Origin of the sequence: Streptomyces sp. NRRL S-1022 (assembly GCF_000720135.1) — a bacterium.
Classification (GTDB): Bacteria; Actinomycetota; Actinomycetes; order Streptomycetales; family Streptomycetaceae; genus Streptomyces.
Genome location: NZ_JOIU01000014.1, coordinates 112,842 through 170,512 on the forward strand (window position 1 = coordinate 112,842; position 57,671 = coordinate 170,512).

The following is a 57,671-nucleotide window of genomic DNA, read 5'->3' on the forward strand; positions in this document are numbered from 1 at the left end:
CGTCGCGCTCACCCGCGCCTACGTCCTCGACCACGCGCTGCGCCCCCAGCCGGTCGGCGTCACAGGTGAGTTGTACCTCGGCGGCGGCGGGCTGGCCCGCGGCTACCTGAACCGTGCGGGCCTGACCGCCGCACGGTTCGTCGCCGACCCGTTCGGCGCGCCGGGACAGCGCATGTACCGCACCGGCGACCTGGTGCGCCGCCGTGCCGACGGCGTGCTCGAATACGTGGGCCGCATCGACCAGCAGGTCAAGGTGCGCGGCTTCCGCATCGAACTCGGCGAGGTGGAGGAGGCGTTGCGGGGCTGCGCGGGCGTCGCCGAGGCCGCGGCCACCACCACCACCGACAGTGACGGCCACCGGCGCCTGGCCGGTTACGTCGTCCCGGCCGCCGGCGAGCGGGTGGAACCGGAGGCCGTACGCCGCGAACTCGGCCGGACGCTGCCCGCCTCCATGGTGCCCTCGGCCGTCGTGGTGCTGGACGCCCTGCCGCTGAACCCGAACGGCAAGCTCGACCGCGGCCGGCTCCCCGACCCGGGCCCCGCCGTCCGCGCGGTACGGCACGTCGCGCCCCGCACACCCACCGAGCGCACCCTCGCCGCGATCTGGGCCGAGGTGCTGCGCGCCGAGCGGATCGGCGTCGACGACAACTTCTTCGAGCTCGGCGGCGACTCGATCCTCAGCATCCAGGTCGTGGCCCGCGCCCGGCAGGACGGCCTGCCGCTGACCTCGCGGGACGTCTACCGGCACCAGACGGTCGCCGCGCTCGCCCGCTGCGCGGACGCCGCCCGGGGCCCGCGCGAGGCCGCCCCCGCACCGGAGACCGCCACCGGCCCGGCCCCCCTGACCCCCATCCAGCACTGGCTGTTCGGCACGGCCGCCGGGCGCGCCGGCCACTTCGCGCAGGCGCTGTCCGTCCAGGTGCCCGACGACGTGGACCCGGCGGCGCTGGAGGACGCGCTGAACGACCTGGTCGCCCACCACGACGCCCTGCGCTCCCGCTTCGCCGCCGCCGACGGCGCCGCCGGGATCCGCTGGCACGTCGAGGACCGGGCGCCCCGCGTCCGCCTGGCCCGGTACACCGGCCCGGACCAGGACACCCCGCACTTCGGCCCCTTCGACCTCGCCCGGGGACCGCTGCTGCGGGCCGTCCTGCACGAACCGGGAGCCGGCCGGCCCCGCGTCCTGCATCTGGCCGTCCACCACCTGGTGGTCGACGGGGTGTCCTGGCGGCTGCTGCTGGACGACCTGGACCGCGCCTACCGGGCCCGCCGCACCGGCGGCGACGGTCAGGCCGCGCTGCCCCCGAAGTCCTCGCCGCTGCGCGCGTGGGCCCGCCGGCTGAACGCCCACGCGGCCGACGGCGGCTTCGCCGGCGAGCGGGAGTACTGGGCCCGGGCGGTGCCCGGCACCGCACCCGCCGTCCCCGCCGACCTGCCGGGCGGCACCAACACCTACGCCTCGCAGCGCGCGGTCACCGTGCGGCTGAGCGCCGAGGACACCGCGGCCCTGCTGCGCACCCTGCCCGACACCTACCGCACCCAGGCCAACGACGTCCTGCTGAGCGCCCTCGGCCGGGCGCTGTGCGCCGCGACCGGCCGGGACCGGGTGGTGGTCGACGTCGAGGGGCACGGCCGCGAGGAACTCTTCCCCGAACTGGACATCAGCCGCACGGTCGGCTGGTTCACCACCCGGTACCCCGTCGCGCTCGCCGTTCCCGAGGACGCCGGCTGGGACGCCGTGCTGAAGCAGGTCAAGGAGCAGCTGCGCGCCGTACCCCGGCACGGCCTGGGCCATGACGCGCTGCGCTACCTCGCCGGGCCCGGGGCGCCGGCGCGCACCCCGGCCGCGCAGATCAGCTTCAACTACCTGGGCCGGATGGGCCTGCCGGATGACGGGGACGGCCTCTTCCGGGGCACCGTACGCCCGCTGGAACTGGACGCCGACCCGGCGGCCGAGCGCCCGCACGCCCTGGAGGTCGTCGGGCAACTCGACGGTGACGCACTGGAGTTCACCTGGTTCTACTCCGACCGGCTGCACCGCAGGGACACGGTCGCGGACCTGGCCCGGCGTTTCGCCGACGCGCTCGCCGGCCTGGCCCGGCACGCCACCCGGCCCGGGGCCGCCGGACGCACCCCGTCCGACTTCCCGCTGGCCCGGCTCGACCAGGCCGCCGTGGACCGGATCACCGGCGCGGACCCGGCGGCGGTGGCGGACATCCATCCGCTCACGCCCACCCAGGCGGGCATGCTCTTCCACGGCCTGTCGCAGGACGACCGCGGGGTCTACTTCCAGCAGCTGACGTTCGAGCTGGACGGCGTGCCCGACCCGCGGGCCCTCGCCGCCGCCTGGCAGCACGTCACCGACCGCACCGAGGTGCTGCGCGGCCGCGTCGTCTGGCAGGACGTGCCCGAGCCGCTGCTGGTGGTGCAGCGCCACGCGGCCGTGCCGGTCACCCACCTGGACTGGCGGGACCTGACGGAGCAGGAGCGCCGCGCCCGGCTGGACGACGTGCTGGCCCGGGACCGCGCCGAGGGCATCGACCTCGGCCGGGCCCCCCTCCAGCGGCTGCTCCTCGCCCGCACCTCCGGCACCTCGGTGCGCGTGGTGTGGTCCTTCCACCATCTCCTGCTGGACGGCTGGAGCCTGTTCCAGGTGCTCTCGGACGTCTTCGCCCGGCACGCGGGCAACGGCCCCGACGCCCTCCCGGACCGGCCCCCGTACGCCGACTACGTGGCCTGGCTCCGGCAGCGCGACCCGGCCGCCGCCGAACGGCACTGGCGGCACCGCCTGACCGGCCTGGCCGAGGCCACACCGCTGCCGTACGACCGTGAGCCGCGCGAGGCCCACCGCGCCGAGTCCACGCACGAGGTCCGGGCCGTGCTGCCCGCGCCCGCCACCCGGGCGCTGGAGGAGCTGGCGCGCGCCTCGGGCCTGACCCTGAACACCCTGGTGCAGGGCGCCTGGGCGCTGCTGCTGGCCCGGCAGGCCGGCCGGGACGAGGTGGTGTTCGGCACCACCGTGTCCGGCCGGCCGCCCGAGCTGCCCGGCGCCGACGCCATGACCGGCCTGTTCATCACCACCCTGCCCACCCGGGTCGCGGTCCCCGCCGAGGGCACCCTGACCGACTGGCTGCGCGCCCTCCAGCACGACCAGAGCGAGGACCGGCGCTTCGACCACCTGCCGCTCACCCGGATGCGGACGTTCACCGCACTGCCCGAGCAGGTCGGCCTGTTCGACAGCATCGTCGTCTTCGAGAACTACCCGGTGGACGACGACCTCGCCGCCGCCCACGGACTGCGTCTGAGCGGACTGAAGGGCGTCGAGACCACCAACTACCCGCTCAGCCTCACCGCCTACCCGGGCCCCGAGCTGACCCTGCGCCTGGGCTACGACCCCGGCCTGTTCGACGCGGGCACCGCCGAGCGGATGGCCGAGTACCTGACCGTCCTGCTCACCCGGCTGCCCGCCGGCGCCGGGCGCCCGCCCGCCCGGCTCCCGCTGCTCGCCCCGGACCGCCGCGAGCAGGTGCTGCGCGCCTGGAACGACACCGGTACGGACCTCCCGGAGGGCACCGTCGCGGAGCTGTTCGCCGCGCAGGTCCGCCGCACCCCCGACGCGGTGGCCCTGGAGGCCGGCGACCGGCACCTCACCTACCGCGAACTCGACTCCCGCGCCGAGGCGCTGGCGGCCCGCCTGGCCGGGCTCGGCGTACGGCCGGAACGGCCCGTCGGCGTGCTCATGGACCGTTCCGTGGAGCTGGTCGTCACCCAGCTGGCACTCGTCCGCACCGGCGGGGTGTACGTCCCGCTGGACGGCCGGGCACCCGTCGAGCGGCTGCGCCGGACGCTGGCCGAGGCCGGCGCCGGGCTGCTGCTCACCGACGCCGGCCGGGCGGACACGGCCCTGGAGCTGCTGCCCGGCGACCGTGTGCTGCGCGTCGACGGCACCTCCGGCGCGGACGGCCCCGCGCCCGCGCACACCGTGCACCCCGACAACGTCCAGTACCTGATGTTCACCTCGGGCTCCACCGGCACCCCCAAGGGCGTCGCGGTGCGCCAGCGGGACGTCGCCGCGCTCGCCCTGGACCGGGCCTTCACCGGGCACGACCGGGTCCTCGTGCACTCGCCGCACGCCTTCGACGCCGCCACCTACGAGGTGTGGGTGCCGCTGCTGCGCGGCGGCACCGCGGTGCTCGCCGCGCCGGCCGACCTGGACGCCGCCCAGGTCCGGCGCGCCGTCACGGAACAGGGCGTGACCTGCCTGTGGCTGACCGCCGGGCTGTTCCGCCTGCTGGCCCAGGAGGACCCCGGCTGCCTGCGCGGCGCCCGCGAGGTGTGGACCGGCGGCGAGGCCGTGCCGGGCGCGGCCGTGCGCCGGGTCCTGGACGCCTGCCCCGGCCTGACCGTCGTGGACGGCTACGGCCCCACCGAGACCACCACCTTCGCCACCCGGCGCGTCTTCCGCTCCGGCGACCCGCTGCCCGCCGTGCTGCCCATCGGCCGCCCGCTGGACAACACCCGCGTGCACGTCCTCGACGCCGCCCTCCAGCCGCAACCGCCGGGCATCCCCGGGGAGCTGTACATAGCCGGCGCGGGACTGGCCCGGGGCTACGCGGGCCGCCCCGGAGCGACCGCCGCCCGCTACGTCGCCGACCCCTTCGGCCCGCCCGGCACCCGGATGTACCGCACCGGCGACCTCGTGCGCTGGAGCGCCGACGGAGAACTGCACTTCGTCGGCCGCGCCGACGACCAGATCAAGATCCGCGGCTTCCGCGTCGAACCCGCCGAGATCGAGGCCCGGCTCACCGCCCACCCCGCCGTCGCCGAGGCCGTCGTCTCCCTCTACGAGGACGCCGGCCGCAAGCGGCTCGCCGCCCACCTGGTGCCGGCCGGCGACGCCGGCGTACCCGGCACCGCCGAGCTGCGCGCCCACCTGGCGGCCGCACTGCCCGACTACATGCTGCCCGCCGCGTTCGTCACCGTGCCCGAGCTGCCGCTGACCGCCAACGGCAAGGTCGACCGGCGGCGGCTGCCCGCCCCCGACTGGTCGGCGGGCGGCGACCGGGCCCACCGCGCCCCGCGCACCGAGACCGAGCGGGTCCTCGCCGGGATCTGGGCCGAGCTGCTCGGCGTCGAACGGGTCGGCGTGGACGACAACTTCTTCACGCTGGGCGGCGACTCCATCCTCAGCATCCAGGTGGTCTCCCGGGCCCGGGCCGCCGGGCTCACCCTCACCCCGCGCGACCTCTTCCGGCACCCCACCGTCGCCGAGCTGGCCGCCGCCGGCGGCGACGCCGCGCCCGCCGTCGCCGGCACCGGACCGGTCAGCGGACCGGCGGACCTCACCCCGATCCAGCACTGGTTCCTCGACCCGCGGCCGGCGCACGCCGCCTTCTTCAACCAGTCCGTCGTCATCGAGGCCGCCGGCCCGGTCGACGAGGACGCCCTGCGCCGCGCCCTCACCGCCCTGTGGACCCACCACGACGCCCTCCGCGCCCGGTTCGCGCTCGGCGGCGACGGCTCCTGGAGCCAGGACATCGCCGCCGACAGCCCGGTCCCGGAGCTGCTCCGGGTCCATGACCGGCAGGCCGAGGAACGCGTCACGGCGGAGGCCCACGCCGGACTCCGGCTGGAGACCGGCCCGTTGTTCACCGCGCGCCTGTTCACCGCCGACGGCACCCGGCCCGCCCGGCTGCTGCTCGTCGCCCACCACCTGGTCGTCGACGGCGTCTCCTGGCGGATCCTGCTGGAGGACCTGGAGACCGGCTACGCGCAGGCCGCCGCCGGACAGCCGGTACGGCTGCCCGCCCGCACCACCTCGGTACGGGAGTGGACCCGCCGGCTGCACGAGCGCACCGGCACCTTCGCCGGCCGGCTCGACTTCTGGGAGCGGGCCGCCCGGCACTGCGCCGACCCGCTCCCCGTGGACGGCGACGGCGGCACCACCATGGCCGACGTCCGCGAGGTCACCGTACGGCTGGACCGCGACCGCACCGACGGCCTGCTGCGCCGCGTCCCCGGCGTCTACCGCACCCGTGTCGACGACGTCCTGCTCACCGCGCTGGGCCGGGTCCTCGCCGACTGGACCGGACGCGACACCGTCGCCGTCGGCCTGGAGGGACACGGCCGCGAGGACCAGCTGTTCGAGGACGTCGACCTGTCCCGCACGGTCGGTTGGTTCACCTCCCTCCACCCGGTCGCCCTGACCGTCCCGGCCGGGGACTGGGGCACCGCCCTGAAGTCGGTGAAGGAGCAGCTGCGGGCCGTACCCGACCGGGGACTCGGCTACGGCGTCCTGCGCCACCTCGCCCGCGACCCCCGGCTCGCCGACGCGCCGGCGCCCGGCATCACCTTCAACTACCTGGGCCGCTTCGACTGGTCCGCCGACGGCGGCACCCTGATCGGGGCGGTGCCCGGCGGCCTGGGCGGCGCCGAGGCGCCCGGCACCGAGCGGCCGCACCTGCTGGACGTCGTGGCCCGGGTCGAGAACGACCAGCTGGAGATCACCTGGTACTACGGCGCCGGACGGCACCGCGAGGAGACCGTCACCGCGCTCGCCGAGGGCATGCTGCACGCCCTGACCGGCATCGTCGCGCACTGCGCGCGCCCCGACGCGGGCGGCCGTACCCCGTCCGACTTCCCGCTGGCCCGCCTGGACCAGGCCGCCGTGGACCGGATCGCCGGGGACGGCCGGGACGTCGCCGACGTCTACCCGCTCACCCCGATGCAGGCGGGCATGCTCTTCCACAGCCTGCTGGACGCCGACAGCCGCACCTACGTCAACCAGGTGCAGCTCGTGCTGACCGGCGTGACCGACCCGCACGCGCTCGCCGAGGCCTGGCAGCACACCGCCGACGCCAACCCGGTGCTGCGCACCGGCCTGGTGTGGCAGGAGACCCCGGAACCGCTCCAGGTCGTCCGGCACCGGGCCTCCGTGCCCGTCACCCACCACGACTGGTCCGGACGGCCCGCCGAGTGGGGCGCGCGCGAGCTGGACCGGCTGCTCGAAGCGGACCGGCAGGCCGGCCTCGACCTCGGCACGGCGCCCCTGATGCGGCTGACGCTGATCCGGCTGGCACCCGACCGGGTCCGCCTGGTGTGGACCTTCCACCACGTCCTGCTCGACGGCTGGAGCGCCGCCCAGGTCTTCGACGAGGTGTGCGCACGGTACGCGGCCCTCACCTCCGGGCACCGCCCGAGGCTGCCCGAGCGCAGGCCCTTCGCCGACTACCTGCGCTGGCTCGCCGGACGCGACACCGGCCGGGCCGAACGGTACTGGCGGGAGACCCTCGCCGGTTTCCAGGCGCCCACCGAACTGCCCCGGGACCGGCGGCCCGCCGAGGCCCACCGCGCCTCCTCCTCCGGGTCGGTGCGCATCACCCTCGGCCCGGACGTGTCGGCGCGGCTGCGGGAGACCGCCCAGTGGGCCGGGCTCACCCTCAACACGGTCCTCCAGGGCGCGTGGGCGCTGCTGCTGTCCCGCTACGGCGGCGGTGACGACGTGGTGTTCGGTACGACCGTCTCCGGCCGGCCCGCCGAACTTCCGGGCGTGACCTCGATGGTGGGCCTGTTCATCAACACCCTGCCCACCCGGGTCCGCATCGACGGGGCCCGCCCGCTGCCGGACTGGCTGCGCGACCTCCAGGCCGCCCAGTCCGAGGCCCGCCGCCACGACTTCGTCTCGCTGGCCCAGGTCCAGTCGTGGAGCGAGGTCCCCGGCGGCACCGGCCTGTTCGACTCCATCGTGGTCTTCGAGAACTACCCGTTCGACGAGGGCGCACTGGCCCGGCACGGCCTCGCCATGGAATCGGAACGGGACCTGGAGCCCACCAACTACCCGCTCAGCGTGGTCGTGGCGCCCGGCGACACCCTGGACGTGCACCTCGACTACGACCCCGCCGCCTTCGACGAGGCGACCGTGCAGGCGCTCGGGGAGAGCCTGCGCGTCCTGCTCACCGGCATGGCCGCCGACCCGGACCGCCGGCTGGCCGAGTTGCCGCTGCTGGACCCGGCCGAAGAGCGGGCCCTCGTGGACCGGTTCGGCGGACGGACGGCCGAGGCACCGTACGACACCCTGCCCGAGGCGTTCCGCCGGCAGGCCGAGCGGACCCCGGACGCCCCGGCCGTCCGGCACGGCGACACCCTCCTCACCTACCGCGAACTCGACGCGCGCTCCAACCGGCTGGCGCGGCGGCTCATCGCCGCGGGCGCGGGACCCGAGCGCTTCGTCGCCCTCTGTCTGCCGCGCACCGCCGACCTGCTCGTGGCCCTCCTCGCGGTGCTGAAGAGCGGCGCCGGCTATCTGCCCGTCGACCCCCAGTACCCGGCCGAGCGCGTCGCGTTCCTCTTCGAGGACGTACGGCCCGACGCCGTGATCACCGCCGCGGAGACCGCCGGGCGGCTGCCCGAGGGCCCCTTCACCCGGATCCTCCTGGACACGGAGGCGGACCCGGGCGCCGGCGTACCGGACACCCCGGTCGGCGACGGCGAACGGCGCACCCCCCTGCTGCCCGCCCACCCCGCCTACGTCATCCACACCTCCGGTTCGACCGGCCGGCCCAAGGGCGTGGTCGTCAGCCACGCCTCCGTGCTGGCGCTGACCGACTGGGCGGCGGCCGAGTTCGGCGGCCGGGGCCTGCACCACGTGGTGGCCTCCACCTCGCTCAACTTCGACGTGTCGGTCTTCGAGATCTTCTCGCCCCTGCTGTCCGGCGGCTGCGTGGAGGTCGTCCGCGACCTGCTGGCCCTCGCCGAGCGCCCGGGGCCCTGGCGCGCCGGACTGCTGAGCGCGGTGCCCTCGGCCCTGGACCGGCTGCTCGCCGAGGACGCCGTCCGCATCACCGCGGACACCGTCGTCCTCGCGGGGGAGGGGCTGCCCGCCCGGACCGTACGCCGGGTCCGCACGGCGATCCCCGGCAGCCGGGTGCACAACATTTACGGCCCCACCGAGGCCACCGTCTACGCCACCGCCTTCACCTGCGACCCGGCCGACCCCGACCGCGACCCGCCGATCGGCCGGCCCCTCGGCGGCGCCCGCGCCTACGTCCTGGACGAGCGGATGCGCCCGGTGCCCCCCGGCGCGCCCGGCGAGCTCTTCCTCGCCGGGACCGGCGTCGCCCGCGGCTACCTGCGCCGGCCCGGCCTGACCGCCGGCCGCTTCCTGCCGGACCCGTTCGGCCCGCCCGGCGGCCGCATGTACCGCACCGGCGACCTGGTCCGCTGGACCGCCGACGGCGACCTCGTCTACCTCGGCCGCGGCGACGACCAGGTGAAGGTGCGCGGCTTCCGCATCGAACTCGGCGAGGTCGAGGCCGCGCTGGCCCGCCACCCGGCGGTGGCGGGCGCCGCGGCCCGGGTGATCGAACACGCGGGCCACCGCCGCCTGGTCGGCTACGTGGTGCCCCGCACCCCGGCCCGGTCCGACACCGCCGGGGCCGCCCTGCCCGACACCGCCGAGCTGCGGGCCTTCCTCGCCCGCAGCCTCCCCGACCACCTGGTGCCGGCCCTCGTCGTCCCGCTGGAGCGGCTGCCGCTCGGGGCCACCGGCAAGCTCGACCGGCGGGCGCTGCCCGTACCCGAGTGGGCCGCGCCGGGCACCGGGGAGGCAGGCCGGCCGCCGCGTACCGAGGCCGAACAGACCCTCGCGGCCATCTGGTCGGAGGTGCTCGGCGTGCCCGAGGTCGGCGCCGACGACAACTACTTCACGCTCGGCGGCGACTCCATCCTCGGCATCCGGATCGTCTCGGCCGCCCGCCGGGCCGGGCTCGCGCTGACCCCCCGGCACCTGTTCACGCACCAGACCCTCGCCGAACTCGCCGCCGCCGCGGAGCGCGTCCCGGTCGCCACGGTCGCCGCCGAGCAGGGCCCGGTGACCGGCGACGCCCCGCTCACCCCCGTACAGCACTGGCTGCTGGACACCCTCACCGGCGACCCCGCGCACTTCAGCCAGACGGTCGCCCACGAGCTGGCCGCGGACCCCGACGAGAACCTGCTGCGAGCCGCCCTGGCAGCCGTAGTGGAGCACCACGACGCTCTGCGGCTGCGGTTCGAGCGGGACGAGGACGGGCGGTGGCGGCAGTACGGCACCGCGCCCGGCGCCGAGCCGCACCTGGAGGTGCACCGGCGGACGGACCCGGGCGCGGTGGCCGAGACCCTCGCCGCCGGCTTCGACCTGGCCGCGGGGCCCCTGCTGCGGGCCGCACTGTGCCGGCCCGGCGACGGCGGCCGGCCGGTGCTGCTGCTCGCCGCCCACCACCTGGTGGTGGACGCCGTGTCCTGGCGGCTGCTCCTGGAGGACCTCGACACCGCCTACCGCGCGCTGCGGGACGGCGAACGGCCCGCCCTCGGACCCAAGAGCACCTCGTTCCGGGACTGGGCCCGGCGGCTCGCCGCGCACACCGAGGCGGGCGGCTTCGACGCCGAACTCGCCCACTGGCAGGGCCTCGACGCCGGCACCGCGCTGCCCGTGGACCACCCGGGCGGCACGAACACCGTCGCCGACGAGGAGAGCGTGACCGCCGGCCTCGACGCCGAGGAGACCCGCCGGCTGCTCCAGGACGTGCCGGACACCTACCGCACCCGCGTCAACGACGTCCTGCTGAGCGCGCTCGGCCGGGTCCTGGCCCGCTGGACCGGCCGGGACCGGGTGGCGGTGACCCTGGAGGGCCACGGCCGCGAGGACCTGTTCCCGGACACCGACCTCGCCCGCACGGCCGGCTGGTTCACCGCCATGTACCCCGTCGCCCTGGACGTGCCCCGGGACGCCGGCACCGGCACCGTGCTCAAGGCGGTCAAGGAGAACCTGCGGGCCGTACCGCACGGCGGACTCGGCTACGGCGCGCTGCGCTACCTGCACCCCACCGCCGGCCGGGAACTGCCCGGTCTGCCGCCCGTCTGCTTCAACTACCTGGGCCGGCCGGACGGGACCCCGGCCCCTGGCGGCCTGCTGCACGCGCCGCACGGCGGCCTCGCCGGCGGCATGGACCGCTCGGCGGACCGGCCGCACCTCCTCGACGTCCTCGGGCAGGTGAGCGACGGGCGACTGGAGTTCACCTGGTCGTACAGCGGCGCGGTGCACCGGCGGGAGACCGTCGGCCGTCTCGCGGCCGAACTGACCGAGGAACTCCGGGCGATCGTCCGGCACTGCGCCGAACCCGGCGCGGGCGGCCGCACCCCCTCCGACTTCCCGCTCGCGCCGCTCGACCAGGCGGCCGTCGACCGGCTCGTCGGCAACGGCGCGGACGTCACCGACGTGTACCCGCTCACGCCCACCCAGACCGGCATGGTGATGCACGGCCTGGACGAGGCCGAACACGGCCTGTACGTCGAGCAGATCACCTTCGTGGCGGAGGGCGCCGGCGACCCCGGGACCCTGGCCGCCGCCTGGCAGCACGTCGTCGACCGCACCCCCGTGCTGCGCACCTCCGTCGCCCTGCACGGCGTACCCGTGCCGCTCCAGATCGTCCACCGGACCGCGATCCTGCCCGTCACCGAGCACGACTGGAGCGCCCTGCCGGCCGACCGGCGCGAGGCGGAGCTGGAGCGGCTGCTCGCCGACGAGCGGGCCCGCGGCCTCGCCCTGGACCGCGCCCCGCTGCTGCGGATCGCCCTGGTCCGGCTCGGCCCGGACGCGGTCCGCGTGGTGTGGACCTTCCACCACGTCCTCCTGGACGGCTGGAGCGTCTTCCACGTCCTGTCCGACGTCACGGCCGCGCACGCCGCCCTCGCCCGCGGCGAGCGGCCCCGGCTGCCCGAGCGCCGGCCGTTCGCGGACTACGCCGCCTGGCTGGCCGCCCGGGACACCGGCCCCGCCGAGGAGCACTGGCGCGGCGCGCTGGCCGGCCTCGCCGCGCCGACCCCGCTGCCGTACGACCGCCGGCCCGCCCCGGGCACCACGGCCCGCTCCGGCACCTGGCTGTCGCAACGGCTCGGCGCCGAACAGACGCGGCACCTTGAGGAGTTCGCCCGCCGGCACCGCCTCACCCTCAACACGCTGGTGCAGGGCGCCTGGGCGCTGCTGCTGGCGCGGTGGAGCGGGCAGCGCGAGGTGTGCTTCGGCACCACGGTCTCCGGCCGGCCCGCCGACCTGCCCGGCGCCGACACCGTCACCGGGCTGTTCATCACCACCCTGCCCGCCCGGACCGCGGTCGACGGCGACGCCCGATGCGCCGCCTGGCTGCGCACGGTGCAGGAGGCCCGCGCCGAGGACCGCCGGCACGACCACCTGCCCCTGAACACCCTGCACTCCCTCAGCCGACTGCCGTCCGACACGGCGCTGTTCGACAGCCTGGTGGTCTTCGAGAACTACCCGGTCGGCGACGCGACCGCGGGCGCGCACGGGCTCGCCCTGCGCGACCTGGACGCCCGGGAGGCCACCAACTACCCCCTCACCGTGGTCGTCTCGCCCGGCGACCGGCTCGCCGTCGAACTCGGCTACGACCCGCGGTACTTCGACGCGGCCACCGCCGCCTCCCTGGCCGGACAGCTGCTGCACGCGCTGCACACGCTGGCCGCCTCCGACGGCACCGCCCGCCTGGACGACCTCGACCTGCTGCCGCCCGGCGAACGCGACCGGCTGCTGCACGGCCCCGCCCGCCCGGCGCTCGGCCCGGTGCCCGCCGCCACCCTGCCCGCCCTGATCGAGGCCGCCGTCGACCGGTGGCCCACCGCCCCCGCGCTCGGCGCGCCCGGCACGCTGCTCACCTTCGCCGAGGCCGAGGCCCGGGCCAACCGGCTCGCGCACCGGCTCATCGCCCGCGGCGCCGGACCCGGCGACCTCGTCGCGCTGCTGCTGCCCCGCTCGCCGGACATGGTGCTGGCGCAGCTCGCGGTGGCGAAGGCGGGCGCCGCGTTCCTGCCCGTCGACCCGGCCTACCCCGAGGAGCGGATCGCCCTGATGCTGGGCGACGCGGCCCCCGCCCTCACCCTCGACGCCAAGGAGGTCGCCGGGCTGCTCGCCGCCCCGCCGGACGACGTACCCGGGCACCGGCCCGGCGACGGTGACCGGACCCGCCCGCTCGACCTGGACGACCCGGCCTACGTCATCTACACCTCCGGCTCCACCGGCACTCCCAAGGGCGTCGTCGTCACCCACCGCGGGCTCGCCGCCTTCTCCGCCGCCGAGGCCGCCCACTACCAGGTCGGCGAGGGCGACCGGGTGCTGGCGTTCGCCACGCCCAGCTTCGACGCCTCCGTGCTGGAGCTGTGCATGTCCCTGCCGCACGGCGCCCGGCTGGTCGTACCCCGGCCCGGCCCGCTGCTCGGCGCCGAACTGGCCGACACCCTGCGGGCCGAGCGGATCACGCACACCCTGCTGCCGCCGGCCGCGCTCGCCACCCTGCCCGCCGGCACCCCCGGCACGCTGCCCGACCTCAAGACGCTGATCGTCGGCGCCGACGCGTGCGGTGCCGAACTCGTCGCCCGCTGGGCCCCGCACCACCGCATGGTGAACTCCTACGGCCCCACCGAGGCCACCGTCGTCGCCACCTGGTCCGACCCCCTGGAGGCGGACGGCAGCGCACCGCCCGTCGGCCGCCCGCTGCCCGCCACCGGCGCCTACGTCCTGGACGCCCGGCTGCGGCCGGTCCCCGACGGCGTCGCCGGCGAACTGTGGCTCGCCGGACCGGCACTGGCCCGCGGCTACCTCGGCCGGCCCGGACTGACCGCATCCCGCTTCCGCGCCGACCCGTTCGGGCCGCCCGGCACCCGCATGTACCGCACCGGCGACCTGGTGCGCCGCGACAGCGGGGGCGAACTGCACTACCTGGGCCGCACCGACCACCAGCTGAAGCTGCGCGGCCACCGCATCGAGGCGGGCGAGGTCGAGGCGGCGCTGGCCGGCCATCCGGGCGTGCTGGACGCGGTGGTGACCGTACGCGAGGACGAACCCGGCCAGCCCCGGCTGGTCGCCCACCTGCTCACGGCCCCCGGCGCGCAGCCGCCCACCCCGGCCGAACTGCGGGCGCTGGCCGCCCGCACGCTGCCCGGCTACATGGTGCCCTCGGCGTTCGCGGTGCTGGACCGCTTCCCGGTCACCGAGAACGGCAAGACCGACCGGGCCGCCCTGCCCGCCCCGGCACCGGCACCGGCCGAGGAACGGCCGGGGTCCGGGTACGTGGCACCCCGCACCCCGGCCGAGGAGGCGCTGGCGGCCATCTGGGAGGAGACCCTCCAGACCGCCGTGGGCGCCGAGGACGACTACTTCCTGCTCGGCGGCGACTCCATGCGCGCCCTGCTCATCGCCTCCCGCGCGAACGACGCCTTCGGCGTCACGCTCACCCCCCGCGACGTCCTGCTCTCCCGCACGGTGGCCGCCCTGGCGGAACGCGTGGAGGAACTGGTGCTGAGCGAACTGGAGGACGCCGCGTACGGCGACCCCGACGCCGAGGGCGACGCGTACGGCGACCCCGACGCCGAGGGCGACGCGTACGGCGACCCCGACTCCGAAGACGCCGCGTACGGCGGCCACGACCACGAACGGTGAGGATCCGACGACCATGACGTCTTCGACCCCTTCCAACCCCTCCGGCTCCGCTCGGCCCTCCCGGCCGTCCCTGCGGGACCGTGCCGAGGCGCTGCCCGAGGACCTGCGGGAGGCGCTGAAGCGGCGGCTGGCCGGACGGGCCGGCGGCGCGGCACCGGCCGCCCGGCAGGGCATCCCGCGCGCCGACCGGGACCGCCCGCTGCCGCTGTCCTTCGCCCAGCAGCGGCTGTGGTTCCTGGACCGGCTGCGCCCCGGCGACCCCCGCTACAACAGCGCCGTCGCGGTCCGTCTCACCGGCGCGCTCGACCGCGAGGCGCTGGCCGAGGCCCTCACCACCGTCGTGGCCCGGCACGAGGCGCTGCGCACCACCTTCGAGGAGACCGACGGCCGTCCGGTGCAGCGTGTGCACCCCGCGGGACCGGTGCCCCTACCGGTCCGGGACGCCGGTGACCTGGACGCGGACCTGCTGGCCGAGTACTCCCGCCCCTTCGACCTGCGGCACGGCCCCCTGCTGCGGGCCCTGCTGCTGCGGGAGTCGGCCACCTCGCACGTCCTGCTGCTGACGGCACATCACATCGTCACCGACGGCTGGTCGATGGGCGTGGTCCTGGACGAGCTGTGCACCGTCCTCGACGCCCTCGCCCGTGGCGCCCGACCGGACCTGGCCCCGCCGGCCACGCAGTACCCGGACTTCGCGGTGTGGCAGCGCGCCCAGCTCTCCGGCCCCCGTCTGGAGCAGCAACTCGACTACTGGCGCGGACAGTTGTCGGGTTCCGTCGCCCCCGAGCTGCCCCTGGACCGGCCCCGGCGCGGCGAGGAGGCGGGAGAGGGAGCCGTCCATGCCTTCACCGTGCCCGCCCCCCTCACCGCCCGGCTGCGCGACCTCGCCAGAGAACAGCACAGCACCCTGCACACCGCCCTGGTCGCCGCCACCCAGGCGCTGCTGGCCCGCTGGTCCGGCCAGGACGACATCACCGTCGGCTCGCTGACACCGGGCCGGTCCCGCACCGACCTCGAACGGACCGTCGGGTTCTTCGTGAACACCGTCGCGCTGCGCACCCCCGTGGACGCCTCCGGATCCTTCCGCGACCTGCTGGCGAAGGCGGCCGGGACGGTGGGCGACGCCTTCGCCCACGGCGACACGCCGTTCGAACGGGTCGTGGAGGCGGTCGCCGCGCCCCGCGAGCCCGGCCGCAACCCGCTGTTCGACGTGATGGTCCTGCTGCACCCCGACCCGCCCGCCGCGACCGCCCCGCACTCCCTCGACACCAGCCCGGTCACCGTGCCCCGGCAGGCGGCCACCTTCGACCTGAGCATCGAGTTCGTACCGGACGGCACCGCCCTGACCGGACTGCTGGAGTACCGCACCGACCTGTTCGACGCGGCCACGGCCGAGCGGCTGGCCGGACAGCTGCTGCGGCTGCTCCAGGGCGCCGCCGACACCCCGGACCGCCCGCTGGGCACCTTGCCCCTGCTGTCCGGGGACGAGGTGCGGCGCATCGTCCACGACTGGAGCGCCGGCCCGGACCTGGCCGTGGACGACACCCTCCACCCGGCCCTCTTCGAGCGCCGCGCCGCCCGCACCCCGGACGCGCTCGCCCTCGTCGCGGGCGGCGAGCAGCTGGACTACGCCACGCTCAACGCCCGCGCCAACCGGCTCGCCCACCACCTCATCGCGCTCGGCGCCGGCCCCGAGCGCCTGGTCGCGCTGCGGCTGCCGCGCACCGCCGACATGATCACCGCGATCCTCGCGGTCTGGAAGTCCGGTGCCGGCTACCTGCCGCTCGACCCGGCCCTGCCCGAGGAACGCGTCCGGTACCTGCTGGACGACGCCCGTCCCGCCCTCGTCCTGGACGAGGCCGCCCTGCGCGCCGTACCCGCGACGGCACCGGACACCGATCCCACCGACGCCGACCGGCGTGCCCCGCTGCACCCCGAGCACACCGCCTACGTCATCCACACCTCCGGCTCCACCGGCCGCCCCAAGGGCGTCGCCGTCTCCCACCGCGCGGCGGCGCACCTGCTGGCCGCGCACCGGGCCGGCTTCGTCGCCGAGGCGGGCGGCGGCCCGCTGCGGGTCGCGCTCACCGCCTCCTTCTCCTTCGACACCTCCCTCGAAGGCGTGCTGCTGATGGCCGACGGCCACCCGCTGCACCTGGTGGACGAGACGACCCGGATGGACCCGGCCGCCCTGGTCGAGTACGTCGTCCGGCACCGCGTCGACTTCCTCGACGTCACCCCCTCCTACCTGCGGCAGCTGCTGCCCGCCGGACTGCTCACCGACCCCCGGCACCACCCGCGCGTCCTCATGCTCGGCGGCGAGGCGATCGGATCCGCGCTGTGGCGGGAACTGGCCGCCCACCCGGACGTGACCGCCCACAACTTCTACGGCCCCACCGAGTGCACGGTCGACGCGCTGTCCTGCCGGGTCGACGGCGGCGACCGCCCGCTGGTGGGCCGCCCCCTGCCGGGCCTGCGGGCGTACGTGCTGGACGACCGGCTCCAGCCGGTGCCGCCCGGCGTCGGCGGCGAGCTGTACCTGGCGGGCCCCCAGCTGGCCCGGGGTTACACCGGCCGCCCCGGCCTGACCGCCGCCCGCTTCCCCGCCGACCCCTACGGGCCGCCCGGCACCCGCATGTACCGCACCGGCGACCTCGCCCGCTGGACCGCCGACGGCCGCCTGGACTACCTCGGCCGCGCCGACGACCAGATCAAGGTCCGCGGCCACCGCATCGAGCCCGGCGAGATCGAGGCCGCCCTGCTCGCACTGCCCGGCATCACCGCCGCGGCGGTCGTCGCCGTACCCGACGCGCACGGCCACACCCGCCTCGCCGCCTACGTCGTACCCGCGCCCGGCGCGCCCCGGCCCGCCCCCGCCGACCTGCGGGCGGCCCTGCGCCGGGTGCTGCCCGACGCGCTGGTGCCGTCCTCCTTCACCCCGCTCGACTCGCTGCCGCTGACCACCAGCGGCAAGCTGGACCGCCGTGCCCTGCCGGCTCCCGAAACACCCGCTCGGGAGCGGGAGTTCGTCGCCCCGCGCACCACCGACGAGGAGACCCTGGCCGGCATCTGGGCCGAGGTGCTCGCAGTGGCACGGGTCGGCGTCACGGACAACTTCTTCGAGCTGGGCGGCGACTCGATCCTCAGCATCCAGGCCGTCTCCCGGGCCCGCGCCGCAGGCATCAGGATCGGCTCCCAGGACGTCTTCCGGCACCAGACGGTCGCGGACCTGGCCGCCGCCGCGGCCCGCCGCACCGAGACCGCGCCCGCCCCCCGGCGCCCGCACGCGGACGGACCCGCCCCGCTCACCCCCGTCCAGGAGTGGTTCCTCGCCACGCACGGCCCGCTGCGGCACTTCAGCATGTCGATGCTGCTCGACCTGCCGTACGACCTGGACGAGCGGGCGCTGGAACAGGCCGTGCACGCCCTGGTGGCCCGGCACCCGGCCCTGCGCACCCGCTTCACCCGCACCGGGGACACCTGGCGGCAGCACCCCGGCACCGGCCCGGCCACCGGACTGCTCACCCGCCACGACCCGGGCACCCCGCCCGACGAGGCCGCCGCAGCCGCCCGCGCGGCCCTGGACCCGGCCTCCGGCGCCCTGTTCCGCGCCGCCCTGCTCACCGCCGGACCGCGCCCCCAACTCTTCCTGACCGCACACCACCTGGCGGTCGACAGCGTCTCCTGGCGGGTGCTGCTCGCCGACCTGGAGCAGGCCTACCGGCAGGCGGCGGCGGGCGAGGAACCCCGGCTGGAGCCCGAGCACACCCCGTTCGCCGACTGGGCGCGCGACCTCGCCGACCGGGTCCGGGCCGGCGACCTCGACGACGACCTGCCGTACTGGACGGCGGAAACCGGACGGCCGCACCCCCCGCTCCCCGTCGACCTCCCCGGCACCCCGCTCGCCGGATCCGTGCGCACCGTCCGCACCCGGGTGGACCGCGCCACCACCGAGGCGCTGCTGCGCCACGTACCCGCGGCCTACCGCACCCAGGTCAACGACGTGCTGCTGAGCGCGCTGGCCCGGGTGCTGGCCGACTGGACCGGCACGGACCGGGTGACCGTCGCCCTGGAGGGCCACGGCCGCGAGGAGGACCTGGCCGAGGGCGCCGAACTGTCCCGCACGGTCGGTTGGTTCACCACCCAGTACCCGGTCACCCTGACCCCGGCCGCACCGGCCGACTGGGGGGCCACGCTCAAGGCCGTCAAGGAGCGGCTGCGGGCCGTGCCCCGCCGCGGCCTGAGCTACCAGGCGCTCGGCCACCTCGGCTCACCCGGGGACGCCGCCCGGGCCCTCGCCGGACTCCCGCTGCCCCAGGTGTGCTTCACCTACCACGGCCAGTGGGAGGCCCCCGGCGGAGGGGACTTCGCCCCCGTCGCCGACGTACCCGGCCGGGACACGGACCCCGGCGCGCCGCTGGACCACCTGCTGGACGTGTCCGCCCTCGTCGCCGACGGCGAGCTGGAGATCACCTGGCACTACAGCGACCAGGTGCACCGCTCCGGGACCGTCCGGGAACTGGCCGAGGGCATGGTGCGCGCGCTCGCCGCCATCGCCGAGCACTGCGCCGGACCCGGCGCGGGCGGCCGTACCCCCTCCGACTTCCCGCTCGCCGGCCTCGACCAGGCTGGCGTCGACCGCCTGGCGGGCGACGGCCGGGACGTGGAGGACCTGCTGCCGCTCACCCCGCTCCAGGAGGGCATGCTCTTCCACCGGCTGGTCGGCGGCCCGGACGACGTGTACGTCGACCAGGCCGCACTCCTGCTGGACGGGGTGAGCGACCCCGGCTCCCTCGCCGCGGCCTGGCAGCGGGTGACCGACCGCACGCCCGCCCTGCGCACCTCCGTCGTGTGGGAGGACGTGCCGGTACCGCTCCAGATCGTGCACCGGCACGTCACCGTCCCGACGGAGCAGCTGGACTGGCGGGACCTGGACGCGGGGGAGCGGGAGGAGCGGCTGGACCGGCTGCGCGCCGACGACCTGGCGCGCGGCCTGGACCTCGCCGCCGCCCCCCTGATGCGGCTCACCCTGATCCGGCTGCCCGAGGACCGGCTTCACCTGCTGTGGACCTCCCACCACCTGATCCTGGACGGCTGGAGCCTGGCCCAGGTGCTCACCGACGTCTTCGAGGAGTACGCGGCCCTCACCACCGGCGCCGGCACCCCGTCCCCGGTACGCCGGCCGTTCGCCGACTACGTGCGCTGGCTGTCCGGCCAGGACACCGCAGCCGCCCGCACACACTGGCGCGGCGTCCTCGCCGGGTTCGCCACCCCGACCCCGCTGCCCGTCGACCGCGTCCGGCGTCCGGGCCACGAGACCCGCTCCGGCCGCGTGCACACCGCCGGCCTGTCCGAGAAGGTGTCCGCACGGCTGGCCGCCACCGCACGCGCGGCCGGACTCACCCTCGGCACGGTGGTGCAGGGCGCCTGGGCGCTCCTGCTGTCCCGCTACGGCGCCGAGCGGGACGTGCTGTTCGGGACCACCGTCTCCGGCCGCCCCGACGACCTGCCCGGCGTCGAGTCGATGGTCGGCATGTTCATCAACACCCTGCCCACCCGGGTCCGTGTGGACGGCGGCCGCGGTGCCGCCGACTGGCTGCGGGAGCTGCAGGAGGAGCAGGCCGAGGCACGGCGGTTCGCCGCGGTCTCCCTCGCCGAGCTGACCTCCTTCAGCGACGTGCCCGCCGGCAGCCCGCTGTTCGACAGCATGGTCGCCTTCGAGAACTACCCCTTCGACCAGGCCCGTTCGGCCGGCACCGGGATCCGCCTCACGGACGTCTCCGCCCGCGACGCCACCAACTACCCCCTCGTGCTGCGGGCCTACCAGGGCGAGCGGTTCGGCTTCGACCTCGGCTACGACCCCGAGCTGTTCGACGCGGCGACGGTACGGTCCCTCGCCGACCGGCTGTGCCTGCTGCTCACCGAGCTGGCCGACGACCCGGACCGGCCCGTGCGCGCCCTCGCCTGGACGACCGCCGAGGAGCGGCGGCGGATGCTGGCCGACTGGAACGGCACCGAGGCGGGCAGGCCCGCCGACACCCTGGACGCCCTGTTCGCCGCCCAGGCCGCCCGCACCCCCCACGCCGAGGCCGTCACCTGCGGCGACGACCGGCTCGACTACGCCACCCTGGACGCGCGGGCGGCCCGGCTCGCGCACCGGCTCACCGAACTCGGCGCCGGACCGGAGACGTTCGTCGCCCTCGCGCTGCCCCGCTCCACCGACCTCGTCGTGGCGGTCCTCGCCGTCCTCAGGACCGGCGCCGCCTACCTGCCCGTCGACCCCGCGCTGCCCGGCGAACGCGTCCGGGACCTGCTCGCCGACGCCCGGCCGGTGGCGCTCGTGACCACCCGGCAGGCCGCGGCCGACCCGGCCCTGCCGGTCCTCCTGCTGGACGACCCCGGCGTCCGCGCCGACCTGGCCCGGCGCCCGGTCACCGGCCCGGCCCGCCGCGCGCTGCCCGAGAGCCCCGCCTACGCCATCTTCACCTCCGGCTCCACCGGCCGGCCCAAGGGTGTCGTCGTCCCGCACGCCAACGTGGTCCGGCTGTTCACCCGCACCCGGCACTGGTTCGGCTTCGGCCCCGAGGACGTGTGGACGCTGTTCCACTCCTACGCCTTCGACTTCTCGGTGTGGGAGCTGTGGGGCCCGCTGCTGCACGGCGGCCGGCTGGTGATCGTCCCCGAGGACACCGCCCGCTCCCCGGAGGACTTCCTGCGCCTGCTCGCCGACGAACAGGTCACCGTCCTCAACCAGACGCCCTCCGCCTTCTACCCGCTCAGCCGGGCCGACGCCGAACTCCCCGACGTCAGCGCGCGGCTGGCGCTGCGCACGGTGATCTTCGGCGGTGAGGCGCTGGACGTGACCCGGCTCGCCGACTGGTACGCCCGCCATCCCGACACCGCGCCCCGCCTGGTGAACATGTACGGCATCACCGAGACCACCGTGCACGTCACCCACGCCCCGCTGGACCGCACGGCGGTCCGCGCCGGCACCGCGAGCCCCATCGGCACCGGCATCCCCGACCTGCGGCTCTACGTCCTCGACGACACCCTCCAGCCGGTGCCGCCGGGGGCCGTGGGCGAGCTGTTCGTCGCCGGCGAGGGCCTCGCGCGCGGCTATCTGAACCGGCCGGGGCTCACCGCGACCCGGTTCCCCGCCGACCCGTTCGGACCGCCCGGCACCCGCATGTACCGCACCGGGGACCGGGCCCGCTGGCGGGCCGACGGCACCCTGGAGTACCTGGGCCGCGCCGACCAGCAGGTCAAGATCCGCGGCTACCGCATCGAACCCGGCGAGATCGAGGCCGCCCTGCACCGCCACCCCGGCGTGGGCGCCGCCACCGTCGGCGTGTACGAGGACACCGCCGGCACCCGCCGGCTCGTCGCCCACGTCGTCGGCACCGGCACCGGCACCGGCGACCGCGCCGTACCGCCGCCGCCCGCCGCCGAACTCCGCGCCCACCTGGAGGCGCTGCTGCCCGCGCACATGGTGCCGGCCGCCTACGTGCCGATGGCCGCGCTGCCGCTCACCGTCAACGGCAAGCTCGACCGGCGCGCGCTGCCCGCGCCCGGCCCCGACGGCTTCGCCGCCGACGGCACCCGGACCCCGCCGCGCACCCCGGCCGAACGGCTGGTCGCCGCCGCGTGGACCGACGTCCTGGACACCGACGAGGTCGGCGCCGACGACGACTTCTTCGCCCTCGGCGGCGACTCCATCCTCGCCGTCCGCGTCACCTCACGGCTGCGCGCCGCCTTCGGCACGGACGTCTCACCCCGGCTGCTGTTCACCCACTCCACCGTCTCCGCCCTCGCGGACGCGCTGGGCGAGCCCCGGACCGGGAACACCACCGACGTCATACCGGCCGCCGCCGGGGACGGCCCGGCGCCGCTGTCGTACGCCCAGCAGCGCCTGTGGTTCCTGGACCGGTTCGAGCCGGGCAGCACCGAGTACACCACCCTGTCCGTGCTCCGGCTGCGCGGCCCGCTCGACACCGCCGCCCTGCGCACCGCCCTGGACGGCCTGGTCGCCCGGCACACGACCCTGCGCACCACGTTCACCGAACACGACGGCGAGGCGGCGCAGTTCGTCCAGCCGGCGCGCCCCGTGGACCTCCCGGTGGACGACCTCCCGGACCCCGCCGCCCTCGACGCCCTGCTGGACCGCGAGGCCGCCACCCCCTTCGACCTGGCCACCGGGCCGCTGTTCCGGGCCCGCCTGGCCCGGCTCGCCGCAGACGAACACGTCCTCGTGCTGGCCGCGCACCACATCGTCACCGACGGCTGGTCCACCGGCGTGCTGGCCCGGGACCTGGGCGAGCTGTACGCGGCGGCCCTGGAGGACCGCCGCCCCGGCCTGCCCCAGCTGCCCGTCCGCTACACCGACTACGCCGCCTGGCAGCGCACCCGCGCCGAGCGGGCCGAGGCCGAACTCGCGCACTGGCGCCGGACCCTGGACGGCGTGACCCCGCTGGAGCTGCCCACCGACCGGCCCCGGCCGGCCGTCCGCACCCGCGAGGGCGCCCTGGTGACCTTCACCCTGCCCGCCGCGCTGACCGAGCGGCTGCGCGCCCGGGGCCGGGAGTCCGACGCCACCCTCTACATGACCCTGGTCGCCGCCTGCCAGGTCCTGCTCGCCCGCTGGGCGGGCCAGGAGGACGTCACCGTCGGCACCGTCACCGCCGGCCGCGACCGGCCCGAACTGCACGACATGGTCGGCATGTTCGTCAACACGCTGGTGCTGCGCGCCCGGGTCCGCCCCGACCTGCCGTTCCGGGAGCTGCTGGCCGAGGTGCGCACCACCGTCCTGGAGGCGTTCGCCCACCAGGAGGTGCCCTTCGAGCGGGTCGTGGACGCCGTCCAGCCCGAGCGGGACACCAGCCGCACCCCGCTGTTCCAGGTCATGGTCGCCCTGCACAACCTCGGCGCGCAGTCACCCCGGCTGCCCGGCCTGGCGGTGGAGCCGGTGACCCCGCCGGTCCGCACCGCCACCTTCGACCTCGCCTTCGACTTCACGGAGACCGACGGCGGCCTCACCGGCTACCTGGAGTACAACACCGGGCTGTTCGACGCCGGCACCGCCGAGCGCCTCGCCGCCCGGCTGCGGATCCTGCTGGAGGCCGCCGCCGCGGATCCCGGACAGGCCGTGGGCCGCCTGCCGCTGATGAGCGACGCCGAACGGCAGCAGGTCCTCCGGCAGGGCCGGGGCGCCCGGCTGCCCGAGCCCGACACCACCTTCCCCGCCCTGTTCGAGGCGCAGGCCGCCCGCACCCCGCACCACACCGCCCTGGCGGCCCGCGACACCACCCTGGACTTCGCCGCGCTGAACCGGCGCGCCAACCGGCTCGCCCACCACCTCATCACCCGGGGCGCCGGCCCCGAGGACGTCGTCGCCGTACGGCTCCCGCGCACCTCGGACCTGATGACGGCACTCCTCGCCGTCCTCAAGGCGGGCGCCACCCTGCTCTGCCTGGACCCCGGACTCCCGCGGGAACGGCAGGACTTCCTGCTCGCCGACGCCCGCCCGCACACCCTGCTCACCGACCTCACGACGGTGCCCTGGGACGAGCTGCCCGCACACGATCCGACGGACGCCGACCGCGTCCGGCCCCTGCTGCCCGGGCACACCGCCTACATCGTCTACACCTCCGGCTCCACCGGCCGCCCCAAGGGTGTCGCCGTCGAACACCGGCAGCTGGTCAACCTGTGCCAGGACCACCGCGCGCACCTGCTCGCCCCGCACACCGCCGGCGGCCGGCGGCTGCGGGCCGCGCTCAGCGCCTCCTTCTCCTTCGACACCTCCTGGGAAGGGCCGCTGCTCCTCGCCCTCGGCCACGAGGTCCACCTGATCGACGAGGACGTACGCCTGGACCCGGAGGCGTTCTGCGCCCAGGTCGCCGCACACCGCCTCGACCTCGTCAACGTCACCCCGTCCTTCCTCCGCGAACTCACCGCCGCCGGCCTGCTCGCCCCCGGCCGCCACCACCCGCGCCTGCTGCTCGTCGGCGGCGAGGCCGTCACCGCCGCCGACTGGCGCGAACTCGCGCGCGTCGAACGGGAACTGAACGTCTCGGTGTACAACATGTACGGGCCCACCGAGTGCACCGTCGACGCCGTCTACGGCCGCTTCGCCGACCGGCCCGACCGCCCCGTCATCGGCCGCCCCGGCGGCAACCTGCGCGCCTACGTCCTCGACGGCGCCCTGCGCCCGGTGCCGCCCGGGGTGCCCGGCGAGCTGTACCTGGCCGGGTCGCAGGTGGCCCGCGGCTACCTGCACCGGCCCGGCCTCACCGCGGCCCGCTTCCCCGCCGACCCGTTCGGCGCGCCGGGGGAGCGGATGTACCGCACCGGGGACCGCGCCCGCTGGGACCGGAACGGACTGCTGGAGTTCCTGGGCCGGGTGGACGAACAGGTCAAGATCCGTGGATTCCGCATCGAGCCCGGCGAGGTGGAGGCCGCCATCCTGGACCACCCGGACGTCGCCGACGCCGCGGTCACCGCACGCGAACACGCCGGCCGGCTCATGCTCGTCGGCTACGTGGTGCCCGCCGGCGAGCGCCTGGCGTCCGCCGACGAGCTGCGCCTGGCACTGCGCCGCACCTTGCCCGACCACATGGTGCCGACCGCCTTCGTCCCGCTGGCCCGCATCCCGCGCACCACCAGCGGCAAGACCGACCGGCGCGCCCTGCCCGCCCCGCCCGCACAGCCCGACAGCAGCACTCCGTACGTCGCGCCCCGGCCCGGCACGGAGGAACGCCTGGCCGCGATCTGGGCGGAGGTGCTCGGCGTCGAACGGGTCGGCGCGCGCGACAACTTCTTCACGCTCGGCGGCGACTCCATCCTGAGCATCCAGATCGTCTCCCGCGCCCGGCAGGCCGGCCTCGCCCTCACCACCAAGGACGTCTTCCGCCACCAGACGGTCGCCGAACTCGCCCTGCGGGCGAAGGAGTCCGCCCCGCGCCCGGTCGCCGCCGAGGAGACGGGCGAGGCGCCGCTCACCCCGATCCAGCACTGGTACCTGGACGGCCGCGACCCCGCGCGGCCGCTCCGGTTCACCATGACCCAGCGCCTCGAACTCGCCCCGGGCACCGACCACTCCGCACTGGGACAGGCCGTCGGCGCCGTCGTGGGCCATCACCCGGCCCTGCGCACCCGTTTCCGCCACACCGCCGACGGCTGGCGCCAGGAGGCGCTGCCCGAGACGCCGGACGGCGTCTTCAGCCGCCACGACGTGGCCGGGCTGGACGACACGGCGCTGGAGGCCGTCGTCCAGCGGCTCACGGACGAGGCGCAGGCCGGCCTCGATCCCGTCGCCGGCCGGGTCGTCCGCGTCCTGCTCTTCGACCGGGGCCCGCAGCGGCCGGGGCAACTGGTCGTCACCGCACACCACCTGGTCATCGACGGGGTGTCCTGGCGCATCCTGCTGGGGGACCTGGAGAGCGCCCACCGGGCCGCCGCGGCCGGCCGGCCCGTCGAGCTGCCCGCCACCGGCACCCCTTACGGCCACTGGGCCGCCCGCCTGGACCGGCACACCCGCTCCGGCGCCCTGGACGCCGACCTGCCGTACTGGACGCGCACCGGCGCGGCCCCGGCCGCCCTGCCCGCCGGCCGCCCCGGCCCGAACACCCACGGCGCCGCCGCCACGCTCACCGTCACGCTGGACGAGCAGACCACCGAGGCCCTGCTGCGGCAGGTCCCGGAGGCCTACCGCACCCAGGTCAACGACGTCCTGCTCAGCGCCCTCGGCCGCACCCTGGCCCGCTGGTGCGGACGCGACACGGTGCTGCTCGGCGTGGAGGGGCACGGCCGCGAGGACCTGTTCGAGGACGTGGACCTCTCGCGGACCGTCGGCTGGTTCACCGCCGAGTTCCCGCTCGCCCTGCGCGTCGCCCCGGACGCCGGCTGGCACGACACCCTCCGCTCGGTCAAGGAGCAGCTGCGCGCGGTGCCGCTGCACGGCCTGAGCCACGGCGCCCTGCGCCACCTGCGGCCCGACGGCCCGCTCACCGGCGCCCCGGCCCCGCAGGTCGGCTTCAACTACCACGGCCAGTGGGACACCGGGGGCGCCGGCGGCCTGTTCCGCGGCGCCCTGCCGCCGGCGGGCCGGGACACCGACCCGGCCGAACCCCGCCCGTACCTGCTGGACATCACCGGCGTGGTCCAGGAAGGCCGGCTCGAACTCGGCTGGACCTACCCGGCGGAGGTCTACGACGAGAGCACGGTCCGCCGGCTCGCCGAGGAGATGCTCGCGGCGCTGGCGGACATCGCGGCGCACTGCGCCCGGCCCGGCACGGGCGGCCGCACCCCCTCCGACTTCCCGCTCGCGGGCCTCGCCCAGGACCGGCTGGACCGGCTCGTCGGCACCGGCCGGCACGTCGAGGACGTCCTGCCGCTCACCCCGCTCCAGTCCGGCATGCTCTTCCACGGCCTGGTGGACACCGAGCACGCCTACTTCGACCGGACGGCGGTACGGCTGTCCGGCGTCGCCGACCCGCGCGCCTTCGCCGCCGCCTGGCAGCTGGTCGCCGACCGCACGCCGGCCCTGCGCACCAGCGTCCACTGGCAGGGCCTGCCTCACCCGGTGCAGGTCGTCCACCAGCGCGCCGAGCTGCCCGTCACCCACCTCGACTGGCGCACCCTGACGCCCGCAGAGCGCACGGAGGCCACCGAGCGGCTGCTCGCCGAGGACCGCGCGGCCGGCCTGGACCTCGGCACCGCCCCGCTGACCCGGCTCACCCTGGCCGCCCTGCCCGGCGACGAGGTGCTGCTGCTGTGGTCCACCCACCACATCGTCCTCGACGGCTGGAGCACCGGGCAGCTGCTCACCGAGGTGTGCGAGCGGTACGCCGCCCTGACCGGCGGCCCCGAACCCGCGCCCCCGGTGCGCCGGCCCTTCGCCGACTTCCTGCACTGGCTGCGCGAGCAGGACGAGCCGGCGGCCGAGCGGCACTGGGCCGAGACGCTGGCCGGGTTCACCGCCCGCACCCCGCTGCCGTACGACCGCACACCCGCCGAGGCCCACCGCGCCCGCTCCGCCGCCGCCGTCCACCACGAGCTGGACGCGCGGGTCTCCGGCCGGCTCCGCCAGGCCGCGGCCCGCGCCGGACTCACCGTCAACACCGTGGTGGAGGGCGCCTGGGCGCTGCTGCTGGCCCGCTACAGCGGCCGGGACGACGTGGTGTTCGGCACCACCGTCTCCGGCCGCCCGGCCGAACTGCCCGGCGTCGACGGCATGATCGGCATGTTCATCAACACCGTGCCGGCCCGGGTCCGGATACCCGCCGGACCGGTGCTGCCCTGGCTGCGTGACCTCCAGGACCGGCAGAGCGACGCCCGCCGCTTCGACTTCCTGGCCCTGCCCCGCATCCAGGCCGTCGGCGAAGTCCCGTCCGGGGAGCCGCTCTTCGACAGCATGGTGGTGTTCGAGAACTACCCCGTGGACGAGTCGGCCACGGCCCGCACGGGCGTCCGCGTCGAGGAGGTGCGCGCAGACGACGCCACCACCTTCCCGTGGTGCCTGCGCGCCCACCTGTCAGAACGGCTCGGATTCGACCTGGCCTACGACCCGGACCTGTTCGACGCCGGCACCGCCCGACGCGCCGCGGACCGGCTGGCCGCCCTGCTCACCGCCCTGGCCGGCGGGTTCGACACCGACCTGGCCGCCCTGGACCTGCTCACCCCGGCCGACCGCGAGCTGCTGGCCGCCTGGAACACCACCGCCCGCCCGGCCGCCCCGCGCAGTCCGGTGGACCTGTTCGCGGAGCAGGCCCGCCGTACCCCGGGCGCCCTCGCGGTCCGGGACGGCGACCGCGGGCTGACCTACGGCCAACTGCACGACTGGGCCGGCAGGCTGGCCGTACGGCTGGTGGCGGACGGGCTGGCGGCCGAGGACCGGGTGGCGCTGCTGATGGACCGCTCCGCCGAACTCGTCGTCGCCCAGCTCGCGGTGCTGATGGCGGGCGGCGCCTACGTCCCCGTCGACACCCGGGCCCCCGAGGAGCGCCGCCGCACCCTCCTCGCCCGGGCCGGCGTCACCGTCCGGCTCACCGCCGCCGACGTGACCGCCGCCCGCACCGGCACCGGGGAGGCGCGGACACCGGCCGCCGACCCCGACCGGCTGGCCTACGTGATGTTCACCTCCGGCTCCACCGGCCTGCCCAAGGCGGTCGCCGTACGGCACCGGGACGTGGCCGCGCTCGCCACCGACAGCCGGTTCGCCGACGGCGTCTGCGCCCGGGTGCTGCTGCACTCGCCGGTGGCCTTCGACGCCGCCACCTTCGAGGTGTGGGCCCCGCTCCTGACCGGTGGCTGCGTGGTCGTCGCCCCGGGTGAGAACGTGGACGCGGCCCTGCTGCGCCGGCTCGCCGCCGACGGCGGCCTGACCGCGCTGTGGCTGACCGCCGGACTGTTCCGGCTGCTCGCGCAGGACGCCCCCGACTGCTTCCGGGGCCTGAAGCAGGTGTGGACCGGCGGCGACGTCGTGCCCGCGCAGGCCGTGCGCCGGGTGCTGGCCGCCTGCCCCGGCCTGACCGTCGTGGACGGCTACGGACCCACCGAGACCACCACCTTCGCCACCTCCTGCGCCCTGACCGACCCGGCCGCGGTGCCCGACACCGTGCCCATCGGCCGGCCCCTGGACGACATGCGGGTGCACGTCCTCGACGCCCGGCTGCGGCCCGTCCCGCCGGGCTGCGCGGGCGAGCTGTACCTGGCCGGCGAGGGCGTCGCCCGCGGCTACCTGGGCCGCCCCGGCGACACCGCGGCCCGCTTCCCCGCCGACCCCTACGGCCCGCCCGGCGCCCGCATGTACCGCACCGGCGACCTGGCCCGGCGGCGGCCGGACGGCACCGTCGAGTTCCTGGGCCGCGCCGACGACCAGGTGAAGATCCGCGGTTTCCGGGTCGAGCCCGGCGAGGTCGAGGCCGCCCTCGCCGCCCACCCGGACGTCGTCGACGTGGCCGTGCTGGCCCGCGAGGACCGGCCGGGCGCCAAGCGGCTCGTGGCCTACGTCGTCGGACCGGCCGGACAGGACGGCGAGGACCTGCGGGCCTTCGCCGCCCGCACCCTGCCCGACTACCTCGTGCCCACCGCCGTCGTCCCGCTCGCCGCGCTCCCGCTCAGCCCCAACGGCAAGGTCGACCGGGCCGCGCTGCCCGCACCGGAGGCCGTGCCGGGGCGCACCCGGGTCGAGCCCCGCTCCGAGGCCGAGCGCCGTACGGCCGCCGTCTTCGGCGAGGTGCTGGGCAGCGAACCGCCCGGCGTCGAGGACGACTTCTTCCAGCTGGGCGGCGACTCGATCCTCAGCATCCGGCTCGCCTCCCGCCTCGCCGAGGCCTTCGACACCGACCTCACCCCGCGCGCGGTGTTCACCCACCCCACGCCGGCCGGACTCGCCCGCCTGCTCGGCGCACGGCAGGGGACCGGACGGGCCGCCATCACGCCGGCCGCCGGGGAGGGGCCCGCGCCGATGTCGTACGCCCAGCAACGCCTGTGGTTCCTGGAGGAGTTCGCACCCGGCGGCGCGGAGTACGTCACCGCGCTCGCCCTCCGGCTGCGCGGCACCCTGGACACCCGTGCCCTGCGCGCCGCCCTCGGCGCACTGGTGGCCCGGCACGAGTCGCTGCGCACCACCTTCGACAGCGTCGACGGGCACGGCGTCCAGCTCGTCCACCCGCCGCAGGATGTTCCGCTGCCCGTACGCGACCTGTCCCGGCTGGGCGGAAGGGAGAAGGAGCCGGCGCTGCGGAGCCTGCTCGCCGAGGAGCGCTCCCGCCCCTTCGACCTGCGCGAGGGGCCGCTGCTGCGCACCGGTCTGGTCCGGCTGGCCGAGGACGAGCACGTGCTCGCCCTCACCCTGCACCACATCGTCACCGACGGCTGGTCCACCTCCGTGCTGCTCGGCGACCTCGCCCACTACTACCGAGCCGAACTGGGTGTCGTGGACGGCGAGTTGCCGCCGCTGCCGGTCCGGTACGCCGACTACGCGCACTGGCAGCGCGGTGCCGGGGACACCGGCGCGGAGGAGCACCTCGCCTACTGGAAGCGGCACCTGGCCGACACCGCACCGCTGGACCTGCCCACCGACCGGCCCCGGCCGCCGGTGCGCACCAGCGCCGGCGCGACCACCCGGCTGGCGGTGTCCGCCGGGACCGTGCGGGGGCTGACCCGGATCGCCCGGGAGCACGGGACCACCCTGTTCACCACGCTCGTCGCCGCCGCGCAGGCCTACCTCGCCCGGCTCTCCGGCGCCGAGGACATCGCCGTCGGCACCGTCGCCTCCGGCCGCGAGCGGCCCGAGACGCAGGGCCTCGTCGGGTTCTTCGTCAACACCCTGGTGCTGCGTTCCCGGGCCGAGGCCGGGCAGCCCTTCACCGGGTTCCTCACCGCCGTACGGCAGACCGTCCTCGACGCCTTCGCCCACCAGGACGTGCCGTTCGAACGGGTCGTGGACGAGGTGCAGCCGGTCCGCGACACCAGCCGCAGCCCTCTCTTCCAGGTCATGGTCGTCCTGCAGAACACCCCGGGCGCCGGACTGGACCTGCCCGGACTGGACGTCACCGACGTCGAACCGGAGTCGGAGCAGGCCGCGTTCGACCTCACCCTGGAGTTCGCCGAGACCGGCTCGGGAGCGCTGGACGGCCTGCTCACCTACAACACCGACCTGTTCGACCAGGCCACCGCCGAACGGATGGCCGCCCAGCTCGGCACCCTGCTGCACGCCGTCGCCGAGGACCCGGAACGCCCGCTCGGCACCCTCCCGCTGACCTCCGCCGACGAGCTGAAGACCCTGCTGGACCAGGGCCGGGGCACCTTCCGCCCGGTACCGGAGTCCACCCTGCCCGCCCTGTTCGAACGGCAGGCCGCCCGCACCCCGGACGCGCCGGCGCTGGTCGACGGCGACCGGGAGCTGACGTACGCGGAGGTGGACCGGGCCGCCAACCGGCTCGCCCACCGGCTCCTCGGGGACGGTGTCGGCCCGGAGCGGGTGGTGGCCCTGGCGCTGCCCCGCTCGGCGGCGGCCGTCGTGGCCCAGCTCGCGGTCGCCAAGGCAGGCGGCGCCTTCCTGCCCGTCGACCCCGACTACCCGCCGCAGCGCAGGGAGTTCATGATCCGGGACGCGGGAGCCCACCTCGTCCTCGGCGACCCCGCCGAGGTGTGGGCCGCCGACGGGCCCGAGACGGCACCCACGGACACCGACCGCCCCACCGCCCTCACCCCCGCCCACCCCGCCTACGTCATCTACACCTCCGGCTCCACCGGCACCCCCAAGGGTGTGGCGGTCACCCACCGGGGCCTCGCCTCCTTCGCCGCGGCGGCCGCCGAGCAGTACGCGGCCGGCCCCGGCGACCGGGTGCTGCAGTTCGCCTCGCCCAGCTTCGACGCCTCCGTGCTGGAGCTGTGCGTCTCCCTGCTGAGCGGGGCCGCGCTGGTCACCGGCGAGGAGGGCCCGCTGGTCGGGGAGCGGCTGGCCGAGGTGCTCGCCGAGCGGCAGGTCAGCCACGCCCTGATCCCGCCGGCCGCGCTGGCCACCGTACCGGCGGAGACCGCCGACGCCCTGCCCGCCCTGCGCACCCTCATCGTGGGCGCCGAGGCCTGCCCGGCCGACCTGGTCGACGCCTGGGCCCCCGGCCGCCGGATGATCAACTCCTACGGGCCCACCGAGGCCACCGTGGTCGCCACCTGGACCGGCCCGCTGACCCCCGGCACCGGCGCCCCGTCCATCGGCCGTCCCGCCGGCGGCACCCGGGTCCGCGTGCTCGACGCCGCGCTGCGTCCCGTACCGCCCGGCGTGACCGGCGAGCTGTACCTCGCCGGGCCCGGCCTCGCGCGCGGCTACCTGGGCCGGCCGGGGCTCACCGCCCAGCGGTTCGTCGCCGACCCGTTCGGCGCGCCGGGGGAGCGGATGTACCGCACCGGGGACCTGGTCCGCTGGACCGCCGACGGCCGGCTCCGCTTCGCCGGACGCGCCGACGACCAGGTCAAGCTGCGCGGCTTCCGCATCGAACCCGGCGAGATCGAGAGCGCGCTGCGGCGCAGCCCGCTGGTGCGGGACGCGGTCGTCGTCGTCCGCGCGGAGGAGGGCCCGGGCGCACCGGCCCGGCTCGTCGCCTACGTCGTCCCGGCCGAACCGTCCACCACCCAGCCGTCCACCACCGAACCGTCCGCCGCCGAGCCGTCCGCCGCGGTGCTGCCCGTCGGTGAACTGCGCCTGCACCTGGCCGGGTCGCTGCCCCCGCACATGGTGCCGTCCGTCTTCGTGCCGCTCGACCGGCTGCCGCTCACCCCGAACGGCAAGACCGACCGGCGGGCCCTGCCCGCACCCGGGCCGGTGCGCTCCGCCGACGGCCCGCGCACCGCGCCGCGCACCGACACCGAACGCCGGATCGCCCGCATCTGGTCCGATGTGCTGGGCATCGAGGAGGTCGGCGCCGACGACAACTTCTTCGCGCTCGGCGGCGACTCCATCCTGACCATGCAGGTGGTCTCGCGGCTGCGCCGCGACGGCCTGCACGTGGCCACCCGGGACCTGTTCACGCACCAGACCGTCGCCGAACTCGCCACCGTGGTCCGCACCGCGCCCCGCCGCTCCGACGACGGCCCGGTGACCGGCGAGGTGCCGCTCACCCCGATCCAGTCGTGGTTCCTCACCACACCCCGTGCCGCCCGCCACCACTTCAACCAGTCGGCGCTGCTGGAACTCGACGGCACCCCCGACCCGCGGGCGCTGCGCGCCGCCCTCGACGCGCTGCTGGAGCACCACGACGCGCTGCGCATGCGGTTCACCCGGGAGGCCGACGGCTGGCGGCAGTTCAACCCGCCGCCGGCCCCCGGCCACGACCTCCTCGTCCGCCACGACCTGACCGGGCTGTCCGCCGAGGAGGCCGACGCGGCCATGGCGAAGACCGCCGACGAACTGCACGCGGGCTTCGACCTGGCCCGCGGCCCGCAACTGCGCGCGGCCCTGTTCACCGGCGACGCCGGCCGGCCCGCGTTCCTCCTCCTCGTCGCCCACCACCTGGTGGTGGACGCCGTCTCCTGGCGCATCTTGAGCGACGACCTGGAGACCGCCTACCGGCAGGCCCGCCACGGCGGCCCGGTCACCCTGGGCGAGCGCGGCACCAGCTTCCGGGACTGGGCCCGCGGCCTCGCCGCACACGTCGCCGAGGGCGGCCTCGATCACGAACTGCCCTACTGGGAACAGGCGGTGGCCACCGAGGACGTACCGGCCCCGGCACCCGGCGCGGGACCCGCCGCCACGGTGAGCGTGGAACTCGGCGAGGACGACACCACGGCCCTGCTGCGGTCCGCGCCCACCGCCTACCGCACCCGGGTCAACGACGTCCTGCTCGCCGCCCTCGCCCTCGCGCTCGCCCGCTGGACCGGACGCGACCGGGTCCGCCTGGACCTGGAGGGCCACGGCCGCGAGGACCTGCTCGACGGCGTCGACCTCTCCCGCACCGTCGGCTGGTTCACCACCGTCTACCCGGTCGCCGTCCAGGTGCCCGACCCCGGCGACCTCGGACCGGACCGCGACTGGCGGTCCCTGGTGAAGTCGGTGCGCCGCCAGCTGCGCGCCGTACCCGGCAACGGCATCGGCTTCGGCGCGCTGCGCACCTTCGGTACGCCCGAGGTCCGCGAACGCCTCGGCGGCGCCGCGCACAGCCAGGTGGTGTTCAACTACCTCGGCCAGTGGGACGCCCGCCCCGACACCGCCGGCGGCGGCCTGGTCCGCGCCGAACACGGCTCCTTCGGGCAGGACCACGATCCCCGTGACCCCGGCTCGCACCCGGTGGAGGTGGTCGGCGCCGTGCAGCACGGCCGGCTCGCCTTCACCTGGCACCACCGGCCCGGCGTCCACGACACCGCGACCGTGCGCCGGGTGGCCGAGGAGTTCGCCGAAGCCCTGCGCCACCTCGCCCGGCACGCCCGGGGCGGCCGGTGACGCCCGCCCGGCCCGGACCCCGCTCACCACCGCGGGACCAGCCGACCACCACCCACCCGAACCGGACGACGAAGGAACACGACATGGACGAGAACACCCGCTACCAGGTGCTGCGCAACGACGAGGAGCAGTACTCCCTCTGGCCCGTCGACATCGAGGTGCCCGCCGGCTGGCAGCCCGTCGGCAAGGAGGGCACCGAGGCCGAGTGCTCCGCCTACGTCGACGAGGTCTGGACCGACATGCGGCCCAAGAGCCTGCGCGAGCGCATGGAGAGCGCCGGCGCCTGACCGCCACGGACCCGCCGGGCCGGCCTCGCCCAGGCCGGCCGGCCCGGCACCCCGACCTCCCCCCCACGTGCCGCCGTCCCGGCGCCCCACCGCCCTCGGCCCCCACCGCACCGCGCCACTCCCGAGGAGCCGCCATGACCCCCGTCCTGCGCACCGAACGCCTGGAGTTCGTCCCCTACCGGCCCGAGCACGAGGACGCCTTCGTCGCCCTGCTGCGCGACGCGGAGGTCTGCCGCTGGATGGGCCAGGACCTCGTGCCCGAACCGGAGATCCGCGCCCTCTTCCAGGCCATCCTCACCGACGTCTACCCCACGCGCCGCTTCGACGTGTGGGGCCTGTGGTTCGAGGGCGGCTACGTCGGGCACGCCGAGGTGAAGCCGACCGGCAACGTCGACGGCCACGAACTCGTCACCGCGCTCGCCCCCGCCTACTGGGGCCACGGCCTGGGCGGCGAGGCCGTCCGCGGCCTGCTGCGCCACGCCGCCGACAACCTCGGCCTGACCGAGGCCTACGGCATGGTCGGCGCCGAGAACACCGCCAGCCTGAGCATGTGCCGCCGCCTCGGCTTCCGCCACGTCCGCGACGTCGTCGACGACGACGGGAAGGTGACGAAGCTGCTCGTCATCCCCACGGGTCCAGGTGCGGCACCGGACGCCACGGCAGCGGGCACGGAGGGTGCCGGCGGGGCCGTACGGCGTGAGGAAGCCGTATGACGCGGGCGCCGGTCAGCGAGGGGGCCGCCGGGGCCGCGGGCGGCGGGCGGGCGGGCGGCCTGTGGCGGAACCGGGACTTCACCCTGCTGTGGACCGGTCAGTGCCTGTCCGATCTGGGCGGCGCCATGGTGGACCTGGCGCTGCCGCTGCTGGTGCTGCAGCAGACCGGCTCGCCGGCCCGGGCCGGGCTGGTCGGGACCGTCGGGCTGGTCACCGCCCTGGTGTGCCGGCTGCCCGCCGGGGTCCTCGCCGACCGTGCCGACCGGCGCCGGCTGATGATCGCCTGCGACGCGCTGCGGCTCGCCGGGCACGCCCTGCTCGGCTGGGCGGTCGTCACCGGCAGGGCGAGCCTGCCGGTGATCCTCGCGGTGGTGGTCGCCGGCTCCGCGGCCACGGCCGTCTTCAGCACCGCCGAGCACGCCTCCGTGCGCAACCTGGTCCGCCCCGACCAGCTGACCTCCGCCGTCGCCCGCAACGAGGCGCGGACCTACGGCGTCTCACTGGCCGGTCCGCCGCTGGGCGGACTGCTGTTCGGGCTGGGCCGGGCCCTGCCCTTCCTCGGCAACGCGCTCAGCTTCCTGCTCTCCCTCGCGGCCGTCTGGCGTATCCGCGGCCCCCTCCAGCAGCCCCGGCGCGAGGCCGCCGAGCCCCTCGGCGCGTCCACCGTGCAGGGCCTGCGCTTCCTGCTGGGGCATCCGTTCCTGCGCGCCCTGCTGGTGATCGCCGCCCCGCTGAACATGGCCTTCACCGGCATGATCTTCGCGATGACCCTCGCGCTGCGCCGCGCCGGCGTCTCCGCGCCCGTGGTCGGACTCGCCGGCACCATCTTCGCGCTCGGCGGCCTGCTGGGCGCCTTCGCCGCCCCGGCGCTCCAGCGGCGCCTGCGGCTGCCCGTCCTGATCACCCTGCTGTGCTGGGCGACCGCCGCGCTGATGACGGCCGGCGCGCTGCTGGCCGGCACGGTGGCGGCCGCCGTACCGCTGGCCGCCGCCGTGTTCCTCGGGCCCACGGCGAACGCCGCCCTCTTCGCCCACCAGGCCGCCGTCACCCCCGACCACCTCCAGGGGCGCGTGGTCGGCGGCGTCCTGCTCGCCGCCGGCTCGGCCGCCGCGCTCGCCCCCGCCCTGGCCGGCGCGCTGCTGGCCCGCTGGGACCCGGTCCCGGCCACGCTGGTCTTCCCCGCGCTGGTCACGGCCGCCGCACTGACGGCCACCCTGAGCAGGGGCATCCGGACGATGTCCGCCTAGCCCGGGGTCGCAGGGGCTGCGCGGGCGGCTCATACGCGCTGTAATGGCGAGGTGGTGAGTGAGGGCGCTGCGGTCAGCGGGAGGAGAACGGGGCCGGAGCGCGCCGAAGCCGCCCTCGCCTCGCTGATGGCGTCCCCGGACACCCCCGACCGGCTCCGCCGCCTCCTCGAACAGGCGCTCGTGTTCGCCGGTGCGTCCTTCGCCGGGGTGTACACGCCCGGAGCGGATCCCGCCCAGCTCTGCCTGACCGAGTCGGCGGGTCTGCCCCGCACCCTGTACGGCCTGCGCGACTGCTACCCGGCCACCGGCGGCTTCCCGGTCGCCGAGGCGCACCGCACCGGACGCCCGCGGTGGCTCGGCCCCGCCGAGGTGGCCGGCTGCCCGGACGCGCGCCGCACCCCCTCCCCGGACTTCTCCCTGGCCGTCCTGCCGCTCGGCCGGCCGGGCGCCGGCTGCCTGCTGGCGGTCGGCGAGCACCCCGGCGGCTTCGGCACCGACGACCGGGCCTGTCTGGAGCTGGTCGCCGGCGCGGTCGCCGTCCCCGCACCCGCCGCCGCCGGCGAGACCGGCGAGCTGCCCGAGGACGCCTTCAGCCTGGCCATGGACACCGGCCGGGTCGAGGTCGGCGAGGCCATCCTGCGGCTGCTCGGGATCGACCCTGCCGACTTCGACGGCCGCGTGGAGACCCTGCTCGGCCGCGCGGTGCCCGAGGACCTGCCCGCCCTGATGTCCGTGGTCGAGGCCGACCACATGTCCATCGGCGACCGCGAGCTGGAGTTCCGCATCCTGCAGTCCACCGGCCCGCCCAAGTGGCTGCGGCTGCGCGGCCGGCTGCTGCCCGGCGGCGAGGGCCGCACCGCCCGGCTGGTCGGCACCGTCGCCGACGCCTCCACGCTGCGCTCCGACGTCACCGACGTGGCGCGGGTGCAGCGCCTGGCCGCCGCCCTCGCCATGGCCGGCACCGTCAAGGACGTCGGCCAGGCCGTCGTGGCCGCCCTGCGGGTGCCGCTCCAGGCCGACCGGATCGCCCTGGCCGAACTGGAGAACGACCGGCTGGTCGTCACCGTCCTCGACCCGCCCGAACCCGAGGCCTGGCCCGAGGTGTGGCGCAGCGAGTGGCGCACCGAGTGGCCCGACGCGCCGGTGCGCGCCATGCCCACCCTGGCCGCCGCGCTGCGCGAGGGCCGCGCCCGGATCTGGCCCGCCGGCAGCCCGCTGGAGCCCGCCCTCGCCGAGGTCGGCCCGGGCGGCCTCGCGGTGCTGCCGCTGCCCGCCGGCGGCCGTATGGCCGGCGCCTGTCTGATCGGCTGGGACCGCCCGCACGAGTTCGCCCCCGACGAGCGCGCCCTGCTCACCGCCTGCGCCGGCCTCGCCGGCCAGGCCCTGCTGCGGGCCCACGCCTTCGACGCCGAGCACGAGCTCGTCGGCATGCTCCAGCGCACGCTGCTGCCCCGCCGCCTGCCCAGGCTGCCCGGCGCGGTCGCCGTCGCCCGCTACCTGCCCACCACCGCCGGTCTGGAGGTCGGCGGCGACTGGTACGACGTGATCCCGCTCGCCGACAACCACGTCGCCCTCGTCATCGGCGACGTCCAGGGGCACAACGCGGGCGCCGCCACCCTGATGGGCCAGATGCGCACCGCGCTGCGCGCCTACGCCGCCGAGGGCCACAGCCCGGACGTGGTCGTCGCGCACGCCAACCGGCTGCTGCTGGACATGGAGACCGACCTCTTCGCCACCTGCGCCTACGTCGACGTCGACGTGGAGCGGGGCACCGCCTGGTGCGTACGCGCCGGGCACCTCCAGCCGGTGCTGCGCCACCCGGACGGCACCGCCGAGATCGTGCAGGCCGAGGGCGGCCCACCGCTCGGGGTGCTCGCCCAGGCCGAGTTCCCGATGACCCCGCTGCGCCTCCAGCCCGGCACCGTCCTCGCGCTGACCACCGACGGCCTGGTGGAGTACCCCGGCGCCGACCTGGACGCCGGCATGGACCGGATGGCCCGCCGGCTGTCCGCCGCCGACCCCGCCCACCTCGGCCTGGTCGCCGACGCCCTGCTCGCCGGAGCCCACCGCAGCGACGACGTGGCGCTGCTGCTGGTGCGCTACGACGGGATGGCCGTACGGCCGCTGCGTGAGAGCTGGACGGTGTGGCGCGTGCCGGAGGCGGTCCGGCACGCCCGCCGCTTCACCCGGCGCACCCTGCGCACCTGGGGCGTGTCCCCGGACACGCTCGACGCGGCCCTGCTGGTCGTCTCCGAACTCGTCACCAACGCCCTGGTGCACACCGGCGGGCAGGTCCGGCTCGACCTCAGCCTGCTCAACCACCGGCTGCGGCTCGCCGTGGCCGACGCCTCCCCGCGCAGCCCGGTGAAGCCCACCAGCATCGGCTGGGAGGCCACCGGGGGCCGGGGCATCCTGCTGGTGGAGGCCGTGTCGACGGCCTGGGGGACGGTTCCGGTCAGCGGCGGCAAACAGGTCTGGGCGGACCTCGTCCCCGACGGCTGACCCCCCGCCCGGATGCGCGGGCAACCGTTCGGGCGGCCTGGGGAGGCGTGCTCCGGCGCCCGTGCCTAAGGTCGGTTGATGTGGCACACACCTTCGAGGAACTGGTGCAGAAGCAGCGCGCGGCCGAAGCGGCCCGCGCCATGGTCGAGGAACTGCGCGACACCTACGGCCCGCCGGCCGAGCGGCGGATGACGGGCGCCCAGTCGGGCACCTACGAGACCGCCCTGCGCGCCTGGCGGGACCTGGCCCGTGACGTGCAGACCGCGGTGAGCGAGTACGCCAAGGAGACCGGCCGGCCGCGCGGCGAGGTCGAAACCGAGGTGGCCCGGGCCGCCGCGTCCCAGGACGACCGGTGAGGATCGGCGGCGCCCGCCGCGCCGAGCGCGCCGCCACGGCCCTGGACGCCCGGCTGCCGCTCACCGAGGGCGGCTCGCTGCTGCGCAAGGCGTTCCCGGAGCACTGGTCCTTCCTGCTCGGCGAACTCGCCCTGTACAGCCTGCTGGTGCTGGTCCTGACCGGGGTGTGGCTCACCCTGTTCTTCCAGCCGGAGATGCGCGAGGTCGTGTACGCCGGGTCCTACGGGCCGCTGCGCGGGGTGCGCATGTCGGCGGCCTTCGACTCCACCCTGCGCCTCAGCTTCGACGTGCGCGGCGGCCTGCTGATGCGGCAGACCCACCACTGGGCCGCGCTGGTCTTCATCGCCGCGATCGGCCTGCACATGCTGCGGATCTTCTTCACCGGCGCGTTCCGCCGGCCCCGCGAGCTGAACTGGGTGATCGGCCTGACCCTGTTCGTGGCGTCCCTCGCCGAGGGATTCGCCGGCTACTCGCTCCCCGACGACCTGCTCTCCGGCACCGGGCTGCGCATCGCCCAGGGCATCATGCTGTCCCTCCCGGTGGTCGGCACCTACGTGGCCTTCTTCGCGTTCGGCGGCCAGTACCCGGGCCACGACATCATCACCCGGCTGTACCCGCTGCACATCCTGCTGCTGCCCGGCCTGCTCATCGGCCTGGTCACCGTGCACCTGATCCTGGTGTTCCACCTCAAGCACACCCAGTGGCGCGGCCCCGGCCGCTCGAACCGCAACGTCGTCGGCAAGCCGCTGGTCCCGCAGTTCTCCGCCTCCTCCGCGGGCCTGTCCCTCGCCGTCTTCGGCGTCCTGGTGCTGCTCGCCGGCCTCGCCCAGGTCAACCCCGTCTGGAAGTACGGTCCCTACCGCCCCGACCAGGCCTCCACGGCCTCCCAGCCCGACTGGTACGTCGGCTTCCTGGAGGGCGCGCTGCGCCTGGTGCCCCCCTGGGAGACGAACGTCGCCGGGCACACGTTCATGTGGAACGTGCTGCTGCCGGCCGTCGTCCTGCCCACGCTGCTGTTCGCCGTGCTCTACGCCTACCCGTTCGTGGAGCAGCGCCTGACCGGGGAGTGGCGGCACGAGCGGCACCTGTGCGACCGGCCGCGCGAGCGTCCGGTGCGCACCGGCCTCGGCGTGGCGGGCACGGTGTTCTACGGCGTGCTGGTGATCGCCGGCGGCAACGACGTCATCGCCCAGACCTTCCGCGTCTCCGTCGACGGCATCACCTGGGTGCTGCGCACCGGGCTGATCGTGGCGCCCGTCCTGGCGTTCCTGGTGACCCGGTGGGTGTGCCGGGCCCTGACCGAGGCGGAACGGGAGCGGCTCGACGAGGGGGTGCCGACCGGTGAGATCCGGCAGACCGTCAGCGGCGGCTACGAATCCGGCCACGAGCCCGTCACGTCGTTCCGGCCGGGTGCCCCGCGCCGGCCCCTCACCGGTGCGCGTACTGGAACACCATCCCGAAGACCCCGCGAGCCAGGATCCCGAGACCGATGAGGAACAGCCACAGCCCGAAGACCACACCGCTCGCCGTGACCGCGAAACCGAGCGCGGTGACGATCGGCCAGCCGCTCTCGTCGGGGAAGAACGCCACCAGCCCGGCCGCGTCCACCACCTCGGCCTTCGTGCGGTCCTGCGCGCGGCTGCCCCGGCGCCGGTACTGGATCAGGCAGAAGAAGGCGACGAGCGCCGCCATGGCGCACGCCACGACCAGTGCGACCGTGCCGGTCTCGTCCTGCGACCACACCCCGTACAGGGCGGCGGAGCCGCCGAAGAAGAACGCCACCCCGCCGAACAGCAACGCCTCCGTCCTCACCGGATCAGCTCCTCCCCGGGCGGCTGCCCGGTCTCCGGGTGGTGCAGGTCGAAGGCGGGCGACTCGGAGCGGATGCGGGGCAGGGCCACGAAGTTGTGCCGCGGCGGCGGACACGCCGTCGCCCATTCCAGGCCGCGTCCCCACCCCCACGGATCGTCCAGCGTGACCCGCTCGCCCCGGACGGCCGTGCGCCAGACGTTGTACAGGAACGGCAGTGTGGAGACGCCGAGCAGCAGCGCGCCCACCGAGGAGAGGGTGTTCAGCAGGGTGAAGCCGTCCGCCGGGAGATAGTCCGCGTACCGGCGGGGCATCCCCTGCTCGCCGAGCCAGTGCTGCACCAGGAAGGTCAGCTGGAAACCCGGGAACAGCAGCCAGAAGTGGATCTTGCCGAGCCGTTCGTCCAGCATCCTGCCGGTGAACTTCGGCCACCAGAAGTAGAACCCGGCGAACATCGCGAACACCACCGTGCCGAACAGCACGTAGTGCAGGTGCGCCACGATGAAGTAGGTGTCGGTGAGGTGGAAGTCCAGCGGAGGCGAGGCGATCAGCACCCCGCTCAGCCCGCCCAGCAGGAACGACACCAGGAAGCCCAGGGACCACAGCATGGGTGTCTCGAACGAGACCGACCCGTGGACCATGGTCCCGATCCACGCGAAGAACTTGATGCCCGTGGGCACCGCGATCAGGAACGACATGACGGAGAAGAACGGCAGCAGCACCGCCCCGGTGGCGAACATGTGGTGTGCCCACACCACCGCGGACAGCATGGTGATCGAGGTCGTCGCCCCGATCATCGGCAGGTACCCGAACAGCGGCTTGCGGGAGAACACCGGGATGATCTCGGAGATGATCCCGAAGAACGGCAGCGCCACGATGTAGACCTCGGGGTGCCCGAAGAACCAGAACAGGTGCTGCCACAACAGCGCCCCTCCGTTCGCCGCGTCGAAGACGTGCGCACCGAACTTGCGGTCCGCCTCCAGTGCCAGCAGCGCGGCGGTGAGCACCGGGAACGCGGGCAGGATCAGGATCGAGGTGAACAGCACGTTCCAGGTGAACATGGGCATCCGGAACATCGTCAGGCCCGGGGCGCGCAGGGTCAGGATCGTGGTGATGAAGTTGACCGCGGTCAGGGTGGTGGACACACCGCTCACCACCAGGCCCATCGCCCACAGGTCGCCGCCCGCGCCGGGGGAGAAGTAGGAGCTGTTCAGCGGCGCGTACGCGAACCAGCCGAACGCGGCCGCACCCCCCGGCACCAGGAACCCGGACACCACCATCAGCCCGCCGAACAGGTACATCCAGTACGACAGGGCGTTCAGCCGGGGCAGGGCCAGGTCCGGGGCGCCGATCTGCAGCGGCATCACCGCGTTCGCGAAGCCGGCGAACATCGGGGTCGCGAACAGCAGCATCATGATCGTGCCGTGGATCGTGAAGAACTCGTCGTAACCCTGTTTGCTCAGCAACTGCAGCCCGGGCCGGGCGAGTTCGGCGCGCATGGCCAGCGCAAGCAGTCCGGCCAGCAGGAAGAAGCAGAACGCCGTGACCATGTAGAGCCGGCCGATCACCTTGTGGTCGGTCGTGGTGGCCCAGCGCAGCAGAGCGCGGCCGGGGCGCGGGGCGGGGGCCGTGTAACGCGTGACGATCTCGAACGTTTCCGGCACATCTGGCAGATCGGTCATCCCGGGCGAGGTTACTCGCGGTGACCGAGGGGCCGGTCGCGCCACGCCCTGCACACAGCCGGTCGTATCCGCCGCTCTGGCGGGTACCCGGCGGTCATGAACTCTGCCATGTACCAAGCGGCCACCGGCGCTCAGGTGTTCGGATACGTCCTGATCCTGCTCGCCGGGCTGGCCTGCGTCGCGGGACTCATCTACGCCTTCCGGCTGGGCGCCAAGGTGCGGGACAGGGAATCGGCGCCGCCGCGCCCCGAGGAGCAGCCCCGGCTGCCGGCGTCCGGGCCGGTCCACGAGACCCGTGAGGTCCGGGAGCCCGACGAGGTGCCGCGCGCGGCCGACGGCGAGCGCCTGACCCCCCACCAGCTCGGCAACGTCCGCAGCAAGCGCGCCGACGACCAGCGCCGCCCCCGCTGGTCGCCCGGTTCCAGCGGGTCCTTCGGCGGGGGCGGCGGCGGCCGTACCTGAGCCGCCGCGGGCCGGGCCCGTGTTTGCGGGCCCGGCCGCCCGGGGACCCGGCGGGCACAGACGCACAGCCCCGGGCCCCGGCGGACCCGGCGAACGGCTCCCCCAGCGGGCGGAGCACAGAAGGAAGATGAACGACGTGACCGCGCATGCCAGCGAGAAACCGGCCATACCCTACGCGGAGACGGGCTGGGCCGCCGCCCACCGCCTGCGGAACCGGGGAGTGCGCACCTGCGTGCCCGCCGTCCTGGACCGCTCCTCGGTGCAGCGGCAGGGCCCGGACGCCGAGGACAACATCGTGCGCGGCGAGGACTGACCCCGGCGCTCAGTCGCGGGTCTTGGCGAGCAGCTCCAGGATCTCCGCGGTCGTGCCGGTCTCACCGAGCCGCGGGAAGATCCGCTCGACGCTGTTGGCGTGCGCCTCGGCGTCGGCGTCCGCCATGGCGTCCGTGGCGAGCGTGACGTGGTAGCCGTGCGCGTAGGCGTCCCGGGCGGTGGACTCCACACCGATGCTGGTGGCGATCCCGGCCAGCACGATCTGCGTGACGCCCCGGCGGCGCAGCTGGACGTCCAGGTCGGTGCCGTGGAAGGCGCTCCAGTTGTGCTTGGTGACCCGGACGTCACCGGCGTGCCCGGACAGTTCGCCGACGACGACGTCCCAGCCCTCGGGGAAGGCGAGCCCGCGCGGCCCCCGCTCGGTGCGGCCGGGCACGGCGTCCGCCCCGTCGGGCGCGAAGGAGACCCGGACCAGGACCACGGGCAGCCCGTGGGAGCGGAAGGCGTCGGCGAGACCGGCCGTGCGGGCGACGACCTCCGGGCCCGGGTACGGCTGGGTGGGCATGGCGACGATGCCGTTCTGGAGGTCGATCGCGACGAGGGCGGTGCGGGGGTCGAGCGTGGTGAGCGACATGGGTCGGTCGGACCTTTCGGAAATCCTGGGATCAGGGGGATGAGCCGGCCCGGGGGCCGGGGGACCGGGCCGGGCGGCGGGCCTCGGTGTCACGGCCGGGACAGCCGCTCCATCAGCTCCAGCGCCGTCAGGACCGTCCGCCGCTCCTCCTCGGTGTAGCGGTCCTGGAAGGCGCGGGCCAGCCACTCCTCGCGCACCTGCCGGTTCCCCTCGATGCGGGCCCGGCCGCCGTCGGTCAGCGTGACCAGCTGGCGGCGGCCGTCGTCGGGGTCGGGGGTGCGGCGGATCAGCCCGTGCTGCTCCAGGGCGGCCAGCGTGGCCGCCATGGACTGCGGACGCACCCCCTCGGCGGCGGCGAGCGCGCTGGCCGTGGCCGCTCCGTGCTTGCCGACCAGGGTGAGCGCCGACTCCTGCGAGGGGCTGAGGTCGGCGTCCTGCGCCACCTCGCGGATGCGGCGCCGGAGCCTGCTGAAGACCACGCGCAGCTCGCGCGCGGCGCGGGCGGCGGAGTCGGAGATGTCGGCCATGCCGTCAGGCTATGACCGACAGCCGAAACTGTCCAGCCCAGGCTGTTCAGTTTTGCCTGCTCTTTTGCCGGGGTACTCGCGGCCGCGGACACAACGGCACGGCGGTGAACCCGACCGACTCAAGGGAGCGCAGATGACCCCTCCGGACATGTCCGGCCTGGAGGCGGCACTCCGGGCCGAGGTGGACGGCGAAGTCCGCTTCGACGCGGGCAGCCGCGGCGCCTATGCCACGGACGGTTCGAACTACCGGCAGGTCCCGCTGGGCGTCGTCGTGCCCCGCACCGTGGGCGCGGGCGCCCGCGCGGTGGCGGTGTGCGCACGCTTCGACGCCCCCGTCCTCTCCCGGGGCGGCGGTACGAGCCTCGCCGGGCAGTCCACGAACACCGCCGTGGTGATCGACTGGAGCAAGTACTGCACCGGGGTGATCTCCGTCGACCCCGAACGGCGCACCTGCGTGGTGGAGCCCGGCATCGTCCTGGACGAGCTGAACCGGCACCTCGCCCGCCACCGGCTCCAGTTCGGCCCGAAGCCGTCCACCCACAGCCACTGCGCGCTCGGCGGCATGATCGGCAACAACTCCTGCGGCTCCTCCGCCCAGGCCTACGGCAAGACCGTCGACAACGTCCGGCGCCTGGAGATCCTCACCTACGACGGGCAGCGCGCCTGGGTCGGCCCCACCCCGCCCGACGAGCGCGCCCGGATCATCGCGGGCGGCGGCCGGCTCGCCGAGATCTACGCCGGCCTCGACCGCATCGCCACCGAGTACCTGGCCGACATCCGCCGCGGCTACCCCAAGATCCCCCGCCGCGTCTCCGGCTACAACCTCGACTCCCTGCTGCCCGAGAACGGTTTCGACGTCGCCAAGGCCCTCGTCGGCAGCGAGGGCACCCTGGTCACCGTGCTGCGCGCCGAGCTCGACCTCGTGCCCGTGCCGCCGTACAAGTCCCTGCTCGTCCTCGGCTACGACGACATCTGCGCCGCCGGCGACGACGTCTCCCGCCTGCTGGAGCACTGCTCGCCCAGCCAGCTGGAGGCCCTGGACGGGCGCATGGCCCAGCTGATGCGCGAGGAGGGCGCCTACCTGGAGTCCCTCGCCGTACTGCCCGAGGGTGACAGCTGGCTGCTGGTGCAGTTCAGCGGCGACAGCCAGGAGGAAGCCGACGCCCAGGCGCACGCGCTGCTGCGCTCCGTCGGCCGCGGCGAGAAGGACGGAGACGTCGCCTTCTCCGACGACCCCGCGCGCGAGGAGAAGATGCTCAAGGCCCGCGAGGCCGGCCTCGGCGTCACCGCCCGCCCGCCGGACGACCGGGAGACCTGGGAGGGCTGGGAGGACTCCGCCGTACCGCCCGAACGCCTCGGGGACTACCTGCGCGACCTCAAGCAGCTGTTCCAGGAGTTCGGCTACGACCACCCCTCCCTGTACGGCCACTTCGGGCAGGGCTGCGTCCACACCCGCATCCCGTTCGGGCTGCGCACCGCCGAGGGCGTGGCCGGCTTCCGGCGCTTCCTGGAACGCGCCGCCGACCTCGTCTCCTCCTACGGCGGCTCCCTCTCCGGCGAGCACGGGGACGGCCAGTCCCGCGGCGAGCTGCTCACCCGGATGTTCGGGGAACGGCTCGTCACCGCGTTCGGCGAGCTGAAGGCGCTGTTCGACCCCGGCAACCGGATGAACCCCGGCAAGATCGTCCACCCCCACCCGGTCGACGGGCAGCTGCGGCTCGGCCCGACCTGGCGCCCGGACACCCCGGCGACCCACTTCGGCTACCCCGAGGACGACCACTCCTTCAACCGGGCGGTGATGCGCTGCGTCGGCATCGGCAACTGCCGCGGCCACTCCGGCGGCGTCATGTGCCCCTCGTACCGGGCCACCCTGGAGGAGGAACACTCCACGCGCGGCCGGGCCAGGCTGCTGTTCGAGATGCTCGACGGGCACGCCGACTCCGCGATCGAGGACGGCTGGCGCTCCACCGCCGTGCACGACGCGCTCGACCTCTGCCTGGCCTGCAAGGGCTGCAAGTCCGACTGCCCGACCGGCGTCGACATGGCCACCCTGAAGGCCGAGTTCATGTCCCACCACTACGAGGGACGGCTGCGTCCCATGGCCCACTACTCCATGGGCTGGCTGCCCCTGTGGGCCCGGCTGTCCCGGACCGCTCCGTCCCTGGTCAACTCGGCGCTCCACGCGCCCGGCCTCGCGCGCCTGGGCAAGCGGCTGGCCGGGATCGACGAGGCCCGCCCGGCACCGGTGTTCGCCGAGGAGTCCTTCCTCCAGTGGTGGCGGGCGCGTAGCCGGGAGGAGCCCGACCCGGCCGACCCGCGCACCGTCGTGCTGTGGCCCGACACCTTCAGCACCTACTTCCACCCGTCCATCGCCCGCTCGGCCGTCCGGGTCCTTCAGGACGCCGGCTTCCGGGTCGCCGTCCCCACCCGGCCGGTGTGCTGCGGCCTCACCTGGATCTCCACCGGCCAACTGCCCACCGCCAAACGAGTGCTGCGCCGCACCCTCGACGTCCTGCGCCCCTACCTGGAGGCCGGCACGCCGGTCATCGGCCTGGAACCCTCCTGCACGGCCGTCTTCCGCTCCGACGCCCCCGAGCTGCTGCCCGGCGACCAGGACGTGCAGCGGCTCGCCGCACAGACCCGCACCTTCGCCGAACAGCTCGTCCACCACGCCCCCGACGACTGGCGGCCCCCGCAGCTCGCCCGGCAGGCGACCGTGCAGACCCACTGCCACCAGCACGCCGTCATGAAGTTCGACGCCGACCGCGAACTGATGCGCCGGGCCCACCTCGACGCCGACGTCCTCGACGAGGGCTGCTGCGGCCTGGCCGGCAACTTCGGCTTCGAACGCGGCCACCACGAGGTGTCCATGGCCGTCGCCGAACAGGGCGTCCTGCCCGCCGTCCGCGGCGCCGCACCGGACAGCCTGGTCCTCGCCGACGGCTTCAGCTGCCGCACCCAGATCGAACAGGGCGGCACCGGCCGCCGCGCCCTGCACCTCGCCGAGGTCCTCGCACTCGCCCTCGACGGCAACCTCCCCGGCGACCGCCCCGAGCGGCTGGCCGACCGCCCCGCCGAGCCGTCCCGTACGGCCCGCTGGGCGACGACCGCCGCCGTGGCCGCCGTCGCCCTGGGCGCCGCGGGCGCCGCGGGCGGGCTGCGGCGGCTGCGGAGGTGACCCCGAGCGACCAGCCGGCCCCCGTACAGGAGCGGGCGGCACCGTACCGGGCGCAGTGAGCCGGAACCGCGTTCCGCGACCGCGTCCGAGACCGCAGAAAAGGAGATGAGCATGTCCCCGACCGTCGTCATCACCGGTGCGAGCGCCGGCATCGGCCGCGCCACCGCCCGCCTCTACGCCCGGCGCGGCGCCGACGTCGTCCTGGTCGCGCGAGGCGAGGGCGGCCTGGCGGCGGCGGCCGACGAGGTCGCGGCGCTCGGCGGACGCCCCCTGGTGCAGCCCGCCGACGTCGCCGACCCGGCCCAGACGGAGGCCGTCGCCGAGGCCGCGGAGAAGGAGTTCGGCCCGATCGACGTCTGGATCAACTGCGCCTTCTCCAGCGTCTTCGCGCCCTTCGAGGAGATCACCCCCGAGGAGTACCGGCGGACCACCGAGGTCACCTACCTCGGTTTCGTCAACGGCACCCGCTCGGCCCTCACGCGCATGCTGCCCCGCGACCGGGGCACGATCGTGCAGGTCGGCTCCGCGCTCGGGGAACGGTCGATCCCGCTGCAGTCCGCGTACTGCGGCGCCAAGCACGCCATCAACGGCTTCACCTCCTCGCTGCGCACCGAACTGCTGCACCGGGGCAGCGGTGTGCGCGTCACCGTCGCCCAGATGCCCGCGGTCAACACCCCCCAGTTCGAATGGGTCCGCTCCCGGCTGTCCAAGCACCCGATGCCGGTCCCGCCCATCTACCAGCCCGAGGTGGCCGCGCGGGGCGTGGTCTACGCCGCCGACCACCCGGGCCGCAAGCAGTACTACATCGGCGCCACCACCGTGGCCACCATCTGGGCCAACCGGTTCGTCCCGGCCCTCCTCGACCGTTACCTGGCCCGCACCGGCTTCGACTCCCAGCAGACCGACAGCGTCGCGCCCACCGGCCTGGACAACCTCTTCACGCCGGTCGACCGGGACCCCGCCGAGGACCAGGGCGCGCACGGCTCCTTCGACGACAGCGCGCACGCCCGCTCCTGGCAGGAGACCCTGGTCCGGCATCCCGCCGTCACCGTCCTGGGTGCGGGCGCCGCCGCGCTGGGCGCCGTTCGCGGCTACCGCCGCCTCGCCTCCCGGGCCGCCTAGGCTGACGGTGTGCGCCTCCTGCTGATGTCCGACACGCATCTGCCCAAGCGGGCCAAGCGGCTCCCCGAGCAACTGCTCGCCGAACTCCCGCACGCGGACGTGGTGTTCCACGCCGGGGACTGGGTGGACACCGCCACCCTCGACCTGCTGGAGAGCCGCAGCCGCCGGCTGGTCGGCGTGTACGGCAACAACGACGGCCCCGCTCTGCGGGCCCGGCTGCCCGAGGTGGCGTACGCCGAACTGGGCGGCCTGCGTTTCGGCGTCGTCCACGAGACCGGGCCCGCCCAGGGCCGCGAGGCCCGCTGCGCCGCGCGCTTCCCGGACCTGGACGTGCTGGTCTTCGGGCACAGCCACATCCCGTGGGACACCACGGCCCCCACCGGGCTGCGCCTGCTCAACCCCGGTTCCCCGACCGACCGCCGCCGCCAGCCCCACTGCACCTACCTGACGGCGACCGTCGCCGGCGGAGCGCTCACGGACCTGACCCTGCACCGCCTGCCGCAGCGGGGACGGGCCGTGGCATGATCACCGGGTGACTCGCCGAACCGGCATACCCGCCGTCGTACCCGCCGGCCGGCTCGCCGCCGGAGCGCAGCCCGTGCTGCCGCTGCCCGGCGGCCTCGAACTGCGGCCCTGGCGCCTGGACGACGCCGACGCCGACGCCCTGCACACCGCGGGGCGGGACCCGGCGATCAGCCACTGGAACCTCTTCTCCGTGGGCAGCCGTGCCGAGGCCCGCGCCCGGATCGAGCGCCTGCACGCGCGTCGGCGGGACGAGACGGGGGCGATCTGGGCCATCGCCCCGCACGACGGCGCCGCGGTCGGGCTCGCCGGTCTCAACGACGTCGAGCTGGCCGCCGGCAGCGCCGAGATCGTCTACTGGGTGCTGCCCGGGGCGCGCGGCGGCGGCCTCGCGGTCGCGGCGGTCCGGCGGCTCGGCCACTGGGCCCTGGCCGGCCTGGGCCTGCACCGGCTGGTCCTGTGCCACTCGACGGCCAACCCCGCCTCCTGCCGGGTGGCCGAGAAGGCCGGCTTCACCTTCGAGGGCACCCAGCGCAGCGCCCTGCTGCACACCGACGGCTGGCACGACCAGCACCTGCACGCACGGATCGCCGGAGACCCCGGGTAGCCCGGGCTGCCCCCGGCGGCGCGCGGTGGGTTCCGCCTCACGGGCCGGGCCGACCGGCCGATCGAGCCCCCGCCCCGGCCCGCACTCCCGCCGTGGCCCCGCTCACGGCGACGTTCGCCGTGACGCGGGCACCGGCGCGCCCGGAGCGGATCCTCGCCGGCCACCGCGCCGGGGCCGGCTGGGGCACCCGTCTCAACCGGTGGTCCGCCGAGCGCCCGAGGCGTCCGACCGCCCGCGCGGATGGATCGCGCCGCCCGTCTCGCTGAGCGGCGCCCCGCTGCCGCCCCACCGCAGCGCCACGATCTCCGCCGCCACCGACACCGCCACCTCCTCCGGCGTACGGGCGCCGAGGTCCAGGCCGACTGGGGAGCGCAGGCGGGACAGTTCCTCGTCGGTGAGTCCGGACTCGGCCAGGCGGCGCAGCCGGTCGTCGTGGGTGCGCCGGCTGCCCATCGCCCCGATGTACGCGGCCGGCCGGCGCAGCGCCTCCCGCAGCACCGGCACGTCGAACTTCGGGTCGTGGGTCAGGACACAGATCACCGTCCGCCCGTCGGTGTGCGTGCCGCGCAGATACCGGTGCGGCCAGTCCACGACGACCTCCACGCCCGCCGGGAACCGCCGGGGGGTGGCGAACACCGGCCGGGCGTCGCACACGGTCACCCGGTAGCCGAGGAAGTCCCCGAGCCGGGCCACGGCCGCGGCGTAGTCGATGGCGCCGAACACCAGCATGCGCGGCGGTGGCGCGAAGGAGTGCAGGAACACCGTGACGGTGTCCTCGCGCCGTTCCCCGTGCGGCCCGTAGTGCCGCAGGCCGGTCGCGCCGAGGGCGAGTCCGCCGCGCGCGTCGGCGGCGACGGCCGCGTCGAGCCCCCGCGTGCCCAGGCTGCCGGCGGCCGTCCGCGGCCACACCGCCAGGGTGGCGCCGCGCGGTGCCGGCCCGTCGACCACGGTCGCCGCGGTCACCGGCTCCCCGCCCGCGACGGACGCGGCGACCGCGCCGAACACCGGATCCCGGGCCGGGGTCACCGGCCGGACCAGGACGGTGATCTCGCCGCCGCAGGTGAGCCCGACCGCGAAGGCGTCCTCGTCGCTGTAGCCGAACGTCTCCAGCCGGACCGCGCCGGTCTCCACCACCTCCTGGGCCAGCTCGAACACCGCGCCCTCCACACAGCCGCCGGAGACGCCGCCGACCACCTCGCCGTCCGGGCCGACCGCCAGCGCGGCGCCCGGCCCGCAGGGCGCGCTGCGGCTGACCGAGACGACCGTGGCCAGCCCGAACGGCACCCGGGCGGCGTACCACCGGTCCAGCACCGCGAGAATCTCACGCATCGTCCGCTCCTCGGCTCACCCGTCACGGCCGCACCCGGCACGGTATTGGTTGAACGTTAATCCGTTGGCGGTGCCGTCGCCGTTCTGCTGCACTGCACCGGTCGAGTTCCCGAGCCCGCCAGGAGAGATCATGCGCGCACCGTTCATGTCCAGCCCGGAAGGAATCGCCCACTCTCTCAAGGACATGACACTTCGTGCCTCTGCTCAATCTGGGAATCCTGGCCCATGTCGACGCGGGTAAGACGAGCCTGACCGAACGGCTCCTGCACACCGCCGGAGTGATCGACGAGGTCGGCAGCGTCGACGCCGGCAGCACCACCACCGACACCCTCGCGCTGGAGCGGCAGCGCGGCATCACCATCAAGTCCGCCGTCGTGTCGTTCCCGCTCGACGGCGTCACCGTCAACCTCATCGACACCCCCGGCCACCCCGACTTCATCGCCGAGGTGGAGCGGGTGCTCGGCGTGCTCGACGGTGCCGTCCTGGTCGTCTCCGCCGTGGAGGGCGTCCAGGCGCAGACCCGGGTGCTGATGCGCACCCTGCGCCGGCTGCGCATCCCGACGCTCGTCTTCGTCAACAAGATCGACCGGCGCGGCGCCCGGGACACCGCCGTGCTCCGCCAGATGGACCGGCGGCTGGCCGTAGCGCTCGTCCCGATGGGCACGGCCGCGGGGCTCGGCACGCGTGCCGCCCGCTTCCGTCCCGGACTCGGCCCGGCCGCGCTGGAGGTCCTGGCGGACCGGGACGACGGCCTGCTCGCCGCCTACCTCGACGGCGGCGTCACCGAGGGCCGGCTGCGCCGCGCCCTCGCCGCCCAGACCCGGAGCGCGTCCGTCCACCCGGTGTACTTCGGCTCCGCCGTCACCGGCGCCGGCGTGCCCGAACTGATCACCGGCATCGAACGGCTGCTGCCCACGGCGGCCGGGGACCCGGACGGCCCCCTGTCGGGCACGGTCTTCAAGATCGAGCGCGGTCCGGCGGGGGAGAAGGCGGCCTACGCCCGCCTCTTCTCCGGCACCCTGCGCGTCCGCGACCGGATCACGTTCGGGGACGGCCGCCGGGGCGCCGGCGAGGCGGGACGCGTGACCGCGCTGAACGTCTTCGAGCACGGCACGGACACCCGCGCGGACGGCGCCGGCGCGGGCCGGATCGTCAAGGTGTGGGGCCTCGGCGGCATCCGGATCGGCGACCCGCTCGGCGTCCGGGACCGGCCGTACGAGCACCACTTCGCGCCGCCCACCCTGGAGACGGTCGTCGTCCCCGGCCCCGGCACGGACCGGCGCTCGCTGCACCTCGCGCTCACCCAGCTCGCCGAGCAGGACCCGCTCATCGGCGTCCGCCACGACGAGCTGCGCGGGGAGACCTCGGTGTCGCTCTACGGCGAGGTGCAGAAGGAGGTCGTCCAGGCCACCCTCGCCGACGAGTACGGCCTGGCCGTCGGCTTCCGCGAGACGACGACCCTGTGCGTGGAACGCCCGGTCGGCAGCGGGCACGCCGTCGAGTTCGACAAGAAGGACGGCAACCCCTTCCTCGCCACCGTCGGCCTGCGCGTCGACCCCGCCCCGCCCGGCGCGGGCATCGCCTTCCGGCGCGAGGTGGAGCTGGGCTCGATGCCGTACGCCTTCTTCAAGGCCGTCGGGGACACCGTCCGGGAGACGCTCGGCCAGGGACTGCACGGCTGGCAGGTCACCGACTGTACGGTCACCATGACCCACTCGGGCTACTCGCCCCGGCAGAGCCACGCCCACCAGCGCTTCGACAAGAGCATGTCGAGCACCGGCTACGACTTCCGGGGCCTGACCCCGCTGGTGCTGACCGAGGCGCTGCGCCGGGCCGGCACCCTGGTGCACGAGCCGGTGCACCGCTTCCGGCTGGAGGCGCCGGCCGACACGCTCGGTGCGCTGCTGCCGGTGCTGGCCCGGCTCGGCGCGGTACCGGAGAGCAGCGGCACGCACGCCGCGGTCTGCGTGCTGGAGGGCGTCGTCCCGGCCGCCCGGGTGCACGCGCTGGAACAGCGGCTGCCGGGGCCGACCCGGGGCGAGGGCGAGCTGGAGACGGCCTTCGACCACTACGCGCCGGTGACCCGCGGCCCGGTCCCCGAGCGGCCGCGCACCGACCACAACCCGCTGAACCGGAAGGAGTACCTGCTGGGTTTCACGCGCCGCGTCGGCGGGGGAGCTGACCGGTAGTCAACTTACTTGAGAGTCAGAACTATTGACGCTGCCCGGACCTGGCCGGACCGTGGTGGGCATGCCGAATTCCCGGGTACGTCTGCTGGCCGTGCTGGTCGTCCTCAGCGGATCCCTGGCGGTGGCGGGAGTCCCGCCCGCCACCGCCGCCACCCCTTCCGACTCCCTCTGGTTCGACGGCACCGCGCTGACCGTGCGGGACGGCCGGTTCACCGACGGCCAGGGCCGCGAGACCGTGCTGCGCGGCTACAACGTCTCCGGCGAGACCAAACTGGAGGAGAACGGCGGCCTGCCCTTCGCCTCGGCCGCCGACGCCCGCAAGGCCGCGGCCGCGCTGCGCGCCCTCGGTGGCGGCAACGCGGTCCGCTTCCTGCTCTCCTGGGCGCACGCCGAACCCGTGCGCGGCCAGGTGGACACCGCCTACCTGGCCGCCGCCACCGAGCAGATCCGGGCCTTCCTGGACGCGGGCATCCGGGTCTACCCCGACTTCCACCAGGACCTCCACTCCCGGTACCTGTTCGACACCGGCAGCTGGTACACCGGCGACGGCGCCCCCGAGTGGGCCGTGCAAGCCGGGAGTTACCCCAAGGAGTCCTGCGGCATCTGCCTCTTCTGGGGGCACAAAGTGGGTTACCCCTGCATGTCGACCGATCCGTTGGTGATCTCGTCAACCAGGGAGAGAGTGTCGTCGAGCCGGGTGCGCAGTCGCTCGATGATGAGGATGAGGCCGGCCGCCGGCAGCTGGGCCAGGTCTTCGGCGCGGGCGTACTCAAGGTCTCGCCGGGCGTAGTCGATGCGGGCGCGCTGGAGGTCGGTGAGGGTTCCCGGGTGGGTGCCGGGTGGCTCATCGGTCATGCGGGCCTCGCTGTGTGTGCTGGTGGGGCGGTCTGACGTTTTGTTGAATGGTGCACGCAAATGGTTGACCTGCGGCTTCCCCGTTGACAATAGGTGAAATGTCACGTCCCTCGAACGAGTGTTTTAATCTCGCAGGGGTTGCGTGTTGGCCGAAAGCCGCACTCACGATGTACCAACGATGGTACAGACAATGATCAAGATGTTGACCAGCGTGTATGCGTGCCATCTGACCCCCTGCCCGACTGGGTGCTCACCCGCCGCCGGGCCATCGGGGACGCTATCCGCGCAGCTCGCGGCGCCCGCAAGTTATCCCAGGAGAAGCTCGGCGAGCTGACAGGCCTCGACCGCAAGACGATCAACCGGATCGAGCAAGGCGCCCACTCCGCACTGCTGGACCACCTGCTGCTCATTGCCGACGCACTCGACACGCCCCTCGCCGACCTCGTCCGCTGAACGCACGAGACCCGGCCGGCAACGTCCACCGGCCGGGCCGTGCGCTTGGTGCTGTCAGTCCTTCGACGGGACGATGAACGCCCGCCGCGGCTGCGGCTCCGGGTCACGCGAGCCGGGCTGCTGCGCGCGCCTCCACGCCGCCACCAGGTCCGCGTACCGCGGATCGATCCACTCGGACATGCGGCCTCCTTTCACAGGGAGGCTAGGCCACGCCGGGCTTCTTGGGGATGAGGACGATCGGGCCGCTGTCGTCCGAGTGCTGGCACTTCGCCGCGACCGACACCAGGGACTCGTCGGCCGGCGCCACCCACAGCTCCGGGTCGGTGGTCCAGCCCAGCCTCTCGATCGCCGTGCGGGTCCGGTCGATGACCGACGTGTCCCAGTTCTCCGGGCCGTAGCCCGGGGTGTGGTGCACGAATCGGCCGCCGAGCCGCTGGCACAGGTCGGCGTACATCGCGGTGTGCACGATGAGGGCGTGCCAGCCCTCGTCCACGATCCGCGACGGGACCAGCCCGGCGCCCGGATGGGCCGAGCAGGCGGCGACGAACTTCAGTGCCTCCTCCACGATCCGGCCGGCCAGCTCCGCCGGCACGTCCGGGCTGGAGTCCATCACCGTGCGCCGGCAGCTCTCGAACTGCGCGTCGGTTACGAGCATCCGCGCGAACGCCGCCGGCGGCTTCGGGTCGACGGGGCCACCGTCCGGGGTGGGGCCGGGAGGTACTGTCATGAGTGATCTCCTTCGCTGGTAGCGGATGGGGACACGCGCCCGGGCCGGTCGTCTTTGCGGGATGTCGGTCCGGGCGCCGACTGTGGAACTATGTGGGGTCCGCCGCCGGGACGGGGGGCTCCGGCGGCGGACCTTGCGGCCTCCCCTCCGAGGGGGTCGGCGAGGCCGCGGTTCGAGAGGGCGTCAACGCTGCTTCGGGTAGGTCTGCCGCGGCGCAGGCCGGCACGGTATGGGGCAGACGTACACCGTGCCGCTCACGCCGCTGCCCGTCTCGACGGTGACCGTCTCGGGCGTGCCCTGGATCGGCTGCTCACAGCGAGCGCACATCATCGGCGGGCGTCCCGTACGAGTCGCACGAGGGCCAGGCCGGTCGGACACTGGGTGTGGTCAATGACGCACGGCTCGCACTTCGCGGAATGGTCCTGCAGTTCGGCGAGCGCGTAGCGCTGGGTGCACGCCTTGCAGGCGCGGAGGAACAGGGTGGTGGCGTCGCTGTCCTGGTGCTCGCCGAGGTCGATGGCTGTCGTCGCCTTGAGCGGGCTGTGGGTGCCGTCCCAGAGGCAGGCCGCGCCCCGGCGCTGTTCGGCGGTGAGGCCGTTCAGGTCGGGCAGGGGCAGCAGGTCGGCGACGGCGGTGGGCACGGTGGGCTCCTCGGGCTGCTGGCGGTGCGGCGCCGCCCGCTGCCTGGCGGGGGTTGGGCGGCGCCGCCTCATCTGCCATCACGCTATGTGTGAGCGTGATCACAGCCCAGTGACTTAAGCCACCAGTCACATCGTCAATTCTCCCTCATCTAGGACGGGTTGTCCTACCGCGCTTCACAGTGTCGGGTCGACACCGAGCCGCGCGGCGAGCGAGCGCAGCGGGGTGTTGCGGCGGCGCTCCGCTTCGAGCATCTCCCGCACAGTGGCAGTGGCCAAAGCCTGCAGTTTGATCCACTCCGGCTGGTCCTCCTCCACCTCCAGCAGCGTCGCCAGCGCGCCCTCGCTGTCGCCGGTCTGGTACTGCGCCTGCGCAATGTCGACGCGGTACGCAGCCGAGTGCACCGGCCGGGTGATCTCCCCGAGGCGGACGTCTTGGGCGAATTCCAGGGCTTTCTCTGGTCGGTTCTCCGACCCGGCGAGCGCCACGTTGACTTTCTGTGTGCGCACGTCGACCACGCTGAAGGCCGTGCCGTAGGCCCGCACGGGGCCCGAGCGGACGGCGGCAGCCTCGGCCCCGGACAGCAGCTCTATGGCCCGTTCGTGGTCATCACGGCGCGCGGCCGGCGTCGCCGCGGCCACCAACAGGTTGCCGTACACCGCAAACTGCGCTGGCGTCCCCCGCAGAAAGCTGGGCTCCAGCGCCTCCGCCTTCCGCACCGCGATGTCCTGCGCCTGCTCCCAACGCCCCTGCCGCAGCAACACCCACGACAGCGTGCTGACGCCCATGCCCTCCATCAGCGGATCCGACGCCCGGGCCGCGGCCGACAGTTGCTTCTCCACCGCGGTGTAGGCCCAGTCCGGGTGGCCGGCCTGCGTGGCCAGGCACGCGGCTAGCTGGTAGGCGAGCGCGAGCTGCTGCCACACGCGTTCCGTCGGCGTCTGGCGGGCGACCGCGCGGCCATCGCGGAGGAGTAACGGCAGAGCCCCGGACAGATCCGAGTACTGGCCCCGCCAGTACTGGGACGTCGCGGCTTTGACGCTGGCGCCCCAGGTCTCTTCGCTCGGCGGGTCCTCCAGGTCGTCGTCCATTGGGACGCCAGGCAGGGCGCCGATGTCCTGGATTGCGTCGCGGAGC

General features: G+C 75.3%; 25 protein-coding genes and 1 pseudogene (2 of these 26 cut by a window edge). 17 read left to right on the forward strand and 9 right to left on the reverse strand.

Annotated features, from left to right (window positions below; all coding sequences use genetic code 11):
- The 8 genes from IG05_RS0120800 to IG05_RS0120835 form a co-directional block, all read left to right on the forward strand.
- On the forward strand, positions 1 to 14,482 hold the 3' portion of the coding sequence (locus tag IG05_RS0120800; protein WP_030344681.1) for a non-ribosomal peptide synthetase. Its footprint begins 4,229 nt before the window's first position; the window shows 14,482 of its 18,711 coding nt (coding positions 4,230-18,711); its start codon lies off the left edge, out of view; it ends in the stop codon at positions 14,480 to 14,482.
- 13 nt (positions 14,483 to 14,495) lie between these two features.
- On the forward strand, positions 14,496 to 34,421 hold the full coding sequence (locus IG05_RS0120805) for a non-ribosomal peptide synthase/polyketide synthase (RefSeq protein ID WP_030344683.1): 19,926 nt from the start codon (positions 14,496 to 14,498) through the stop codon (positions 34,419 to 34,421).
- An 83-nt stretch (positions 34,422 to 34,504) separates the two neighbouring features.
- The gene (locus IG05_RS0120810) at positions 34,505 to 34,708 is read left to right on the forward strand and encodes an MbtH family protein (protein ID WP_030344685.1); all 204 of its coding nucleotides are present in this window, start codon (positions 34,505 to 34,507) and stop codon (positions 34,706 to 34,708) included.
- A 134-nt stretch (positions 34,709 to 34,842) separates the two neighbouring features.
- Positions 34,843 to 35,421, forward strand: coding sequence for a GNAT family N-acetyltransferase (locus IG05_RS0120815; RefSeq protein ID WP_030344687.1), 579 nt, complete (start codon positions 34,843 to 34,845; stop codon positions 35,419 to 35,421).
- A complete protein-coding gene (locus IG05_RS0120820) occupies positions 35,418 to 36,668 on the forward strand; it encodes an MFS transporter (protein ID WP_078894355.1) in 1,251 nt (416 codons plus the stop codon). The genes IG05_RS0120815 and IG05_RS0120820 overlap by 4 nt, the downstream gene beginning before the upstream one ends.
- 51 nt (positions 36,669 to 36,719) lie before the next feature.
- A complete protein-coding gene (locus IG05_RS0120825; RefSeq protein ID WP_030344690.1) occupies positions 36,720 to 39,170 on the forward strand; it encodes a SpoIIE family protein phosphatase in 2,451 nt (816 codons plus the stop codon).
- Positions 39,171 to 39,250: 80 nt separating this feature from the next.
- Positions 39,251 to 39,526, forward strand: a complete 276-nt coding sequence (locus IG05_RS0120830; protein WP_030344692.1) for a hypothetical protein — start codon at positions 39,251 to 39,253, stop codon at positions 39,524 to 39,526.
- Positions 39,523 to 41,019: a cytochrome b gene (locus IG05_RS0120835; protein WP_078894357.1), complete on the forward strand. Its 1,497-nt coding sequence runs from the start codon at positions 39,523 to 39,525 to the stop codon at positions 41,017 to 41,019. Before IG05_RS0120830 ends, IG05_RS0120835 begins: the two co-directional genes overlap by 4 nt.
- On the opposite strand, the gene IG05_RS0120840 is transcribed toward IG05_RS0120835, so the two are convergent.
- Positions 40,955 to 41,338, reverse strand: coding sequence for a cytochrome c oxidase subunit 4 (locus IG05_RS0120840; RefSeq protein ID WP_030344695.1), 384 nt, complete (start codon positions 41,336 to 41,338; stop codon positions 40,955 to 40,957). The two genes, IG05_RS0120835 and IG05_RS0120840, sit on opposite strands and share 65 nt — an antisense overlap.
- Positions 41,335 to 43,017, reverse strand: a complete 1,683-nt coding sequence (ctaD, locus tag IG05_RS0120845) for a cytochrome c oxidase subunit I (RefSeq protein ID WP_078894359.1) — start codon at positions 43,015 to 43,017, stop codon at positions 41,335 to 41,337. Before ctaD ends, IG05_RS0120840 begins: the two co-directional genes overlap by 4 nt.
- A gap of 96 nt (positions 43,018 to 43,113) precedes the next feature.
- Here ctaD and IG05_RS0120850 point away from each other — a divergent pair, with 96 nt between their 5' ends.
- Both IG05_RS0120850 and IG05_RS42405 read left to right on the forward strand, forming a co-directional pair.
- Positions 43,114 to 43,479, forward strand: coding sequence for a DUF6479 family protein (locus IG05_RS0120850; RefSeq protein WP_030344698.1), 366 nt, complete (start codon positions 43,114 to 43,116; stop codon positions 43,477 to 43,479).
- A gap of 127 nt (positions 43,480 to 43,606) precedes the next feature.
- Complete coding sequence (locus IG05_RS42405; RefSeq protein ID WP_037814315.1) at positions 43,607 to 43,792, forward strand: hypothetical protein; 186 nt, start codon at positions 43,607 to 43,609, stop codon at positions 43,790 to 43,792.
- Between the two features lie 9 nt (positions 43,793 to 43,801).
- Here IG05_RS42405 and IG05_RS0120860 read toward each other — a convergent pair whose 3' ends face one another.
- Positions 43,802 to 44,386, reverse strand: a complete 585-nt coding sequence (locus tag IG05_RS0120860; protein WP_030344700.1) for an isochorismatase family protein — start codon at positions 44,384 to 44,386, stop codon at positions 43,802 to 43,804.
- An 89-nt stretch (positions 44,387 to 44,475) separates the two neighbouring features.
- Positions 44,476 to 44,913: a MarR family winged helix-turn-helix transcriptional regulator gene (locus tag IG05_RS0120865; protein WP_030344702.1), complete on the reverse strand. Its 438-nt coding sequence runs from the start codon at positions 44,911 to 44,913 to the stop codon at positions 44,476 to 44,478.
- A 133-nt stretch (positions 44,914 to 45,046) separates the two neighbouring features.
- On the opposite strand from IG05_RS0120865, the gene IG05_RS0120870 reads away from it, so the two are divergent.
- The 4 genes from IG05_RS0120870 (at position 45,047) to IG05_RS0120885 (ending at position 50,342) form a co-directional block, all read left to right on the forward strand.
- The gene (locus tag IG05_RS0120870) at positions 45,047 to 48,091 is read left to right on the forward strand and encodes an FAD-binding and (Fe-S)-binding domain-containing protein (protein WP_030344704.1); all 3,045 of its coding nucleotides are present in this window, start codon (positions 45,047 to 45,049) and stop codon (positions 48,089 to 48,091) included.
- 111 nt (positions 48,092 to 48,202) lie between these two features.
- Positions 48,203 to 49,213 carry an SDR family oxidoreductase gene (locus IG05_RS0120875; protein ID WP_199808357.1) on the forward strand — a complete coding sequence of 337 codons (1,011 nt, stop codon included), beginning with the start codon at positions 48,203 to 48,205 and terminating at the stop codon, positions 49,211 to 49,213.
- A 9-nt stretch (positions 49,214 to 49,222) separates the two neighbouring features.
- Positions 49,223 to 49,738, forward strand: coding sequence for a metallophosphoesterase family protein (locus tag IG05_RS0120880; RefSeq protein ID WP_030344707.1), 516 nt, complete (start codon positions 49,223 to 49,225; stop codon positions 49,736 to 49,738).
- Between the two features lie 7 nt (positions 49,739 to 49,745).
- The gene (locus IG05_RS0120885; RefSeq protein WP_030344709.1) at positions 49,746 to 50,342 is read left to right on the forward strand and encodes a GNAT family N-acetyltransferase; all 597 of its coding nucleotides are present in this window, start codon (positions 49,746 to 49,748) and stop codon (positions 50,340 to 50,342) included.
- Positions 50,343 to 50,534: 192 nt separating this feature from the next.
- Here IG05_RS0120885 and IG05_RS0120890 read toward each other — a convergent pair whose 3' ends face one another.
- Positions 50,535 to 51,671 (reverse strand): XdhC family protein, encoded by a 1,137-nt coding sequence (locus tag IG05_RS0120890; RefSeq protein ID WP_030344710.1) that lies wholly within the window; start codon positions 51,669 to 51,671, stop codon positions 50,535 to 50,537.
- A gap of 194 nt (positions 51,672 to 51,865) precedes the next feature.
- On the opposite strand from IG05_RS0120890, the gene IG05_RS0120895 reads away from it, so the two are divergent.
- The 3 genes and pseudogenes from IG05_RS0120895 to IG05_RS0120905 all read left to right on the forward strand — a co-directional run bounded on the left by IG05_RS0120895 (position 51,866) and on the right by IG05_RS0120905 (position 55,168).
- Positions 51,866 to 53,860: an elongation factor G gene (locus IG05_RS0120895; protein ID WP_030344712.1), complete on the forward strand. Its 1,995-nt coding sequence runs from the start codon at positions 51,866 to 51,868 to the stop codon at positions 53,858 to 53,860.
- A gap of 61 nt (positions 53,861 to 53,921) precedes the next feature.
- Positions 53,922 to 54,488, forward strand: a pseudogene (locus IG05_RS0120900) (endoglycosylceramidase); the annotation flags it as partial.
- Positions 54,489 to 54,934: 446 nt separating this feature from the next.
- The gene (locus tag IG05_RS0120905) at positions 54,935 to 55,168 is read left to right on the forward strand and encodes a helix-turn-helix domain-containing protein (RefSeq protein ID WP_030344716.1); all 234 of its coding nucleotides are present in this window, start codon (positions 54,935 to 54,937) and stop codon (positions 55,166 to 55,168) included.
- A gap of 54 nt (positions 55,169 to 55,222) precedes the next feature.
- Here the strand turns inward: IG05_RS0120905 and IG05_RS50000 are convergent, their stop codons facing one another.
- From IG05_RS50000 to IG05_RS0120930, 4 genes are all read right to left on the reverse strand, one after another.
- Positions 55,223 to 55,348, reverse strand: a complete 126-nt coding sequence (locus IG05_RS50000) for a hypothetical protein (protein ID WP_267883319.1) — start codon at positions 55,346 to 55,348, stop codon at positions 55,223 to 55,225.
- Positions 55,349 to 55,370: 22 nt separating this feature from the next.
- On the reverse strand, positions 55,371 to 55,895 hold the full coding sequence (locus IG05_RS0120915) for a glycine-rich domain-containing protein (protein WP_234335944.1): 525 nt from the start codon (positions 55,893 to 55,895) through the stop codon (positions 55,371 to 55,373).
- 326 nt (positions 55,896 to 56,221) lie between these two features.
- Positions 56,222 to 56,536 (reverse strand): hypothetical protein, encoded by a 315-nt coding sequence (locus IG05_RS0120925; protein ID WP_037814321.1) that lies wholly within the window; start codon positions 56,534 to 56,536, stop codon positions 56,222 to 56,224.
- 174 nt (positions 56,537 to 56,710) lie between these two features.
- A protein-coding gene (locus IG05_RS0120930; RefSeq protein WP_030344721.1) for a helix-turn-helix domain-containing protein crosses the window boundary here: on the reverse strand, positions 56,711 to 57,671 show its 3' portion. The gene runs 245 nt beyond the window's last position; only the last 961 of its 1,206 coding nucleotides appear in the window; its start codon lies beyond the right edge, outside the window; its stop codon occupies positions 56,711 to 56,713.

Coding starts and splice junctions, on each gene's coding strand:
- IG05_RS0120805 (WP_030344683.1), top strand. CDS start 14,496: ATGACGTCTTCGACCCCTTCCAACCCCTCCGGCTCCGCTCGGCCCTCC.
- IG05_RS0120810 (WP_030344685.1), top strand. CDS start 34,505: ATGGACGAGAACACCCGCTACCAGGTGCTGCGCAACGACGAGGAGCAG.
- IG05_RS0120815 (WP_030344687.1), top strand. CDS start 34,843: ATGACCCCCGTCCTGCGCACCGAACGCCTGGAGTTCGTCCCCTACCGG.
- IG05_RS0120820 (WP_078894355.1), top strand. CDS start 35,418: ATGACGCGGGCGCCGGTCAGCGAGGGGGCCGCCGGGGCCGCGGGCGGC.
- ctaD (WP_078894359.1), bottom strand. CDS start 43,017: ATGACCGATCTGCCAGATGTGCCGGAAACGTTCGAGATCGTCACGCGT.
- IG05_RS0120850 (WP_030344698.1), top strand. CDS start 43,114: ATGAACTCTGCCATGTACCAAGCGGCCACCGGCGCTCAGGTGTTCGGA.
- IG05_RS42405 (WP_037814315.1), top strand. CDS start 43,607: ATGAACGACGTGACCGCGCATGCCAGCGAGAAACCGGCCATACCCTAC.
- IG05_RS0120860 (WP_030344700.1), bottom strand. CDS start 44,386: ATGTCGCTCACCACGCTCGACCCCCGCACCGCCCTCGTCGCGATCGAC.
- IG05_RS0120865 (WP_030344702.1), bottom strand. CDS start 44,913: ATGGCCGACATCTCCGACTCCGCCGCCCGCGCCGCGCGCGAGCTGCGC.
- IG05_RS0120870 (WP_030344704.1), top strand. CDS start 45,047: ATGACCCCTCCGGACATGTCCGGCCTGGAGGCGGCACTCCGGGCCGAG.
- IG05_RS0120875 (WP_199808357.1), top strand. CDS start 48,203: ATGTCCCCGACCGTCGTCATCACCGGTGCGAGCGCCGGCATCGGCCGC.
- IG05_RS0120890 (WP_030344710.1), bottom strand. CDS start 51,671: ATGCGTGAGATTCTCGCGGTGCTGGACCGGTGGTACGCCGCCCGGGTG.
- IG05_RS50000 (WP_267883319.1), bottom strand. CDS start 55,348: ATGTCCGAGTGGATCGATCCGCGGTACGCGGACCTGGTGGCGGCGTGG.
- IG05_RS0120915 (WP_234335944.1), bottom strand. CDS start 55,895: ATGACAGTACCTCCCGGCCCCACCCCGGACGGTGGCCCCGTCGACCCG.